The sequence below is a fragment of the Micromonospora sp. NPDC049089 genome (genome assembly GCF_040648775.1).
GTDB lineage: Bacteria > Actinomycetota > Actinomycetes > Mycobacteriales > Micromonosporaceae > Micromonospora.
Genome location: NZ_JBEZEH010000024.1, coordinates 1 through 46912, shown reverse-complemented (window position 1 = coordinate 46912; position 46912 = coordinate 1). Strand labels below are relative to the sequence as shown.

The 46912-nt window shown below is 72.7% G+C and carries 37 protein-coding genes and 1 pseudogene; 15 read left to right on the top strand and 23 right to left on the bottom strand.

Translation table 11 applies throughout. The annotated features are described in order from the left end of the window. Positions 1–132: 132 nt before the first annotated feature. Together AB0B48_RS06905 and AB0B48_RS06900 are read left to right on the top strand one after the other, a co-directional pair. Positions 133–1119 (top strand): SEC-C domain-containing protein, encoded by a 987-nt coding sequence (locus AB0B48_RS06905; RefSeq protein WP_357197028.1) that lies wholly within the window; start codon positions 133–135, stop codon positions 1117–1119. A gap of 164 nt (positions 1120–1283) precedes the next feature. Continuing rightward, positions 1284–1694, top strand: coding sequence for a hypothetical protein (locus tag AB0B48_RS06900; RefSeq protein WP_357197025.1), 411 nt, complete (start codon positions 1284–1286; stop codon positions 1692–1694). A gap of 150 nt (positions 1695–1844) precedes the next feature. Here AB0B48_RS06900 and AB0B48_RS06895 read toward each other — a convergent pair whose 3' ends face one another. Continuing rightward, the gene (locus AB0B48_RS06895; RefSeq protein ID WP_357197022.1) at positions 1845–2108 is read right to left on the bottom strand and encodes a DUF6244 family protein; all 264 of its coding nucleotides are present in this window, start codon (positions 2106–2108) and stop codon (positions 1845–1847) included. Between the two features lie 412 nt (positions 2109–2520). Here AB0B48_RS06895 and AB0B48_RS06890 point away from each other — a divergent pair, with 412 nt between their 5' ends. After that, the gene (locus tag AB0B48_RS06890; RefSeq protein WP_357197020.1) at positions 2521–3078 is read left to right on the top strand and encodes a hypothetical protein; all 558 of its coding nucleotides are present in this window, start codon (positions 2521–2523) and stop codon (positions 3076–3078) included. Between the two features lie 61 nt (positions 3079–3139). Here the strand turns inward: AB0B48_RS06890 and AB0B48_RS06885 are convergent, their stop codons facing one another. The 3 genes from AB0B48_RS06885 to AB0B48_RS06875 form a co-directional block, all read right to left on the bottom strand. Beyond that, positions 3140–4027, bottom strand: a complete 888-nt coding sequence (locus AB0B48_RS06885; RefSeq protein WP_357197017.1) for a hypothetical protein — start codon at positions 4025–4027, stop codon at positions 3140–3142. 2 nt (positions 4028–4029) lie between these two features. After that, entirely contained in the window at positions 4030–6576 is a 2547-nt protein-coding gene (locus tag AB0B48_RS06880; RefSeq protein WP_357197014.1) for an FtsK/SpoIIIE domain-containing protein, read from the bottom strand. A gap of 97 nt (positions 6577–6673) precedes the next feature. Then, positions 6674–9337 (bottom strand): hypothetical protein, encoded by a 2664-nt coding sequence (locus AB0B48_RS06875; protein ID WP_357197011.1) that lies wholly within the window; start codon positions 9335–9337, stop codon positions 6674–6676. Positions 9338–9511: 174 nt separating this feature from the next. Between AB0B48_RS06875 and AB0B48_RS06870 the strand changes: the two genes are divergently transcribed. Then, complete coding sequence (locus tag AB0B48_RS06870; protein WP_357197008.1) at positions 9512–11044, top strand: M1 family metallopeptidase; 1533 nt, start codon at positions 9512–9514, stop codon at positions 11042–11044. Between the two features lie 124 nt (positions 11045–11168). On the opposite strand, the gene AB0B48_RS06865 is transcribed toward AB0B48_RS06870, so the two are convergent. From AB0B48_RS06865 to gltB, 4 genes are all read right to left on the bottom strand, one after another. Beyond that, entirely contained in the window at positions 11169–11657 is a 489-nt protein-coding gene (locus AB0B48_RS06865; RefSeq protein ID WP_357197005.1) for a hypothetical protein, read from the bottom strand. Between the two features lie 69 nt (positions 11658–11726). After that, positions 11727–13124: an MFS transporter gene (locus AB0B48_RS06860; protein WP_357197003.1), complete on the bottom strand. Its 1398-nt coding sequence runs from the start codon at positions 13122–13124 to the stop codon at positions 11727–11729. Between the two features lie 174 nt (positions 13125–13298). After that, entirely contained in the window at positions 13299–14834 is a 1536-nt protein-coding gene (locus tag AB0B48_RS06855; RefSeq protein ID WP_357197000.1) for a glutamate synthase subunit beta, read from the bottom strand. After that, positions 14827–19530, bottom strand: a complete 4704-nt coding sequence (gltB, locus tag AB0B48_RS06850; RefSeq protein WP_357196997.1) for a glutamate synthase large subunit — start codon at positions 19528–19530, stop codon at positions 14827–14829. Before gltB ends, AB0B48_RS06855 begins: the two co-directional genes overlap by 8 nt. Before the next feature lie 144 nt (positions 19531–19674). Here gltB and AB0B48_RS06845 point away from each other — a divergent pair, with 144 nt between their 5' ends. After that, positions 19675–20520, top strand: coding sequence for a GNAT family N-acetyltransferase (locus tag AB0B48_RS06845; RefSeq protein WP_357196994.1), 846 nt, complete (start codon positions 19675–19677; stop codon positions 20518–20520). Between the two features lie 36 nt (positions 20521–20556). Here AB0B48_RS06845 and AB0B48_RS06840 read toward each other — a convergent pair whose 3' ends face one another. After that, positions 20557–21744, bottom strand: a complete 1188-nt coding sequence (locus tag AB0B48_RS06840) for an NAD(P)/FAD-dependent oxidoreductase (RefSeq protein WP_357196992.1) — start codon at positions 21742–21744, stop codon at positions 20557–20559. Positions 21745–21753: 9 nt separating this feature from the next. Further along, complete coding sequence (gene lgt, locus AB0B48_RS06835; protein WP_357196989.1) at positions 21754–22932, bottom strand: prolipoprotein diacylglyceryl transferase; 1179 nt, start codon at positions 22930–22932, stop codon at positions 21754–21756. 102 nt (positions 22933–23034) lie between these two features. Here lgt and AB0B48_RS06830 point away from each other — a divergent pair, with 102 nt between their 5' ends. Continuing rightward, positions 23035–23583: an NUDIX domain-containing protein gene (locus tag AB0B48_RS06830; RefSeq protein ID WP_357196986.1), complete on the top strand. Its 549-nt coding sequence runs from the start codon at positions 23035–23037 to the stop codon at positions 23581–23583. 21 nt (positions 23584–23604) lie between these two features. Here the strand turns inward: AB0B48_RS06830 and trpA are convergent, their stop codons facing one another. Genes trpA through trpC form a run of 3 tightly spaced genes read right to left on the bottom strand, consistent with a single transcriptional unit; the run spans position 23605 to position 26490 of the window. Further along, positions 23605–24408 carry a tryptophan synthase subunit alpha gene (trpA, locus tag AB0B48_RS06825; RefSeq protein WP_091407799.1) on the bottom strand — a complete coding sequence of 268 codons (804 nt, stop codon included), beginning with the start codon at positions 24406–24408 and terminating at the stop codon, positions 23605–23607. 1 nt (position 24409) lies between these two features. Beyond that, positions 24410–25648 carry a tryptophan synthase subunit beta gene (trpB, locus tag AB0B48_RS06820; protein ID WP_357196983.1) on the bottom strand — a complete coding sequence of 413 codons (1239 nt, stop codon included), beginning with the start codon at positions 25646–25648 and terminating at the stop codon, positions 24410–24412. Positions 25649–25686: 38 nt separating this feature from the next. After that, positions 25687–26490 (bottom strand): indole-3-glycerol phosphate synthase TrpC, encoded by an 804-nt coding sequence (gene trpC, locus AB0B48_RS06815; protein ID WP_030334428.1) that lies wholly within the window; start codon positions 26488–26490, stop codon positions 25687–25689. 487 nt (positions 26491–26977) lie between these two features. Here trpC and AB0B48_RS06810 point away from each other — a divergent pair, with 487 nt between their 5' ends. Continuing rightward, complete coding sequence (locus AB0B48_RS06810) at positions 26978–27247, top strand: hypothetical protein (RefSeq protein ID WP_357196980.1); 270 nt, start codon at positions 26978–26980, stop codon at positions 27245–27247. 11 nt (positions 27248–27258) lie between these two features. Here the strand turns inward: AB0B48_RS06810 and AB0B48_RS06805 are convergent, their stop codons facing one another. The 4 genes and pseudogenes from AB0B48_RS06805 to AB0B48_RS06790 all read right to left on the bottom strand — a co-directional run. Beyond that, complete coding sequence (locus tag AB0B48_RS06805; protein WP_357196977.1) at positions 27259–27849, bottom strand: Trp biosynthesis-associated membrane protein; 591 nt, start codon at positions 27847–27849, stop codon at positions 27259–27261. Positions 27850–27898: 49 nt separating this feature from the next. Then, the gene (locus AB0B48_RS06800; RefSeq protein WP_355007639.1) at positions 27899–29452 is read right to left on the bottom strand and encodes an anthranilate synthase component I; all 1554 of its coding nucleotides are present in this window, start codon (positions 29450–29452) and stop codon (positions 27899–27901) included. Continuing rightward, positions 29449–29862, bottom strand: coding sequence for a phosphoribosyl-AMP cyclohydrolase (gene hisI, locus AB0B48_RS06795; RefSeq protein WP_357197031.1), 414 nt, complete (start codon positions 29860–29862; stop codon positions 29449–29451). Before hisI ends, AB0B48_RS06800 begins: the two co-directional genes overlap by 4 nt. A gap of 282 nt (positions 29863–30144) precedes the next feature. Continuing rightward, positions 30145–30429 (bottom strand): annotated as a pseudogene (locus AB0B48_RS06790) (phosphoribosyl-AMP cyclohydrolase); the annotation flags it as partial. Between the two features lie 594 nt (positions 30430–31023). Between AB0B48_RS06790 and AB0B48_RS06785 the strand changes: the two are divergent. The 3 genes from AB0B48_RS06785 (at position 31024) to AB0B48_RS06775 (ending at position 33222) form a co-directional block, all read left to right on the top strand. After that, a complete protein-coding gene (locus AB0B48_RS06785; protein WP_357196973.1) occupies positions 31024–31779 on the top strand; it encodes an ABC transporter ATP-binding protein in 756 nt (251 codons plus the stop codon). Further along, the gene (locus AB0B48_RS06780; protein ID WP_357196970.1) at positions 31776–32531 is read left to right on the top strand and encodes an ABC transporter permease; all 756 of its coding nucleotides are present in this window, start codon (positions 31776–31778) and stop codon (positions 32529–32531) included. The genes AB0B48_RS06785 and AB0B48_RS06780 overlap by 4 nt, the downstream gene beginning before the upstream one ends. A 94-nt stretch (positions 32532–32625) precedes the next feature. After that, positions 32626–33222 carry a TetR family transcriptional regulator gene (locus tag AB0B48_RS06775; protein ID WP_357196967.1) on the top strand — a complete coding sequence of 199 codons (597 nt, stop codon included), beginning with the start codon at positions 32626–32628 and terminating at the stop codon, positions 33220–33222. Between the two features lie 153 nt (positions 33223–33375). On the opposite strand, the gene AB0B48_RS06770 is transcribed toward AB0B48_RS06775, so the two are convergent. The 3 genes from AB0B48_RS06770 to AB0B48_RS06760 form a co-directional block, all read right to left on the bottom strand. Further along, positions 33376–34125, bottom strand: a complete 750-nt coding sequence (locus tag AB0B48_RS06770; protein ID WP_357196964.1) for a DUF2470 domain-containing protein — start codon at positions 34123–34125, stop codon at positions 33376–33378. Between the two features lie 84 nt (positions 34126–34209). Further along, positions 34210–35997 carry an ABC transporter ATP-binding protein gene (locus AB0B48_RS06765; protein WP_357196961.1) on the bottom strand — a complete coding sequence of 596 codons (1788 nt, stop codon included), beginning with the start codon at positions 35995–35997 and terminating at the stop codon, positions 34210–34212. A 114-nt stretch (positions 35998–36111) separates the two neighbouring features. Continuing rightward, positions 36112–37995, bottom strand: coding sequence for an ABC transporter ATP-binding protein (locus AB0B48_RS06760; protein WP_357196958.1), 1884 nt, complete (start codon positions 37993–37995; stop codon positions 36112–36114). A 172-nt stretch (positions 37996–38167) separates the two neighbouring features. On the opposite strand from AB0B48_RS06760, the gene AB0B48_RS06755 reads away from it, so the two are divergent. The 3 genes from AB0B48_RS06755 (at position 38168) to AB0B48_RS06745 (ending at position 41836) form a co-directional block, all read left to right on the top strand. Beyond that, positions 38168–38797 carry a TIGR03085 family metal-binding protein gene (locus AB0B48_RS06755; RefSeq protein WP_357196955.1) on the top strand — a complete coding sequence of 210 codons (630 nt, stop codon included), beginning with the start codon at positions 38168–38170 and terminating at the stop codon, positions 38795–38797. A 127-nt stretch (positions 38798–38924) separates the two neighbouring features. Continuing rightward, positions 38925–39872, top strand: coding sequence for a terpene synthase (locus tag AB0B48_RS06750; RefSeq protein ID WP_357196952.1), 948 nt, complete (start codon positions 38925–38927; stop codon positions 39870–39872). A gap of 137 nt (positions 39873–40009) precedes the next feature. After that, the gene (locus tag AB0B48_RS06745; RefSeq protein WP_357196949.1) at positions 40010–41836 is read left to right on the top strand and encodes a long-chain fatty acid--CoA ligase; all 1827 of its coding nucleotides are present in this window, start codon (positions 40010–40012) and stop codon (positions 41834–41836) included. A gap of 44 nt (positions 41837–41880) precedes the next feature. On the opposite strand, the gene AB0B48_RS06740 is transcribed toward AB0B48_RS06745, so the two are convergent. Both AB0B48_RS06740 and AB0B48_RS06735 read right to left on the bottom strand, forming a co-directional pair. After that, positions 41881–43185, bottom strand: coding sequence for a low temperature requirement protein A (locus tag AB0B48_RS06740; RefSeq protein ID WP_357196946.1), 1305 nt, complete (start codon positions 43183–43185; stop codon positions 41881–41883). A gap of 87 nt (positions 43186–43272) precedes the next feature. Further along, positions 43273–44727 (bottom strand): PLP-dependent aminotransferase family protein, encoded by a 1455-nt coding sequence (locus tag AB0B48_RS06735; protein ID WP_357196943.1) that lies wholly within the window; start codon positions 44725–44727, stop codon positions 43273–43275. A 59-nt stretch (positions 44728–44786) separates the two neighbouring features. On the opposite strand from AB0B48_RS06735, the gene AB0B48_RS06730 reads away from it, so the two are divergent. Both AB0B48_RS06730 and AB0B48_RS06725 read left to right on the top strand, forming a co-directional pair. Continuing rightward, positions 44787–45458, top strand: coding sequence for a hypothetical protein (locus AB0B48_RS06730; protein WP_357196940.1), 672 nt, complete (start codon positions 44787–44789; stop codon positions 45456–45458). 101 nt (positions 45459–45559) lie between these two features. Further along, entirely contained in the window at positions 45560–46021 is a 462-nt protein-coding gene (locus AB0B48_RS06725; protein WP_357196937.1) for a hypothetical protein, read from the top strand. Between the two features lie 5 nt (positions 46022–46026). Here AB0B48_RS06725 and hisF read toward each other — a convergent pair whose 3' ends face one another. Continuing rightward, positions 46027–46794 (bottom strand): imidazole glycerol phosphate synthase subunit HisF, encoded by a 768-nt coding sequence (gene hisF, locus AB0B48_RS06720; RefSeq protein ID WP_357196935.1) that lies wholly within the window; start codon positions 46792–46794, stop codon positions 46027–46029. Positions 46795–46912: the final 118 nt, after the last annotated feature.

Genomic DNA, 46912 nt, shown 5'->3' with positions numbered 1-46912 from the left:
CGGCCCCGCCCCCCCCCCGCCCCGACCCCCTCACCCCCGGCGTGGCGGGGCGGGGGGGGCCCCCCCCCCCCCCCGCGACGCATTCCGGAGTACGCTGACCGCTCCCCGTCCGTCGTTCCTCAGGAAGCGCCCATGCCCGAGTTGCTGACCGCCGACCGCATCGACGAGATCGGCGCCCTGGGCCTCAAGAGCCCCGACCCGGCCGCGTTCGTCGCCGAACTGGTGGGCGCCGTCGACGAGGGGCGGGTAGCGGACCCCGACGACACCGGGTACGCCCTGCTGGTCGCCGCGGACATCCTGGAACAGGCCGGCGACCTGGCCGACGCGCTCGCCCTGGCCACCCGCGCCATCGCCGAGCAGCCGGACGACAACGCGTACGCCCGAGCGGTGCGCGGCGGTCTGCTGCTGCGCCTCGGCCGCTCGGACGAGGGCATGGCCGAGCTGACCGCCCTGCGTCCGCTGCTGGAAACCGACCCCGCAGCCACGTACCTGATCGACGAGCTGGCCGAGTCCGGCCACACCGACACGGCGTTGGAGTGGCTCACCGGGGCGCTCGACGCGATCCTGGAACGGACCCGCACCCAGCAGCACGCGTCCGAGGACGCCCAGGACGAGGCCGCGGCCATGATCTACGGCCTGGCCCAGCGGCGGCACGACCTCCGCGAAGAGGCAGGCCTACCCCACGACGAGTACGACAACCTCGCCGACCGGCTGCGCGCCGCGAGCACCCACGCGCTCGACGCCGTCGACGACGGCCCGGCGACGCTGCTCTTCTGGCCGCAGGTGGAATTCGACGCCCTGCTGCTGCGCTGGCCGGCGCTGGCCGACAGCTACCCGCCCACCTGGGACGAGCACCGCGCCCAACTCGAACGCGCCCTCGTCGACGCGTCCGCGATGGGCGGCGCCGACCTGGGCGTGGTCGCCGGGACCGTCGACGGTCTGGCGACCTTCGCCGAACGCACCGGCAGCGACCCCACCGCCGAGGAAACCCTCGACGAGTACGCCGACAGCCTCGACGAGGCCGGCGTGACCGCCTGGCCACCCGGCCGCAACGACGCCTGCTGGTGCGGCTCCGGCGCCAAGTACAAGAAGTGCTGCCTGCCCCGCTCGCGCGGCTGATTCTTTCGGGCGCTCTGATTCTTTCGGCGCTACGTGCGGACCGACGGCGCGGACGGAGGCACCGTCGTCATCGAACGCGAACCCACGATCGATTGATATCCCTCAGTGCCGCGGAGGGCTAGGGTGACGGAAGGTAAGCACCCACTCCGGCAAGGAGGACCGTCGTGCGCCGCATCATCACCGCCATCGCACTACTCGGGCTGTCACTCTCCATCGTGCTGGCGCCGACGCCGGCAAGCGCGGCAAGCAGCGTCGACGTCACGTCCGCGACCCTGGTCGCCCGCGGCGTCGCTGTGGACATCACCCTCACCGTGACCTGCCCAGCCGGCCTGTCCGGCGCGACCGAGCTGATCGTCCGGCAGCGGTCGGGCGACAGGGCCGCCTACGCAGGTGGCTGGGCGCCCCTCAACAGCTGCACCGGCGAGCCGCAAGCCGTGACCGGGAGAGCGTGGGTGCAGCCCGACGGGCTGGTCCTCCACAAGGGTGTCGCGCTGATCAGCGGCGGATTCGAGCTGTGCAACCAGGACGTCTGCGACTACCCGAACTTCGAGCAGACGTTCCGCATCACCCGTTGAAGCGCGGCCAAACCATCGCCGCAGGACGCCGCCGGGGGAACCCGATGATCAAGTGATGAGAAGTAGGTCAGAACCACTTCCGACACCTACTTTTCATCACCTGATCACTGCCGCCGGAGCGAACAGCCGAAGTCGGCAGCGGTGACGGGATCAGTTTCCCAGCGCTCGCACCTTGGCGATCGTCTCCTGCACGTGCTGCTTGGCCGGGTCGCCACCCTGCGACGCCTGTGCGAGCGCCTGACGGTACGAGTCGATGATTCCGACCAGTGGACCGGCGGCCACGCCCTCCAGCGCGCCGGCGACGAGTGCTCGCGCCTCGGCGGCGTCCTGTGCTGCCGCTGCGGTCTTGGCCTTCGCCTCGTCCAGCTTCTGCGACGCCGCCGCCAGTCTCGCGATGATCTGTGCTGCGCTCACGCGCACCTCCCAGTGATCGACCATCGCCTCCACCACCGCACCGGCAGAGACCACATGGGAGCGTACGAGATTGGCGCACCCAGCGCGACCGGCCGCTCGCCCTCGCGTCACCGTGGGCATTGTCGTCCACGCTGGCGACTCTGACGGAGTTTGCCCACTGGGGCCCGACCGAGTCGGAACGCGATCAGATCTTGGACAGTTTCCGTTAGCTCATAACGGAAACTGTCCAAGATCTGAAGTGGCACCACGAAATTGGGGCCAGAGGTCGAGGGCAGCTTGTCTCCCGGCGCAAGTTCGCCGGACTTGATGTGAACGCGGATGCCGTCGGCAAGCAGCGATCCCAAGCTCGGGACCACGCCCGTGTGCGATGCCTCCTAGACTCGGTGACAGCTTGCCGAGGGAGTGACGGGGTTTGACGGTTCAGAGAACAGACACGACATCGGCTGGTCGTGGTCGCCGAGCTCGCGTCATTGGGCTGTCCGGCGCTCTCCTCGGGCTTCTCGCCCTCCTGCTGGCCGTCTCCGTCGCGACCGGCGACGGGCAGAGCATCCTCAGCAGCCTTCAGTCGTCGTCGTCGGCAACAGCCGCGCCCAGTCCGAACCCGGCGTCTCGGGCAGCGCTCTACCGGTCCTGCATCGCCAAGATCCATGGCGATGACGCGTTGGTCTACTTCCGACGGGAGATCCCCGAAAGCCGGTGGGGAGAACCGCTGCGGGGCACTGCCTCGACGACCAGTGAGCCGTACGTGCTGTGGATCTTCGACGCTCAGTGTGAACCGCACCGGGCGATCGAGGTGGGACGGGCCAGCAGTCGCACGTTCAAGGCCGAGGTGGGTCAGGTCTGGTACTACGCCGAGGCGTCGGCGGGGCCTCCCGCCGATGACTGCTCCTGCCGCGTCTTCAGCCCTTCGACCAGCGGCACTGAGCAGGAATTCAGCGACGAAGGCGGCGTCATCTACCACCTGGACTGATCCGTGCCCAACAGTCGGCGCCCGTGTGCGGTGACGACCAGGCGCCACTCCAGGTCGGTCGTCAGCGCAGACCGCGGACCATCAGCAGGTACGCGCAGTAGGCCATCGGCACCACCAGGAAACAGATCAGGAACCCGAGCGGCAGATATCGCGGCGGGGTGCCGGCGACCATGGCCGGCCGCCCCCAGCGGCCCAGCACCAGGTAGCCGCCGAAGAACGCCACCGCCGGCAACCCCGCGCAGATCCACGCTCCGAGGGTGAACCCGTCCACCAGGCCGACCCCGGAGGCGAGCACCAGCATCAGCACGAGCACCCCGGCCGCCGCGCCGCACCCGGCGTAAACGGCGACCGCTCTCGCCAGCGGCGACCACGTCGGCAGCAGCGCCGGGCGCTGGGCCAGCAACTCCGCCTGCTGCCCGTGCCGGTCGGCCTCGTCGGCCATCCGCCGGGCCAGCTCCAACTCCATCGCCGGGTCCGCCGCGGCCGCGCGCTGCGCGGGCACCCCGCCGCCCGCCGGGCTCACCGCCGTCGGCAGCGCCAGCCGCGCCTCCCCCGCCGGCAGCTGGGGGTACGCCCCGACCCCCGCCCGCCCCGGCGCGCCGCTTGCGCCGGCGGGTTCCCCGTCCCCGGTTCCGGGTGCGGTGGCAGCGGAGGGTGACCCGGTGCCGGACGGCGGGGCGGGCCAGGCGGCGGTCTCGCCTGGCGTTCCCGTCCCCTGACCCGCGCTCGGGCCGGAGGGAGCAGCGGGGGCGGCGGGTGGTTGGTCGACGCCGATGGCTCGGCCGAGCTGGTCGAGGCGCTGCCCCTGAGCGGTGAGCCGCTGCTGGAGGTAGTCGACTGCGGCGTGCAGGTCGCGGCGGCGCGCGGACTCGGCGGCGGCGTGCTGTTCCCCGGCGCGGTGCTGGGCGGAGAGTTGCCGGGCCAGGGCCGCGTACTCCTCGAAGGACACTGTCAGCGCTCCCCGTCCGGGTCGTGCCCGTCGCCGACGAACGGGACGATCAGCCGGGTGCGCTGGTCGTGCCTGTCGATCAGCAGTGCCCGGTCGGGGCGGGGCGTGTAGGTCAGGTCGTGCGCTCCGAGGTACAGGGCCAGTTCGGCGCCGGGCACGTTGAGCGCGACCAGGCAGGCGACGTCGTCGCGGTTCTGGGTGCCGCCGAGGTCGTCGCCGAGCCGGCGCAGCCCTCGCCACCAACCGAGCAGGTGCACCCCCTGCCCGGGGCCCTGACGCAGGAGGGTTCGCAGGTCGTCCAGGCCGGAACGGAACGTGCCGGGGTCGGTGGCACCGAGGACGGGCGCGGCGGCGTCCATGCCGAACACCACAAGGTATTCGCGGCCGGTGGGTTCGGCGGCCAGCGCGGCGATCCGGTCGCGCAGCCCCGCCGCGTCGAGGCGTCCGACCGGGTGGCCGGCGGCCCGCAGGACGGCTTCGGTGTCGTCGGCGACCGCGTCGGCGGCACCGACCAGGCAAGCCAGCTCGAACCGGGCGTCGCCTGGGGTGTGCTGGCGGGCCAGGCTGAGCGTCGCGGCCCGCAGCACATCCGCGCCGGTCGGCGCGGTGCCCACCACGGCGAGGTGCCGACCGGGGGTGGTGTCCATCAGAAACAGTGCTGTGGTGCCGTGCACGTCGACGGTCCGACCGACCAGTGCCATCGGGCGTCGACCACCGGGGCGCAACCCGGCGAACGTGCTGTCGTCCTCGATCCGCGCGGCTTCGTACCCCTTGAAGACCGCTGGGGCCCGCGAGCCCGGCGGGCGGGCCTGCCACAGGTCGTGGCGTAACGCGGCGAGATCCGCCGTGGCGGCGTGCGCGTCGGGGAAGCGCAGCACGGTGTCGGCGCCGACCGCGCCAGCGGCGGTGTTGACCACGGCGGAGCCGACCGGCAGGGCCGCGGCGGCGTCGTTGAGCTGGTCGAGAACCCCACCCCCGCCGGGCAGCGCCACCCGCAACGCGAACTGCCCGAAGATCGCCTCGGCCCGCCCGTAAAGGGCTTCGATGCCGGTCATGCTCTGGCTGGCGAGCACCAGGTGGATGCCGTACGAGCGGCCCTTGCGGGCCAGGTCCTCCAGCAGGTCGACGGCCTCCCGGGCCAGCGCGTCGTTGCCGGCGAGCAGCACGTGGAACTCGTCGATGACCGCCACGATGCGCGGCAGCGGATTGTCGCGGGGCAGGTCGGCGAGCTTGGTGACGCCGTGCCGCTTGAGTGCGGTGGCCCGGCGCTGCGCCTCCCGGCGCAGCTCGCGCAGCACGGCGAGACCGTACTCGCGGTCGGACTCGATGCCGACGGCACGGGCGTGCGGCAACCAGGACGGGTCCCGGTCGGTGGGCACGAACTCGGTGAAGCTCACGCCCTCCTTGAAGTCGAGCAGGTAGAGCTGCAACTCGGCTGGCGAGTAGCGGGCGGCCAACCCGTAGAGGACGTCGAGGAGAAAGACGGTCTTGCCGGCGCCGGTGCGCCCGCCGACCAGCCAGTGCGGGGTGGCGTCGTCGAAGGCGAGCGTCAGCGCGGTGTCGAAGGCGGCAGCGCCGCCGACCCGGCCGACCACCGTACGCAGGCCGTTGCCGGCGGACTCGGCCCAGCGCCGTTCGGGCAGCAGGTCGGTGAAGGGCAACGCGTCGGCGCGACGGGTGGCGGTGCCGAGGTGCTCGGCGAGCGCGCGGACCGAGGCCGGCGGCGGGTCGCCGTCGAGCAGGACGGGTGCGGCGAGCCCGCTGCCGTCGGCGCTGAACGGGGTGCCGGGTGGGTCGCCGACGTGCGCGTACCCCCGGTTGAGCCGTATTGCTGTGGTGCCGCCCAGTGGCAGCGTGGTCTCGCCGGGCAGCCGGGACGGGTGGCCGGCGAGCAGCACGCACACGGCGGCGGCCGGGCCGGCGTGGGTGAGCGCGGCGAGCCGGGCCAACTCGCGGGGCGGCGGCGCGGCGGTGGCGACCACCACCAACAGGCGACGGGCCGCGGGCTGGCCGTGCTGCGCGGCGCGGGCGTGCTGCTCGGCGGCGTCCAGCAGCGCGGCCACCTCGGCCTCGCCGGTGGCCGGCGGGTCGAGCACCCCGGCGTCGAGCAGTGGTCGCAGCGGGCCGAAGGTGGCACCGAGCGCGGCCGTGTCGATGCCGGCGACGCGGACCTGGCCGGGCGGCGCGGTGGCGACCAACCGCAGCACCAGCGCCCGCAGCAGCCCGGCGACCTGCGGGTCCCGGGCGTCGGTGTCCAGGGCGAGGTGGTGGCCGCCGCCGAGCGGGACCAGCACCGGAAAGCCGCCGTCCGCTGTGGACGCCTCGCCGATCCGCACCGCGGCCGGCTCGTCGGTCAGCGGGGTGACGCCCGGGGCGGGGGTGGCCAGGGCACCGCCGAGGCGGGCGAGGCGGGTCACCAGGTCGTCGGCGCCGGCCGGCGCGACGGCGGTCGGTGCCGCTCCCAGGGCGGTGCGGGCGGTGTCCAGATGCGCGCGAGCCGCCCGGTGGGAGTTGACCGCCTGCCCGTACGCCGACGCGAGCCTGCCCACCCTCTGCCCCCAACGCCACGGCCGCCTGGTCCCAGGAACCCTAACGGACACCGGTGGCACCCGGACAGTCCTGCGAGGACGTGTCACGCCGGACCGGTCAGGCCGGGCCGCACGCCGCCGGGCCGGACCCGTCGGCCGCCCCGCAGCGGAACACCTCCACCGGCGCCTTCGCCACGTCGGGCACCTGCTCGACCCGCATCAGGGCCAGTCGCTTGTCGACCGGCTCCCCCGAGTCGGGCGTGAACCGGATCAGCCCGGCCACCCCCGGGTAGCCCTGCCCGGCGTTCTGCCGGAGCACTTCCGCGTGCACGGCCACCGGGTTGACCGAGTCCGGTTCCCAACGTTGCCGCGGGTCGGCGTGGTGCAGCCGGGCGGCGAGGCTCTCCACGGCCCGGATGAGCATCATCGACGCGTCGTAGGCGAGACTGACCCGCTCACCGACCTGCTCTTCGGAGTCGGGCCGGCAGCGCGGCGGGTCGAGCAGGTCGTCGGCCTGGATCCAGGACAGGAAGGTCGCCCGGGCGTCGTCGCGCCGGTCCTGGGCGGCCCGCAGCGCCGCGCAGGTGGCCAGGGCCGCCTTGGAGACGTACGTGACGGGCAGGTTGCCGGGTGCGGCGGCGCGCAGCCCCGGGTTGGCCATGTACCGGTTGGCCGAGTCGTCGGCGACGAGGTGTCGGGGCGGGTTGCCGCCGCACTCGCGCAGGGCCCGCAGGAAACCGTCGAACTCCGACCATCGGCCCGCGTAGAAGAGCAGCCCGGGGTAGCCGCACTCGTCGGTCAGCCGCTGCCCGGTGCGCCACTCGTCGAGGCGGGTGATCCGGGGGCCGAACTGCTGTCGGAGCCCGTCGACGAGGGTGCCGACGTAGAGGTCCTCGGTGAGCGTGCTGCCCTCCAGGGTGGTGTAGAAGACGTGCGCCTCGTCGACCTTCAGCACCTGCCTGGCGTACGCGTCGACCAGCTTCACCTGGTCCTTGTTCGGTGCGGAGATCTGGAGGTAGAGGCGGGAGTTGGCGTCCATCTTGTCGGCCGAGAGGGTGGGCGCCAGCACCGGCAGCCCGACCTGGTTCAGCTCGCGCAGCGCGCGGGCAGTGCTGGTGCGGCTCTCCACCAGCCCGACCACCCCGAGCACCGTGGGGTCGTCCCGGGCCAGCTCGGCCAGCATCGCCACCGCCCGGTCGGCGTAGATCATCTGGCGGCCGGCGTTGGCGACCACGATCCGCAGCAGCGCGGCGCCGTCGGCGCCGGCCGACTCCTTCAGCAACGCGTACTGGGCGGTGGCCATCCCTTCGAGCTCCTCGCGCTCGGAGACGTACGACTCCTCGTCCGCGCGGGTCCGGTTGCCGGTGAGGGTGCCGAGGTAGACCAGGGTGAGGAAGGGCCGCCGCCGGTCGCTGCGCTGCCAGACCTCCTCGGCGGCGCGGTTCTGCGCGAAGATGCGCTCCTGAACTGTGCGCAGCCGGTCCTGGCCGGGGTCGTTGTTGAACACCTGGGCGGCGCTGTCGCTGTAGCCGACACACTCGCCGCTGCCGGCCACCTCGACCGAGACCTGGCCGGTGAGCGAGGGGTGACAGCCCGGCCCCCACCGGCTGGCCACCCACAGGCCGAGCACCGCCACCAGCACCAGGCAGAGCGCCGTCGGCAGGAAGCGCCGCGACCACCACGGCGGGTCGGGCGCGGAGAAGGGCCGCATCCCGCCACGCGACGGTGGGCCGGTGTTGGTCTCGTCGGGGCGCAGCGCCACCAGCCAGGTGGCCGGGCGGCGCAGCCGTCGCATCTCCGGCAGCGCACCGGCCCACTCGTCGTACGCCTCGTCGGCCTCGGTCAACGGGTGCGGTTCGGGCAGGTCCGGTGGGGGTTGCCCACCGGACGCGACGATCAGCAGCGGGTCGTTGCGGCCGGTCTCGGTGCGAACGTCACCGATCAGGCGGACCAGTTCCCCGCCGACGTTGCCGGGGGCGACGTGATCGATCAGCAGAGCCGGGTACGCGGTGCGCCGCCAGTCTGACAGGCGCCACGGGCGACGCCGGTACGCCTGCCGCAGGTCCTCCAGGAACGCGTGCAGCAGCAGCTTGTTGACCTGGTCGGGTTGCTCCCCGTCGCGCCAGCCGGCGGTGAGACGCTCGGCGAAACCGAGGAAGGTGACCGATTGCCGGGGCGCCAGATACTGCTGGCGCATGAACCAGTTGTAGTGCCGCCCGAGCACCGGCACCCGACCGGAGACGGCGGCGCGGAAGAGCACGCCCGGCACGGCGCGACGGACCAGCCAGAGCAGCACCTGCGAGACGATGCTGACCGCGTCGCCGCCGGAGGGCACCGCCTCCGGCGTGCGCGGGCCCCTGCGGTCGCGCAGCCGGCGGACCAGGGCCGCGCGGCTGTCGTCGGCGTCGATGCCCAGGTTGAGGCTCTGCTGCATCAGCCAGTCGGCGAGCGGATAGTGCCGGAAGCGCAGCCGGGCGGCACCGAAGGCCTCCAGGGAGAGCTGCCGGTGCAGCTCGCGCAGCAGCGCCGGCACGTCCCCGGCGCCGGTCGGCGCGTCGGCGTCCAGCACGGCGTGCGGGACCCGCCGCCGGGGGCCCTGGCCGAGGAACCGGCGCAGCGGCACCATCAGATCCGCGGTGTCGGAGCGGACCAGCCACAGCAGCGGCAGCCGGCGCTCGCCGCGGCGGGGTCGCCGCAGCAGCCGGGCGAGCAGCGTGAACAACTCCAAGCCGCCGGCCGGCAGGCGTTCCCGACCAGCGGTCGACTGTCGTTGGCCGGTCAACTCCCGCCTGGGTAACTCCGAGCGCCGCACGTGTCACCTCCGATCAACACAGTGTGACCTTGTGGTGCAACGCACGCCAGAGGACGACGGCCGACGATGGGTGTGGCGGCCAGCGACGTTCACAGTTGTCGATTAGGTTGACGTGGCGAACACCCGATGGAGGGAGTCCACCCCGTGCGACGAGTCCTCACGGCGGCCACCACCGCCCTGACCCTCACCACCGCCGGCACCATGCTCGCCGGCACCCCCGCCCAGGCCGCCCCGACGGGCTGGGGCCGTCCGGTCGTCTCCGCAGCGCCGCAACCCGGCGCGCCCGGACTGGGCGACAGTTACTTCCCCGACTACGGCAACGGCGGCTACGACGTCGAGCACTACGACGTTCGGCTGCGCTACGAACCGGCCACCGACCTGCTCACCGGCACCACCACGATCCTCGCCACCGCCACTGAGGACCTTTCGACGTTCAATCTGGACTTCCTGCTCGACGTCGAGTCGGTCCGGGTCAACGGTTGGGCGGCGAGCAGCACCACCGCTGGGGCGCACGAGTTGGTGGTCACCCCGGCCCGCACGGTGACCCGGGGCCAGCAGCTCACCATCGTCGTGCGGTACTCCGGTATCCCGTCGGAGGCCCTGGTCAACGGCTACACCGGCTGGACGCGTACCGACGACGGCGCCCTCGCCGTCAACGAGCCCGAGTCGGCGTGGTGGTGGTTCCCGAGCAACGACCACCCTCTGGACAAGGCCACCTACGACATCTCGGTCTCGGTGCCCACCGGCGTCGAGGTGATCAGCAACGGCGTGCAGCCGAGGCCGCCGCTGGCCGAGGCCGGCAACCGCACCCGGTGGATCTGGCGGACCACCTCCCCCACCGCCACCTACCTGGCCTTCATGGCCATCGGCCAGTACGACATCGTCACCGACACCACCCCTGGCGGCCAGCCGGTGATCAACGCGTACAGCACGTCGCTGGGCGCTCTCGGGCCGGCCGCGCGGGCCAGCATCGAGCGGACCGCCGAGATCGTCGACTGGGAGAGCGGGATCTTCGGCCCGTACCCGTTCGAGGCGCAGGGCGGTGTGGCCGGGCCGATCGACGGCATCAGCTTCGCCCTGGAGACGCAGACCCGCCCGGTGTACGGGCCGGGCTTCTGGCGACGCGGCGCCAACACCTACGTGGTGACGCACGAGCTGGCCCACCAGTGGTTCGGCGACTCGGTCTCGGTGGCCGACTGGCGCAACATCTGGCTCAACGAGGGCTTCGCCTCGTACGCCGAGTGGCTCTGGTCGGAGGAGCAGGGCGAGGGCACCGCCCAGGAGGTCTTCGACTTCACCTACGCCAGTTACCCGGCTGACGACGGGTTCTGGCAGGTGCTGCCCGGCGACCCGGGCGCCGCCCGGGTCTTCGACAACGCCGTCTACGACCGGGGTGCGATGGCCCTGCACCAGCTGCGGCTGGCCGTCGGTGACGACGCGTTCTTCGAGATCCTGCCGACCTGGACCGCCGAGCGCCGGTACGGCAACGGCACCATCGAGCAGTTCCAGGCCCTGGCCGAGCGGGTCTCCGGACTGGACCTGGACGACCTGTTCACCACCTGGCTGTTCACCGCCGGCCGACCCGAGGTGGCCAGCGCCGCCCGCAAGGCCGCCCCACCGACCGAGCCCAGATCCTGGGCCAAGATCCGCGAGTCCCACGAGCTGATGTCCCACTAACCCACCCCACCCCACCCCGCCCCACGTCGATCATGGAGTTGTGGTGCCTGACATATCAGGCAAGGGCGTATCTTCTGCCCACCACAACTCCATGATCGACCGGCGGGGGTCGCGCGGCCCGGGTCTACCGGGTTGAGGCTTCTACGGCGCGGATGTGCCGGTACGCGAACCAGAGCGGCGGGAACGCCCCGACCGCGAAGGACAGGTCGATGAGCGTCCAGAACCAGGGGATGTCCCGGATCGGGCCGCAGATCAGCGCCAGCGGAACGATGCCGGCGCAGGCGATCATGCCGACCTGCACCACCCAGACGTTGCGCACCGGGTCGCGCAGCGGCCCCCAGAAGGCCACTGCCAGCACCAGGTGGGCGAAGGCCAGCCAGTCGGTGCCGTAGAGCAGGAACGGGTAGTCCTCGCCGGCCGTCACGAGCCCGGTGTGCACCCGCTCGATCCAGGCGACCAGCGCGGGCAGGTGGCCGGCGAGCGGATCCAGTACGCGCAGCAGCCAGCGCACCTCGATCTCCAGCGGAAACGCGGTGACACCGCTCAGGAAGAGCCCGATCAGCACGACCCACAGCCATCGGCGGGTTCGCCGTAGCCGCTCCTCATTGTCCATGATCGCAGCGTAACGATGATCTTCAGTCTGCCCTGTCCCGGAAGCGGGCCACCGAGGGTGACCGCTGTCTCAGCGGTTCGCCACCGGCCCGGCGGTGGCCAACTCCCGGAGCCGGACCCCGCCCGACCGCACCGCACCGGCCTCGGCGGGCACGATGACGCAGACCGCACCGGTGGGCCGCACGATGCGGGCGGCCCGGAACGCCGCTCGTCGTACCGGATGGCGGGGTCGCGGAACGACGAGCGCGAGGGTCGCCGCACGGCCGCGCTGCCGATCGAGGGCGACGCCAGCCGCCGTCGTGGCGATCGCCGCTGCGGCTCCGGCGAGGACGAGCGTCTGCCGGGGCCCGGCATGTTCGGCGAGCCAGCCGAGCAGCGGGGCGCCGACCGCGGCGGAGACCGAGCCGGTGACCGCCAGGGCGGCGAGCACCCGGCCCCGCATCGCGCCGTCGGTGTCGAGCTGGGCGCGGGTACCGACGGTGGTGTCGATGACCACCGCGGCGGCGGCGATCGGCAGGATCACCGCGGCGAAGCTCCAGGTGCCGGGCGCGAGGCCGGCGACGATCTGCAACCCGCTGGCGAACAGGCCCGCGACGACGAGCGTCCGGTAACCCAGGGAACGCCGCCGGGCCGCGACGAGCGCGCCCACCACGGTGCCGACCGCGAACACCGTCGACAGCAGGCCGTACCCGGAGGCACCGGCGTCCAGCGGCCCGTCGCTCATCGCGGCCATGGTCACCTGGTAGTTGCGGCCCAGGCTGCCGAGCACGAACGACAGGGCGAGCGCGAGGAGCAGCACCGGCTGCCCGCGCAGGTAGGCGAACCCGGCGCGGGCACCGCCCCGCGTCCGGGCGACCTCCGGGACCGGGAGCCCGGGCACGCCCGCCGGGCGTACGGCGAACAGCGCCACCACCACGGCGGCGAAGCTGACCGCGTTGATGCCGAACAGCAGGGCGGGTCCGACGGCGGCCACCACCACGGCGCCGAGGCTCATGCCGAGGATGCGGCCGGCGGAGTTGCTGAGCGAGCCGAGCGCCAGCGCGTTGCCCAGCGTCTCCCGGTCGACGAGGCTGGCGGCCCAGCGCCCCATCACCGGGCCTTCGATCGCCGAGACGGCACCGGTGGCCAGCGAGATCGCGAAGATCAGCGGCAGACCGCCGACCCCGGTCAGGGCGACCGCCGCCAGTCCGGCGGCGAGCACCGCGTGGGCGCACTGGGCGGCGATCAGCAACGGGCGGGCGGGCAGCCGGTCGGCCAGCACACCACCCCAGACGCTGAGCAGCAGCGTGGGCGCCGCCTGGAGCAGCACGGCGAAGCCCATTGACGTCGCGGAGCCGGTCTCCTTCAGGACGTACCAGTTGACCCCGAGGACCTGCATCCAGGTGCCGATGACGGAGACGAAGCCGGCGAGCGCCCAGATCCGGTAGTTGCGGTGGCGCAACGCGGCGAAGGTGGCACCTCTGGCCACGACGAACCTCCAGCGATCGGCAGCATGATCATTCACACCGATCGCGGCGCGGTTCGGCAGCCGGCAAGTCTTGCCGGCTTAAACCTTTTTGCCCACATTTGTGAGCGGCTTCACCAGCGGGAATGCCCGGCCGATGCGGCGGCGGACCTGCCGCACCGACCGGACGCCCGCACCTCAGCGAGCGGCGAGAGCCTGCGCGGCCGGGCCCACCGGGGCCGGCAAGGCACCGACACCGCCCAGATAGCTGTGGATGGCCGCGGCGACCGCCCGCCCCTCGGCGATGGCCCAGACGATCAGCGAAGCGCCCCGGTGCATGTCACCAGCCACGAACACCCCGTCGGCGTCGGTCTGCCAGTCGTCGCGGGCGTCGATGGCGCCCCGCGGGTTGCGGGCCACGCCGAACTGGGCCAGCAGCGGCTGCTGCTCGGTGCCCTCGAAACCGATCGCCAACAGCACCAGATCGGCCGGCAACTCCCGCTCGGAGCCCGGCACCACAGTGACGACCCGCCGGCCGTCGCGCTTCTCCACTGTCACCTCGGCGATCCGCACCGCCCGCACCTGGCCGGTGCCGTCGTCCACGAACTCCTGCACCGCCACGGCGAAGACCCGCTCGCCACCCTCCTCGTGCGCCGGGTAGCTACGCAGCACCCACGGCCAGGTCGGCCACGGATCCCGTGCCTCGTCGCGCTCCTGCGGCGGCTGCGGGTACAGGTCGAGCTGGTGCACGCCCGCGGCGCCCTGGCGGTGCGCGACGCCGAGACAGTCGGCCGCCGTGTCACCTCCGCCGATGATCACCACGTGCTTGCCGGCCGCGTCGATCGGCGTGCCGTCGGGCAACACCGCGGGCGCCAGCCGACGCTCGGCGGTGGCCACCACGCCGGCCTGGTCGGTCGCCGCCGTGGCGACCGCGCGATTCGCCGCGACCAGGTGCGCCATCGCCTGGTGTACGCCCCGAAGCGCCCGCCCCGGGGTCTCCGGGGTGTCCCGGCCCTGCAACGCCCCACAGGCCAGCAGCACCGCGTCGTGCTCGGCGCGCAACTGCTCGGCGGTGACGTCCACGCCGACGTTCACGCCGGTGCGGAAACGCACCCCCTCGGCGGTGAGCTGGGCCAACCGGGCATCGATGTGCCGCTTCTCCAACTTGAAGTCGGGAATGCCGTACCGGAGCAGGCCACCGATCGCGTCGTCGCGTTCGTACACCGTCACCGCGTGACCGGCGCGGGCCAGCTGCTGGGCGGCGGTGAGCCCGGCGGGCCCGGAGCCGACGACGGCGACCGACCGGCCCGACGGCGCCGGCACCGGGCGGGGGGTGAACCCGCGCGCCGCGGCGGCGTCGGCGATCTCCACCTCGACCTGCTTGATGGTCACCGGTTGACCGCCGGAGATGCCGAGCACGCAGGCCGCCTCGCAGGGCGCGGGGCAGAGCCGGCCGGTGAATTCCGGGAAGTTGTTGGTGGCGTGCAGCGACTCCACCGCGGCGTCCCAGTTGCCGGTACGCACCAGGTCGTTCCAGTCCGGGATGCGATTGCCCAGCGGACAGCCGTCGTGGCAGAACGGGATGCCGCAGTCCATGCATCGGGTGGCCTGCTCACGGACCAACTCCTCGCCGGCCGGCGGGTACACCTCCCGCCAGTCGCTGATCCGCACCGGCACCGGGCGGCGGGCCGGCAGCCGCCGGTCGTAGCGCAGGAAACCGTTCGGGTCAGGCACGTGCCACCTCCTGGGCAGCCACCCGCGGGGCGGGCGGCACCGGCGCGGCCGGCGCGCTCAGCGCGCCCATCACCGCGTCGTCGACGTCGCGGCCGGCTGCTTCGGCGGCACGCATGATCTCCAGCACCCGGCGGTAGTCGCGGGGTACCACAGCGGTGAACTCGGCCACCGCCTCCGGCCACCGCTTGAGCAGCTCCTCGGCGACCGCCGACCCGGTCTCGGCCACATGCCGTTGGACCAGCTCGTGCAGGAGCGACTGCTCCTGCTCGCCCACCGGCAGCAGGTCGACCAGCTCCGCGTTGACCCGGGCCCGATCCAGGCGGTGCACGAACGCCGTGCCGCCGGACATACCCGCCGCGAAATTCCGGCCGGTAGCGCCCAGCACCACCACGGTGCCGCCGGTCATGTACTCGCAGCCGTGGTCACCAACACCCTCGACCACGGCGACCGCGCCGGAGTTGCGTACCGCGAACCGCTCCCCCACCCGGCCGCGCAGGAAGACCTCGCCCGCCGTGGCCCCGTACAGGATGGTGTTGCCGGCGATGATCTGATCCTCGGCCCGCTGCCCCGGCTCGGCGTCCGGGTCGAGGAACGGCGCGGCGGCGTCCGGACGGACGATGAGCCGACCCCCGGAGAGGCCCTTGCCCACGTAGTCGTTGGCGTCGCCGTGCAGGCGCAGGGTCACGCCGCGCGGCAGGAACGCGCCGAACGACTGCCCAGCCGTGCCGTGCAGCACGAACTCGACGGTGTCCTCGGGAAGGCCGGCGCCACCGAAGCGACGGGTTACCTCGCCACCGAGCATCGCGCCGACGCTGCGGTGCTCGTTGCGCACCGCCACCTCGACCCGCACCGGCGCCCCGTCCGTCAGAGCCGGACGCGCCAACGCGATCAGCTCGTTGTCGAGCGCCTGCTCCAGGCCGTGATCCTGCGCGCGGACCCCGCGTCGGGCCGCGTCGGCGGGCAGCTCCGGCAGGTGCAGGACGGGCGCCAGGTCCAACCCGTGCGCCTTCCAGTGCGTCAGAGCCGGGGCCACGTCCAGCAGCTCGGACTGCCCGATCGCTTCCTCGATCGACCGGAAACCCAGCTCGGCCAGGTAACCCCGGACCTCCTCGGCGAGGAAGAGGAAGAAGTTCTCCACGAACTCCGGCTTGCCGGTGAAACGCTCCCGCAGCACCGGATTCTGCGTGGCGATGCCGACCGGGCAGGTGTCCAGGTGGCAGACCCGCATCATCACGCAACCCTCGACGATCAGCGGCGCGGTCGCGAAGCCGAACTCCTCCGCGCCGAGCAGCGCCGCGACCAGGACGTCCCGGCCGGTCTTGAGCTGGCCGTCGACCTGCACCGTGACCCGGTCGCGCAGCTTGTTGAGCAACAGCGTCTGCTGCGCCTCGGCCAGCCCCAGCTCCCACGGGGTGCCGGCATGCTTGAGCGAGTTCATCGGGGAGGCGCCCGTGCCGCCGTCGTGGCCGGAGATCAGGATGACGTCCGCCTTGAGCTTCGCCACCCCGGCGGCGACGGTGCCGACGCCGACCTCGCTGACCAGCTTGACGTGCACCCGGGCCGCCGGGTTGACGCACTTCAGGTCGTGCACCAACTGGGCGAGGTCCTCGATGGAGTAGATGTCGTGGTGCGGCGGCGGGGAGATCAGACCCACGCCGGGGGTGGCGTGCCGGGTCCGGGCGATCCACGGCCAGACCTTGTTACCGGGCAGCTGACCGCCCTCGCCCGGCTTGGCGCCCTGGGCCATCTTGATCTGGAGGTCGTCCGCGTTGACCAGGTACTCGCTGGTCACACCGAAGCGGCCGCTGGCGATCTGCTTGACCGCCGAACGGCGGGCCGGGTCGTGCAGCCGCTCGACGTCCTCGCCGCCCTCACCGGTGTTGGACTTGCCGCCGAGCCGGTTCATGGCGATGGCGAGCGTCTCGTGCGCCTCCGCCGAGATCGACCCGTACGACATGGCGCCGGTGGCGAACCGCTTGACGATCTCGGTGGCCGGCTCGACCTCCTCGATCGGCACCGCCGGACGGACGCCGGTGCGCAGTGTGAACAACCCGCGCAGCGAGCCGGCCTGCGCGGCGAGCGCGTCGACCTTGGCGGTGTACTGCCGGAAGACGTCGTACTGCCGGCTGCGGGTGGCGTGTTGCAGCAGGAACACCGTCTCCGGGTTGAACAGGTGCAACTCACCCTCGCGGCGCCACTGGTACTCGCCGCCGACCTCCAACCGGTCGGAGGTGGCGGTGCCGGCCGGCGGCCAGGCCAGCGCGTGCCGGGCGGCCACCTCGGTGTGCACGCCCGCGAGACCCACCCCGCCGATGCGGCTGGGGGTGCCCCGGAAGTAACGCTCGACCAGCCGGCTGTCCAGGCCGACCGCCTCGAAGACCTGCGCACCGCAGTACGAGGAGACCGTCGAGATGCCCATCTTGGACATGATCTTCAGGACGCCCTTGCCGAGCGCCTTCGCGTAGTTGCGCACCGCGGCGGCGGGCTCCACCCCGGCCAACGTGCCGGTGGCGATCATGTCCTCGACCGACTCGAACGCCAGGTACGGGTTGACCGCCGCCGCGCCGTAGCCGATCAGCACCGCCGCGTGGTGCACCTCCCGGCAGTCCCCGGACTCGACGATCAGCGCCGCCCGCGTACGGGTCTGCTCGCGGACCAGGTGCTGGTGCACGGCGGCGGTGAGCAGCAGCGACGGGATCGGTGCCAGGTCGGCGTTGGAGTCCCGGTCGGAGAGCACCAGGATGCGCACCCCGTCCTCGATCGCCTCGGAGACGTGCCGGCAGATCTCGGTCAGCCGCGCCTTGATCCCGGCGGCGCCCTCCCGGATCCGGTACAGCCCGGAGACCCGGACCGCCTTGAAGCCGGGCAGGTCGCCGTCCTCGTCGATGGAGAGGATCTTCGCCAGCTCGTCGTTGTCGAGGATCGGGTGCGGGAGCACGATCTGACGGCAGCTCGCGGCACCCGGGTCGAGCAGGTTGCCCTCCGGCCCGATCGTCGACGCCAGGCTGGTCACCAACTCCTCGCGGATGGCGTCCAACGGCGGGTTGGTGACCTGGGCGAAGAGCTGGTGGAAGTAGTCGTAGAGCAGCCGCGGTCGGGTGGACAGCGGCGCGATCGGGGTGTCCGTACCCATCGAGCCGAGCGGCTCGGCGCCGGTGCGGGCCATCGGCCCGAGCAGGATCTTCAGCTCCTCCTGCGTGTAGCCGAAGGTCTGCTGCCGGCGGCGCACCGAGTCGTGCGTGTAGACGGTGTGCTCGCGCGCCGGCAGGTCGTTCAGCTCGATCAGCCCGGCGTGCAGCCACTCGGCGTACGGCTGGGCGGCGGCCAACTCGGACTTGATCTCCTCGTCGTGCACGATCCGCCCGGCCACCGTGTCGACCAGGAACATCCGGCCCGGCTGGAGTCGCCCCTTGGCGACCACGTGGGCCGGGTCGAGGTCGAGCACGCCCGCCTCGGAGCCGAGCACCACGAGCCCGTCGTCGGTCTGCCACCAGCGCCCCGGACGCAGCCCGTTACGGTCCAGCACCGCGCCGACGATCTCGCCGTCGGTGAAGGCCACCGACGCCGGGCCGTCCCACGGCTCCATGAGGCTGGCGTGGAAGCGGTAGAAGGCGCGCTTGGCCGGGTCCATCCCCGGGTCGTTCTCCCACGCCTCGGGGATCATCATGAGCACCGCGTGCGGCAGGCTCCGCCCGGCCAGGTGCAGCAACTCCAGGACCTCGTCGAAGTTCGCCGAGTCGGACGCCGCAGGGGTGCAGACCGGGAAGACCCGTCGGATGTTGCCGGGCACGTTCGGCGAGCGCAGGAGCGCCTCGCGGGCCTGCATCCAGTTGCGGTTGCCCCGGATCGTGTTGATCTCGCCGTTGTGGGCGATGAACCGGTACGGGTGCGCCAGCGGCCAGGACGGGAAGGTGTTCGTGGAGAAGCGGGAGTGCACCAGCGCGATGGCGCTGTCCACCCGCTCGTCGCGCAGGTCCGGGTAGAACGCCGGCAACTGGTCGGGCGTGAGCATGCCCTTGTAGACCATGGTGCGGCTGGACAACGACGGGAAGTATGCCGGAACGCCACGCTCGGCGGTCTCCCGCTCGGCCTGCTTACGCAGACAGAACGCCACCCGGTCCAGCTCAAGGCCGCGCAGCGGGGAGCCGGCCGGCCCGTCGGGTGTGTCGGTGAGGCGGTGCGCCGCCAGGAAGAGCTGCCGGACCCGGGGCATCGCCGCCAGGGCGGTCTCACCCAGGTCACTCGGGTCGATCGGCACGTCCCGCCAACCGAGCAGATCGGCGCCCTCGACCAGTGCGTACTTCTCGACAACCCGGCGGGCACGCGCCTCGGCGGCATCGTCGTCGGGAAGGAAGACGAGCCCGGTGGCGTACTCGCCCGCTGGGGGAAGCGCGACGTCGGCCACCGCGCGCAGGAACGCGTCGGGCACCTGGATCATGATGCCGGCGCCGTCGCCGGTGTTCGGCTCCGCGCCTCGGGCGCCCCGGTGGTCCAGCCGACAGAGCGCGCCGAGCCCGTTGGCGACGACCGAGTGTGAACGCCGGCCGTGCAGGTCCGCCACGAAGGCCACGCCGCAGGCGTCGTGCTCCTGCGCTGGGTCGTAGAGACCCTGGGCGGACGGACGGGGGTGGGGCGTCGGGGACGCCTGCGGGCTGTGGGGGTGCGGCTGTTCTGTGTCCGCGTACGGCTGAGCCACCGGGCCTCCTGTCGTCACTCAGGTTGGATCATGGTGGGGACGACGTCGGCCCGTGGGTCTATTGAGTCTACGTTAGGGCCGGGGTCGCACGGCCACCCGAGATTGATCACACCGTCCACAGGCTGGGACGTGTAGTCTCGCGCGGTGGATCCGCTACACAGGCACGTCTTCGACCGGTTGGAACGCTTCTACGACGCGGTGCCCCGCGACGTCGCCGCTGCGGAGGAGCATGGCGGGTTGGTGCTGTTCGTCCGCGAAGGCGCCGGCTGGCCGTTCTATGCCCGCCCCCGGATCGACGCCACCGAGCCGCCGTCGCTGGCCGACGTGGTCTCGGTCCGCGAGCGCCAGCGGAAGCTGGGCCTGCCGGAGGCCTTCGAGTGGGTGCACGAGACGACCCCGGAACTGCTGGCGGTGGCCCGCTCGGCGGGGCTCAGCGTGCTGGAGGCGCCGCTGATGGTGCTCGACCCGAGCGCGCTGCCCGACCCGGCGACGCTCTCCGACGCGGCGGTGCGGGTGCTGGCCGCTGACTCCCCCGGTTTCGCCGCCGATGTCGCCGCACGGCGTGCGGTGGCAGCGGTGGCGTTCGCCGCCGCCGGCACCGCGCCCGGCGAGGCGGGTCCGGCCGAACGCGACGCCGCCGTCACCGAACTCGAACTGGCCGCGCTCGAGGAGGAGCGCGTCCGGATCGCCGACGGGCGACGGATCTCCGCGCTGGCCGGCACGCCGACCGAGGGCGCGCTGGCCAGCGGCATGGCGATGCGGGTGGACGACGTCGCGGAGGTCGCCGGGGTGGCCACCCTGCCGTCCGCCCGACGACGCGGGCTGGGCGCCGCGCTCACCGCCACCCTGGCCCGGGAACTCCTCGCCGCCGGCACCGAGCTGGTCTTTCTCTCCGCGGGCAGCGAGGAGATCGCGCGGGTCTACCTGCGGGTCGGCTTCCGCCGAATCGGCACCGCCTGCATCGCGGAACCCGCCGCCCTCATCCCCTGAGCTGCCCCGCTCCACCGACCTGCGTCGCGGCCGAGGTCAGGTCGGTGGGCGCCACTGGGCGGCGGAGGCGGCGGCGCTGGAGAGCAGTCGGGAGTTGATCGTGCCCAGTGCGGCGTCCCGGGCGCGCAGCGCCAACCGGCCCCGGGTCTGGAGCACCGCCGACATCCGCCGGGTCTGCCGGACCACCGTCGCGGCCCGGGGGCGGCGCACCCGGTCGTACGTCTGGACGGCGTCGGGCAGCCGAGCCTCCCGCAGCAGCGACGCGAGCGTCGCGGCGTCCTCGAACGCCAGGCAGGCGCCCTGCCCGAGGTGCGGCGGCATAGCGTGCGCCGCGTCGCCGAGCAGCACCACCCCACCGGGCCCGACCGGAAAGCCGTACGCCCGGGGCAGCGGGCGCAGCTCGCGAACCTCCTGTTGGACCAGGTCGGCCGGGTTGGTGGCGTCGAGAAGCGCGCCGACCGGCGCGGGCCAGCCCGCGTACCAGCGGCGCAGCAGGGCGAGCTGGGTCTCCGGTGGTTCCGGGCGGGGCGCGCCGGCGGCGGTGGCCACCCAGTAGATGCCGCCCCTGGTGGACCCGCCCGAGGAGCCCCGCTCGCCCAGCGACGCGGCCACGAACCGGTAACCCGCGCCGAGGATCTCGCCGGCCAACGGCTGATCGTCGGGGAGCCGAGGTGCCTGGTACCAGGGGATGACGGCCCGCCAGGCAGCGCATCCGGAGCTGACCACCCGGGACTCGGGCGCGAGTTGGCGGCGGATGCCGCTGTCGGTGCCGTCGGCGGCCACCACCAGATCGGCCTCGATGGTGTGCCGCCCGTCGCTGACGCCCGGCCGCTCGCCCGGCTCGACGCGGACGTGGCGCACCGTCACTCCGGTCCGCAACTCGACCCGCTCGCCGAGGCCGGCGATCAGCGCGTCGTGCAGATCCTCCCGGTGAACCACCACCGGTATCCGGTCGGCCGGAACGGGCCGGGGCTGCACGAGCCAGTGCCCGTCCGGGCGACGAACCCCGCCGTCGGGCAACGGGGTGGCGATGGCGGCCAGGCCGGCACCGAGGCCGAGGGCCTGGAGCGCGCGGACACCGTTGGGCCAGAGCACCACAGCGGTGGGCTCGGGGCGGACCCGTTCGGCGCGTTCCAACAGGGTGACCTGCCAGCCGGAACGCGCCAGCGCGCCGGCCACCGCGAGGCCACCGACCCCTGCGCCGACCACCACCGCGCTTCGCATCGGTGTCGCTCAGCTGTCCCGGTCGGCGGGACGCGCGCCAGTGGCGTCGGCCCGGTCGGTGCGAACGGCGGACGGAGCGTCCGCCGGCTCGTCGTCGCTCGGCGCGAGGTCGTCGGCGGCCGCGTCGCCGGACGGCTCGCCGTCATCCGGCCCGGAGTCGTCGTCCGCCGGCGGTACGACGCCGGTGTCCTGCCAGGCCGCGTACTGCTCCTCGCTCACCACCCGGTAGCCCTCCGGCGCGGCGGCCCGCGCGGGGGTCTCCCGCTCGGAGAGGTCGACCTGGGACAGGTCGGACGTGGGGGGCGGGGTCGTCGTCCCCGCCGGGCCGAGTGGGATCAGGTAGTCCCGAGGGCCACGCACCCGTACGAAGTAGATCAGGGCGCCGAGGAAGACCAGTGCGGCGGTCCAGACGTTGAGCCGGACGCCGAAGATCTGGTTGGCCTCGTCGGTGCGCATCAGCTCGATCCAGAACCGGCCGACGGTGTAACCCATCACGTAGAGCGCGAACGCCCGGCCCCGGCCCAGCTTGAACCGGCGGTCGAGGACGAGGACCAGAGCGGCGACGCCGATGTTCCACAGCAACTCGTAGAGAAAAGTGGGCTGGTAGAGGCCCGGTTCGAGGATCGGCTGTCCGGCGTCGTCGCGGAGGGCGTGCCCGGGGTTGTCCGGGTCCATCCGGTGGATCTCCAGACCCCACGGCACTGTCGTCCGGCCACCGAAGAGCTCGTTGTTGAACCAGTTGCCGAGCCGGCCGACGGCCTGGGCCAGCGGCAGCCCGGGGGCCAACGCGTCAGCCACCACGCCGAACGGAATGCCGAGCTGTCGGGCCGCGATCCAGGCACCGACCGCGCCACCGGCGACCGCGCCCCAGATGCCGAGACCGCCCTCCCAGATGGCGAACGCCTTCATCGGATCACCACCGGCCCCGAAATATTTCTCGGGTGAGGTGATCACGTGGTAGATCCGGGCGCCGATGATGCCGGCGGGCACCGCCCAGACGGCGATGTCGAGCACCGCGCCGGGCGCGACGCCGCGCTGCCGCAGCCGGCGCTCCGTCACCCAGCAGGCCAGCACGATGCCGGCGATGATGCAGAGCGCGTAGGCCCGGATCGGCACCGGCCCGAGCTGCCAGACCGCGGTGCTGGGGCTGGGCAGGGCCGCCTGGGGGGAGAGCGAGGCGAGGGTCACGGGTGCACACGCTACCGCTGCACACCCCCGCAGCGGCACCCCGGGCCGCCGGAGGGCGCATCCCGGTGACTTCTGGTTTGCGCCGCCGTAGGCTCTTTGTCCATGAGCGCGCTCACCTGGGCGGTCGCCGCGGTCGTCACCGACGACACCGGTCGGGTGCTGCTCTGCCAGCAGGGTCGGGGGGACCGCCGCCACGCGTTGCCCGGTGGGCGGCTGCGCCCGGCCGAGAGCCCGGTGCGGGCGGCGCTACGGGACATTCGCGCGGAGACCGGCTGGGACATCGAGCTGACCGGCCTGGTCGGCATCTACCAGGTGAGCCGCCCTTCGGGGGAGGCCGCCGCCGGACGCGCCGGCCCGCTGCCGGACGTCCTCGTGCACGTGTTCCGGGCCCGCGCCGCCGGGGTCCAACCCGCCACCGACCCACCGCCGGGCTGCCGACTGTCCTGGCACTCCCCCGACGCGCTGCCCGCGGTGGTCACCCCGCTCACCCGAGCCGCCGTCACCGACGTGACCGACGGCCGCTTCGGCGTACTCCGCGACATCGACTGTGCGCCCGGCACCGTCACCACCGCGTCGCTGCCGACGGCCCGCCCAGCCGAGGACGGCCGGCCGACGGCCGACCAGGAGACGCGGTGCCCCGGGCCGGGTTGAGCCGGGCTGGGCGACGCGGGCTCAGCGGGTGGGGTTACGAACGCCCTCGGCGAGTTCGGCGCTGAGCGTGCGAAGGGCGGCCAGCCCGTCGGCCTCGGTGGGCGCGTCAAGCACACACCGGACCAGCGCGCTGCCCACGATCACCCCATCGGCGTAACCAGCGACGGTGCCGGCCTGCGCGCCGGTACCCACACCCAGGCCGACGCCGATCGGCAGGTCGGTGACCGCGCGGGCCCGGGAGACCAGCGTCGGGGCGGCGTCGGAGGTACGCGCCCGGGCGCCGGTCACACCCATCACGGCGGTCGCGTAGACGAAGCCGCGGCAGTGCTGCACCGTCATCGCCAGCCGAGCGTCGGTGGACGACGGCGAGACCAGGAACGTGCGGTCCAGCCCGTGCGCGTCCGAGGCGGCCAGCCACTCGTCGGCCTCGTCAGGGATGAGGTCCGGGGTGATCAGACCGGTGCCGCCGGCGGAGGCCAGGTCACGGGCGAAGACGTCCACGCCGTACCGCTCGACCGGATTCCAGTAGGTCATGGTGACCACTGGGGCGCCGGTGGCCGCCACCGCCTCGATGATGCGCATCGTGTCCGCGGTGCGTACGCCACCGGCCAGCGCGATGTCGCTGGCCCGCTGGATCACCGGCCCGTCCATCACCGGGTCCGAGTAGGGGATCTCCACCTCGATCACGTCGACCCCGGCCTCGACCATGGCGGTCATCGCGGCGATGCTGCCCTCGACGGTGGGGAAACCGGCCGGCATGCAGCCGACCAGCAGTGCCCGTCCGTCGGCGCGGGCCTTGTCGAAGGCCACCCCGATCCGGCTCATCTCACCGCTCCTTGTCGAGGATGCCGAAGTAGTCGCCGGCGGTGTGCACGTCCTTGTCGCCCCGCCCGGAGAGGTTGACCACGATGGTGGGCTCCCGGCCCAGCTCCGCGGCGAGCTTCGGAGCCAGCGCGACGGTGCCGGCGAGCGCGTGCGCGCTCTCGATCGCCGGGATGATGCCCTCGGTACGGCAGAGCAGCTCGAACGCGGCCATCGCCTCGTCGTCGGTGACCGGCAGGTAGTTCGCCCGGCCGGTGTCGTGCAGCCACGCGTGCTCCGGCCCGACGCCCGGGTAGTCCAGGCCAGCGGAGATCGAGTGCGACTCCAGGGTCTGCCCGTCGGCGTCCTGGAGCACGAAGGTGCGGGTGCCGTGCAGCACCCCGGCCGACCCGCCGGTGATGCTCGCCGCATGCCGGCCGGTGGCCACCCCGTCGCCACCGGCTTCGAAGCCGTACAGCCGAACGGCCTCGTCGCCCACGAACGCGTGGAAGATGCCCAACGCGTTGGAGCCGCCGCCGACGCAGGCGGTGACGGCGTCCGGCAACCCGCCGGTGAGGTCCAGGCACTGCTGACGGGCCTCGTCACCGATGCCCCGGACGAAGTCGCGCACCATCGCCGGGAACGGGTGCGGGCCCGCGGCGGTGCCGATCAGGTAGTGCGTCTCGTCGACGTTCGCCACCCAGTCGCGCATCGCCTCGTTCATCGCGTCCTTGAGGGTGCGCGAGCCGTTGGTGACCGGGACGACCGTCGCGCCGAGCATCCGCATCCGGGCCACGTTGAGCGCCTGCCGCTCGGTGTCGACCTCGCCCATGTAGACCACACACTCGAGGTCGAACAGGGCGGCGGCGGTCGCGGTGGCGACACCGTGCTGGCCGGCGCCGGTCTCCGCGATCACCCGGGTCTTGCCCATCCGCTTGGTGAGCAGCGCCTGGCCGAGCACGTTGCGCACCTTGTGCGCACCCGTGTGGTTGAGGTCCTCGCGCTTGAGCAACACCCGCGCGCCGACCTTCGCGGAGAACCGCCGGGCCTCGTAGAGCAGCGACGGCGTGCCGGCGTAGTCGCGCAACAGCGCGCCGAACTCCGCCCGGAAGGACTCGTCCTCCATCGCCGTACGCCACGCCCCGTCGAGCTCGTCCAACGCGGCCACCAGGGCCTCGGGAACGAACCGACCGCCGAAGCGGCCGAAGTGGCCGGCGGAGTCGGGCTGCGGGCCGGCCACCGGGGCCAGCGCGTCGGCGCTCATCGGGAATCCTCTCGGTGGGACGTCAGCCCGGCGCCGGGTCAGCGCACCGGCCGGGGCGTTGCCGGGTGGTTGCCGGCGTTGACCAACTCGGCGACCGCCTCGCGGGGGCTCTTCTGGGTGACCAGGCCCTCGCCCACGAGGACCGCGTCGGCGCCCGCGGAGGCGTACCGGATCAGGTCGTGCGGGCCACGAACGCCAGATTCGGCGATCTTGACGACGCTGCTGGGCAGGCCGGGCGCGATCCGCTCGAACACCGACCGGTCGACCTCCAGGGTACGCAGGTCACGGGCGTTGACCCCGATCACCTGCGCGCCGGCCTCCAACGCGCGGTCGGCCTCTTCCTCGTCGTGCACCTCGACCAGAGCGGTCATGCCCAGCGACTCGATCCGCTCCAGCAGGCCCATCAGGACGTTCTGCTCGAGTGCGGCGACGATCAGCAGAACCAGGTCGGCGCCGTGCGCGCGGGCCTCGTGGATCTGATAGCTGGAGACCACGAAGTCCTTACGCAGCACCGGCACGGTGACCGCCGCACGGACGGCCGCAAGGTCGTCCAGCGAACCGCCGAACCAGCGCCCCTCGGTCAGCACGCTGATCGCCCGCGCCCCACCGGCCGCGTAGTCGACGGCGAGGTCGGCCGGATCGGCGATCTCGGCCAGCCGGCCCTTGGACGGCGACGAACGCTTCACCTCGGCGATCACGGCCACGCCGGGCTTGCGCAGCGCCGCGTACGCGTCCATGGGCGGCGGCGCCGCCGCTGCCAGTTCACGGATCCGCTCCAGCGGAACCTGCTCCTGGCGTCGGGCGACGTCTTCACGCACGCCGGCCAGAATCTCGTCGAGCACGCTTACGGACGCTGCCTGGCCGGCCTCGTCCCCCTCCGCGTGCGCATGCTCAGCAGTCACGAACGGACTCCCCTCTCCGGGCGTCATGGGCCGATGCTAGGGGCAGCCGACCGACGCCGAATGCCGGGGGTATGGCGCTGCTCACGAAAAGGGCTGCGGCATAATGGCCGACTTGCCGTGAAGGGGTTGTCACGCAGCGCCACCTCCGGTATCGATCACCGTCACGCGGTATGGAGCCCGGCGGCCACGGTCAGACCGCGGCCGATCCATCGATCATGCCACCAGTTACCGCGCGGCGCGCGACAGCAACGACGCCAGTCGATGTTGTGAGCAAGCTCAAGGTTTGCCGGACGGTCCTGGTCACGGCCGAGGCGAGACAGTTGACCGGGCGGTCACCGCGGCGAAACGTCGACGGGTGAGCATCGTCCTCAGGCAGACTCGATGGCGCGCCTGCCCCGACCGTCGCAACTCCTCGCGCGAGGTGATCATGAGCATTTCCGAGCCGCACCCGACCATCGGACTGACCACGATCTCGCGGACGGTGGCATCGCTCGCCGTCGGCGTGGTGCACACCGTGGAACGGGCCGTGGTGGGCGAGGGACGGATGCGGACAGCACGGGGCAACGCCTGGGAAGCGGTCTGCGCCGACCGGGCCCGCGCCGACCAGCGTGCCGAACTCAACCGCCTGGTCGAAGAGCTGACCGCCGCCCGCGCCGCCAGTAGCCGCACCCAGTGGGAGCGCCAGCCGGTCGGCTGACGCCCTCCGCGTCAGTCGGCCGTCGGGTCCTCGCCCCGGTCCAGCGCGTCCCACGCCTCGGTGGTCCGACGCCCCGCCAACGGCGTCGCTGGCCCGGTCGGGTCGCTCTGCGCCGGCGCGTCCTGCGGCGCGCTCCGCGCCGGACGCTCGTACCGGGCGCCCATCGCCGGCCAGTCACCGCCACGCACCGCCGTCCACCAGCCTCCACCGGCGGCCAACAGACCGCCGAGCAGGCACAGCGCCGGCCACTGCCGGCTCACAACGCCGCTCACGTCGGCCACCAGCCCGTACCCGCCGCCGGCCGCCACGGCCAGACCGAGTACGCCGAGCAGCGCCCCGAGCACCCGACGCAGGCGGCCCCGGGTGGCCAGCACCGCGCCACCCCCGGCCAGGGTCACCAGGGCCAACGCCGGCAGCCAGGGCAGCAGGCTCGCACCGCTGCGGGTGTCGCGCACCGGCGGCAGCGGCGCCGGACGTACCGTCAGCTCGACCGACCAACCGCGCGTTGCGGCCCACAGCGCCAGGCCCGCGCCGGCCAGGCAGAGCAGCACGGCGTACGTCAACGCGCGCCGGCCCACGACGGACCGCTCCCCGCCGCTCACGAGCTCATCCCATCGTCAGCGACTGCCAGGCACCACTTCGCCGCCGCGCTCACCGAGCCGGCCGGAGGGTTTCGGCGGCTGCGATCGCGGCCAGCACGGCCGCCGCCTTGTTCCGCGTCTCCTGGTCCTCGGCGGCCGGGTCCGAGTCGGCGACCACCCCCGCCCCGGCCTGGACGTAGGCGCGGCCGTCGCGGATGAGCGCGGTCCGGATGGCGATCGCCATGTCCAGGTCGCCGCCGAAGCCGAAGTAGCCGACGGTGCCGCCGTAGAGGCCACGACGGACCGGCTCCAACTCCTCGATGATCTCCATGGCGCGTACCTTGGGCGCCCCCGAGAGCGTGCCGGCCGGGAAGGTAGCGGCCAACGCGTCGAAGGCACTCTGGTCGTCACGCAGCGTGCCCGTGACGGTGGAGACGATGTGCATCACGTGGCTGTAGCGCTCGATGGTGGCGAACTCGGGCACCTCCACGCTGCCGGGCTGACAGACCCGACCCAGGTCGTTGCGGCCGAGGTCGACAAGCATCACGTGCTCGGCTCGTTCCTTCGGGTCGGCGAGCAGCTCGGCGGCGAGGGCGGCGTCGGCCGCGGGGGTGCCGCCCCGCGGCCGGGTGCCGGCGATCGGGTGCAACAACGCCCGCCGTTGCCCGTCCGCGGCCCCGGTGACCTTCAGGTGCGCCTCCGGGGACGAGCCGACGATGTCGAACCCGTCAAAGCGCAGCAGGTACATGTACGGGCTGGGGTTGCTGGTGCGCAGCACCCGGTAGACGTCCAGCGGGTCGGCGTGGGTCGTCCGCTCGAAGCGCTGGGAGAGCACGATCTGGAAGCACTCACCGGCCCTGATCGCCTCCTTGGCCGCGTCCACCGCCTTCGGGTAGCCGCCGTCGGGCGTACGGCAGAGCACCTCGCCGGCCGGCGGTCGCTCGACCGTGGAGATCATCGGCGGGATGGGCCGGGACAGCGCCGTGGTCATCGCATCCAACCGGCCCACCGCGTGGTGGTAGGCGGCGGCGACCTGCGAGGCGCGGTCCGGTGCGTCCAATGGCGGCAGCACCGCGTTGGCGACCAGGATCGCTGAGCCGTCGTAGTGGTCGAGCACCACCAGGTCGGTGGCGAGCATCATGCCCAGCTCCGGGACGCCCAGGTCGTCCTCGGTCAGCTCAGGCAACCGCTCGAAGCGCCGGATCAGGTCGTAGCCGAGGTAGCCGACCATGCCACCGGTCAGCGGCGGCAGACCGTCGGACGGGTCCCCGACCGGGCCGGCCAGCGCCGCCACCGTCTCCCGCAGCATCCGCACCGGGTCACCCTCGGTGCTCAGCCCGGCCGGCGGCTGGCCGAGCCAGGTCGCCACGCCGTCGCGCGCAATCAGGGTGGCGCTGCTGCGTACGCCGATGAACGAGTACCGCGACCAGGCCATGCCGGCCGAGCCCACACCCTGCTCGGCCGATTCCAACAGGAACGTGCCCGGTCCACCAGCCAACTTCCGGTAGACCCCGACCGGGGTCTCCGCGTCGGCCAGCAGCCGCCGGGTGACCGGTACCACCCGCCAGTCGGCGGCCAGCTCGGTGAAGGTGGCCAGGTCGGGGCTGACGGTGCCGTCGGTCATGGCAGTGCCTCCGGAGTAGAGACGGGCAGCTCGGTGAAGAAGCAGGTCCGGTGGCCGGTGTGGCAGGCCGCGCCGACCTGGTCCACGCTCACCAGCAGCGCGTCCCCGTCGCAGTCCAGGGCGACCGACCGCACGTACTGGTGGTGCCCGGAGGTGGCGCCCTTGACCCAGTATTCGCGGCGGCTGCGCGACCAGTAGGTGGCCCGGCCGGTGGTGAGGGTGCGGTGCAACGCCTCGTCGTCCATCCAGGCGACCATCAGCACCTCACCGGAGTCGTGCGCGCGCACCACGGCGGCGACCAGACCGTCGGCGGTGCGGCGCAACTGGGCCGCGATGGCCGGGTCGAGCCGGGACGGGCGCGCCGTCGCGGGCGCGGCCAGCTCGTTCGGATCGCTGGGAACGCCGGTCACCGGCGGATCAGGTACGGGCACAGTCACGAATTCTCCCGCACGCGGCGCGGGCACCGCCGACCGCTCCCGCCCCTGCTGCGGCGAAGACCCCGAGAGCCAGGGCTGCGACGAGGGCTGAGGCTGCGACGAGGGCCCGGACTGCGACAGGGGTCCGGACTGCGACGAGGGCCCGGCTGGCCGGGCCAGCTGGGCGACGTAGCGGTCCAGCCGGCCGTCGACCAGGGCGGCGGCCAGGTCCGCGCCGGCCCTGTCGGCGATCTCCTCGGCGTACGGCCTGATCAACGGCAGCGTGCCGGCGACCAGCCGTACGGCGGCGGCCCAGAGCTGCCCGGTCGCGCCCGGGCGCAGCCCGAGGCAGAGCACCATGTCGGTCCGGTAGCCGGGTGGCGCCACCGGCAGTTCCAGGGCCGCCGCGAAGGCCGCCCGGCGGGAGTGGACCCGCACGGACGGGTTGGCCGGCCGCAGGACCGAGGGGCAGAGCCGCGCCAGGTCGGCGACGGCGAGCCGGACCCCGAGACGGTCGCTGGCCGCGCGGGCGGCGGCGGCCTTACCCAGCGTGGCGATCATCTCTTCCAGTCGGGGCGGCTCGGCGGGCTGGCAGAGCACCGGCAGGTCGATCCGGGGCCGCCAGTGCGGGTCGGCCCAGAGCAGCCGTGCCGGCGCGGTGACCGGCAGCCCGAAGGCCCAGTCGGCCGGTTCGCCCAGACGGTGCACCCAGGACCGGATGTCCCGGGCGGCCACCGATACGTGAGTGACCTGGCCTGCGGACTCGTCCAGGTAGGCCCGGCGGGCCGCGTACGGGGCACCGCCGACCAACACGTCGAGGTCGACGTCGCTGTGCGCGGTGGCGGCGCGGCGGGCGTGGCTGCCGCGCAACAGGATGCCGACCACCGGCCGCTCAGCGGCCTGCCGCAACCGCACGGCCCAATCCTCAAGAAAACCGCTATCCGGTAACGGAGCGTGACCCACCGCGCCATCGTGCCGTACGTCCGATCGGCGCGCAATGCCCGTTGGCGGACTTCCTGTCCGGCCCGGAGCCTACTGCCCGTTCTCACGCTCCGCGCGACGGTTGGGCCGGACGTCGGCGCGGGCGTTGCGCCCGGCGCGGGATTTCATCTAGCGTTGAGTTCAACAGGTGATGAGTTTCTGTGGAGGTGCGTGATGGACGATGCGATAGCCGTCCGAGACCTGGTCGTGGACCGGGGTGGGCGGCGGGTGCTGGACAGCATCAGCTGCCGGGTCCCGCGCGGCGCGGTCACCGGGCTGCTCGGCCCCAGTGGCAGTGGCAAGACCACGTTCATGCGGGCGGTGGTCGGGGTGCAGCTGGTCAGTGGCGGGACGGTCACCGTGCTCGGTCAACCGGCGGGCACTCCCGCGCTGCGGCACCGGGTGGGCTACCTGACCCAGGCACCGAGCGTCTACGCCGACCTGACCGTCCGGGAGAACGCCCGCTACTTCGCGGCCCTGTACGGGCGAGGGCGCGCCGAGGCCGACCGGGCGATCAGTGACGTCGGGCTGGCCGAGGCCGCCGGTCAACTGGTCGGCACCCTCTCCGGTGGTCAACGCAGCCGAGCCTCGCTGGCGTGTGCCCTGGTCGGGGAGCCCGAGCTGGTCATCCTCGACGAGCCGACCGTCGGCCAGGACCCGGTGCTGCGGGCCGATCTGTGGGCCCGGTTCCACGCGATGGCCGCCGCCGGCACCACCCTGCTGGTGTCCAGCCACGTGATGGACGAGGCGGCACGCTGCGACCAACTGCTGCTGATCCGCCAGGGGCGGTTGATCGCCGACGACAGTCCCGCCGCGATCCGCGCCGCCGCCGGTGTGGACGACCTCGACGAGGCGTTCCTGCGGCTTATCCGGGCGGGCGAGGCCGCCTCCACCAGCACCGACGCGGCAGCCGCACGGGAGACAGCATGAACGCGCGAATTCTCGCCGCCACCACCGGGCGCATCCTCCGTCAGCTCCGGCACGACCGGCGGACCATCGCGCTGCTCGTGGTGGTGCCGGCCGTCCTGCTCACCCTGGTCTACTTCATGTACGCCGACCAACCGACCCCGCCCGGCCAACCCACCACCTTCGACCGGATCGCGCTGGTGATGCTCGGCATCTTCCCCTTCGTGATCATGTTTCTGGTGACCAGCATCGCCATGTTGCGGGAACGCACCTCGGGCACGCTGGAGCGGCTGCTCACCACGCCGCTGGGCAAGCTCGATCTGCTCTTCGGGTACGGCATCGCGTTCGGGCTGGCCGCCGCCGTGCAGGCCGCCGTCGCCGCCGCGGTGGCGTACTGGATCTTCGATCTGGAGACCGCCGGCAGCATCGGGCTGGTACTCGGGATCGCCGTGCTCGACGCCGTGCTCGGCGTCGCCCTCGGGCTGCTCTGCAGTGCCTTCGCGCGCACCGAGTTCCAAGCAGTACAGTTCCTGCCAGTCGTGGTGGTCCCCCAACTGCTGCTCTGCGGGCTGTTCGTGGCCCGTGACCAGATGGCCGGCTGGCTCCAGGCGCTCAGCGACGCCTTCCCCCTGTCGTACGCCATCGAGGCGTTGCAGGAGGTCGGCGCCCACGCCGAACCGACCGGCCGGATGTGGCGCGACGTCGCCGTGGTTCTCGGCGCGGTGGTGCTGGCGCTGGTGCTCGCGGCGGCCACCCTGCGCCGACGCAGCGGCTGACCGCCAGCGCCGGGGGGCGGCGGCCGGCGCGGCAGCCGACCCCGGCGTGGCCGGGCCGGCACGACGGGCCGAGGCGGACGAACGAAGGGCGGCGATGACGCGGCGGACCGGCCGGCGACCCGGCAACCCGGGCACCCGGGAGGCGATTCTCGACGCGGCGCGGACGGCGTTCGCCGAACGTGGTTACGACGCCGCCTCGATCCGGGGCATCGCCGGCACGGCGCAGGTCGACCCGGCGCTCGTGCACCACTACTTCGGCAGCAAGGACCAGCTCTTCCTTGCCGCGATGAACTTTCCGGTCGACCCCGGTCAGCTGGTGCCGAGGGTGCTCGCCGGCGACCGGGACGCCGTCGGTGAGCGGATGGTGCGCATCTTCCTCGGCGTCTGGGACTCCCCGGCCGGCAGCGCCGCACAGGCGTTGCTGCGCTCCGCGGTGAGCAACGAGTGGACTGCTCGACTGCTGCGCGAATTCGTCACCACCCAGGTGCTGCGTCGGGTGTTGGAGAATCTCGACGTCGACCCGGTCGAGCTACCGCTGCGGGGCTCCCTGGTGGCCACCCAGATGATCGGCCTGGCCATGATGCGGCACGTGGTGCGCCTTGAGCCGGTCGCCTCGGCGGACCCGGAAACCCTGGTGGCCGCGATCGGCCCCACGATCCAGCGCTACCTCACCGGCCCGCTGCCAACCTGACCCGACAACGCCCCGCTCAACCTCGAACACCCCCGCGATCTTGCACTTTCTGTCCCGACCAAAGGGACACACCACGCGTAACGACAACCCAAACTGCAAGATCGGCGCGAGCCTGGGGTGGGGCGCGGGTGCGGAGGGCGGGGGGCGGGGCGGTTAGTGCGGGGGGCGGGCGTTGACGGTTGGTTGTAGCGGTGGGAGCAGCTGCGGCAGGTCGGCTGGGTCGGTCACCGGGCCCGGGAAGGCCAGCCGGACCCGACGCCGGGCGCCGGGTCGGCCGAGGGCCACCACCAGCCCGTAGCGGTCGATGCGCACCACCCGGGGCGGCCCGTCCGGGGTCTGCTCGGTCAACCCGAGCTGCTGGCGCAGGTACTCCGTCACCTGGGCGCCGTGGCACTCGGCGAGGTCGGCGAGCAGCCGGGCCTCGACCGGGTGCACCGGGTCCGGCTCGGCCTCGGCGTACTCCACCGGGTCGATCCGGTGCACGACGCCGGCCCGCTCCCAGCGAACCTCGACCACCTCGAAGCGGAACAGCCGGAACCGGGTGCCCAGGTCGAGCAGGTCGCCGGTCGGCTCGACCGCGGCGAACTCGACCGCCGCGTGGCGGGCCTCGTCACCGCGCAGCTCGGCCGCCCAGCCGGACACCCAGGCGCGACCCAGGCCGGGCGCACCGGCGGCGGGCGGCAGGTCGAGCACGTCGAGCACGACAGCGACGTCGCTGCCCCCGGCGGCCGGTTGCAGGGCGGCGGCCAGGTGGCTGGCCACCGGCACCAGCAGCAGCACCCGCCCGTCCGAGTCGGTGACGTGCCGGGCGTGGTGCGGGCCCGGCCGGTGGGCCAGGTGCACGAGGCCGGGCAGGCGGCCGGCGACGAGGGTACGAACGATCTCGGCGGAGTTGGGCCGCATGGGCGCGACCTCCTTCGAAGGTTAGGCTTACCTAAGCCGGAGCCTAGAGCACCCGCCCGCCTGCGTCCACCACACCGCCGCACCTCACCGGGTCTGCTCCAGCCAGGAGGCGTAGAGCAGGCCGTACACCGAGTCGGCGTCACGAACCAGCTCGTCGTGCGGGCCGCGCTGCACCACCCGACCCCGGTCCACCACGATCACCTCGTCGGCAGCCTGCGCCGTGGAGAGCCGGTGCGCGATGGCCAGAGTGGTCCGACCCCGGGTCACCGCGTCCAGCGTCCGTTGCAGCCGCACCTCGGTCGCCGGGTCCACCGCGCTGGTCGCCTCGTCGAGCACCAGCAGGTCCGGGTCGGCCACGTACGCGCGGGCCAAAGCGACAAGCTGCCGCTCCCCGACGCTGAGCGCCTCACCGCGCTCCCCGACCGGGGTGTCCAGGCCCGCCGGCAGACCCTCCAGCCAGTCCGACAGGCCCAGCTCGGTGAATGCGGCGCTCAACTGCTCGTCGGTCAACTCTGGACGGGCGAACCGAACGTTGTCCCCCACCGTCGCGTCGAAGAGGAACCCGTCCTGCGGCACCATCACCACACGGGAGCGCAGCGAGCCGAACCGGACGTCGGTCAGCGGCACCCCGGACAACAGCACCGCCCCGGCCGACGGGTCCATCAGCCGGGTCAGCAACTTGGCGAACGTGGTCTTGCCGCTGCCGGTCTCACCGACCACCGCCACCCGACTCTTCGCCGGGATCTCCAGATCGATGTCGTGCAGCACCGGCGGACCACCCGGATAGGCGAACCGCACACCGGCGAACCGGATGTCCAGCGGCCCGCCCGGCAGCTCCCGCCCCTGTTCCCCCGGGTCAGCCACGTCCGGGGCGACGTCCAGCACGTCCAGCACCCGACGCCACCCGGCGATCGCGTTCTGCGCCTCGTTGAGCACCTCGGTGGCTATCTGCACCGGCTGGATGAAGAGCGTCACCAGGAAGAGGAACGCCGTCAGCTGGCCGATCGACAGCGTGCCGTCCACCCCCAGCAGCACGCCGAGCACCACCACGCCGGCCAGCGCCAACCCTGCCGCCAACTCCCCGACCGAGCTGCCCACGATGCTGATCCGGATCGCCCGCTGCTGGGCCAGTCGCTGGCTGTCGATCGCCTCGTCCAACCGTCGCTCGGTGCGCCCGGCGATCCCGTACGCCCGGATCACCGGCGCGCCCACCACGCTCTCGCCGATCGCGCCGAGCAACGTCCCGGTGCGTTGACGCACCGTCGCGTACGCGCCGCCGAGGCGACGTTGCAACTGCCGGATGACGAACACCGCCGGCAGGAACGCGGCCAGCACCACAAGTGTCAACTGCCAGGAGTACGCCAGCATGACGGCTGTGGTGACCACCAGCTGACCGAGGTTGACCAGCAGGATCACCCCGCCCCACTGGAGGAACTGGGTGATCTGGTCCACGTCGCTGGTGACCCGCGAGACCAGCGAACCGCGTCGCTCCGACTGCTGGTGCAGCATCGACAGGTCGTGCACGTGACGGAACGCGCGCGTCCGGACGTTGGCCAGCGCCGTCTCGCTGACAGTGAACAGCCGGCGCATCATCAGGTAGCCGCAGATCGTGGTGACCGTCAGGATCGCCGCGGTGACGGCCACCACCGTCCACACCACGTTCAGGTTCAGACCACCGACCAGGCCCCGGTCGATGCCCTGCTGCACGGCGACCGGCACGGCGACCCGACCCACCATGTAGACCAACGCCAGGGCCAACGTGCCGGCCAGACCGATCCGTAGCTCCGGGGAGAGCGCCAGGCCCCGACGCAGCGTCTGCCAGGTCGTCTCCTGCCGGGCCTCCGGCTCATCCTTGTTCACCGTTGACGTCACCGGGCACGCCTTTCGTTCGCGACTGCGGGGCTCCGCTTCGCTGCACTCCTCGCGCTCACCGGGCACGCCTTTCGTTCGCGACTACGGGGCTCCGCTTCGCTGCACTCCTCGCGCTCACCGGTCCACCTCGATCTCCAGGCCCGACGGCAGCGGCGCCACGTCGTCGCCGTAGGAACTTTCCTGTGCCCGCTCCACCTCGGCCTGCTCGTAGGCGGTGACCAGGTCGACGTAGCCGGGCACGGTGGCCAACAACTCGCTGTGGGTGCCCCGGGCGACCACCCGTCCCTGCTCCACGTAGATGACCTCGTCGGCGAGCGCGATGGTGGCCCGGCGGTACGCCACCACCAGGATCGACGCGGCGGGAACGCCCGACTGCGTGGTCGAGGACCGCAGCCCTGCCAGGATGGCCGCCTCCACTCGCGGGTCGACAGCGCTCGTCGCGTCGTCGAGCACCAGCAGGCGCGGTCGACCGGCCAGTGCGCGGGCCAGGGTGAGCCGCTGCCGCTGACCGCCGGAGAGCGAGGTGCCCCGCTCGCCGACCATGGTGTCCAGACCGTCGGGCAGCGCGGCGACGAAACCGTCCGCCTCGGCCAGCCGCAGCGCCGCCCAGACCACCTCGTCGTCGACACCGGGACGGTCGAGGGCGATGTTGGCGCGGACCGTGTCGTCGAAGATGAAGGGCACCTGGGCGACCAGGGCCACAGTGCCGGCCAACGACGCGGAGGTCAGCTCGCGCACGTCCACGCCGTCCAGGCTGACGGTGCCGGAGTCCGGGTCGACGAGACGCACCGCCAGCGATGCGATGGTGGACTTGCCGGCGCCGGTGGGCCCCACCAGGGCCACCGTCCGACCGGACGGCACCGTGAAGCCGACTTCGCCGAGGACCTGCGCTCCGGGCGGGTGCGCTTCGGCCGGCGGGTAGGAGTAGTGCACGTCGGTGAAGGTGAGGGTGGCCGGGCCGGCGCCGTCCGGGTCGAGCACCCGCTGCCCGTACGGCATCTCGCCGGTAGCGTCGAGCACCCGGCGCACCCGGTCCCAGCCGGCGACGCTGCGCGGCAGCTCGGCCAGCACCCAACCGATGGCCCGCACCGGGAAGGCCAGCACGGTGAAGAGGAAGGCCACGCTGACCAGCTCGGTCACGCTGATCGCGCCCTGGCGCAACCGGAACGCCCCGACCACCAGTACGGCCAGGGTGCCGAGGCTGGGCAGCGTCTCCAGCAGCGGGTCGAAGATGCCGCGCAGCCGGCCGACCGCGATCAGCGAGTCACGCAGCTCGCCGGCGCAGCCCGCGAACCGGGCGGTCTCCTGGGCCTCGCGGCCCATCGTCTTGACCACCAGGGCACCGTCGAAGCTCTCGTGGGCGATGCCACTGACCTCGGCGCGCAGGCGCTGCGCCCGGGCCTGCCGGGGGGCCATCCGCCGGGAGTAGACGACGTTGAGCGCGAACAGGGCGGGAAAGACCGCGAGCCCGACCAGGGCGAGCGCCCAGTCGGTGGCGAAGAGCGACACGATCGCGCCGACCAGCATCACCAACGTGCCGACGGCGAACGGCAGCGGCGCGATCGGGTACCAGGCCGCCTCCACGTCGGAGTTGGCGTTGGACAGCAGGGTGCCGGTGGAGTTGCGGTGGTGCCAGGACAGCGGCAGCTCCAGGTACCGACGGGTCACCCTGCGGCGGTAGGAGGCCTGGAGGCGGTACTGCATGTAGCCGGCGCCGAGCCGGCGGCCGACGATGCCCGCCACCCGCAGCACGCTGATCCCGAACAACGCGGCCGCGGCCAGCGCCAGGGCGCCGGCGCCCACCTCGCCGCGTTCGATGGCCGGAAGCGCCACCTCACCGATGACCGACCCGACGACCCGGGCGCTGACAATGATCATCCCGCCGAAGAGCACGCTGCCGACGACCGCCACCGAAAAGATCCGCGGCTGCTCACGGATCGCCTGCCGCAGGACGCCCAGCCCTCGACTGAGAACGTCCCGACTTGTCTTGCTCGCCACGCTCTCCCCCGCCGTAAGCCGCAATTATCTCCCTCATCCTTACCGCTTGGGGCCAGTGCCGCCGACCCTGACTGCATATGTCGACCATCACGTACCGGACGGCGGCGTGCCGCAGGTGCCGACCGGCGTCCGCCGCCGCGCGCCGACGGTCCACCGGGCCTACGATCGGGCCATGCCGCGGTACGCCCGAGCCGAGCGCGAGGCGCTGGCCGATCTTCTACTGGCCCTCGGGCCGGACGCCCCTACTGTCAACGAGGGCTGGGCGACCCGCGACCTCGCCGCGCATCTGGTGCTGCGGGAGCGCCGTCCGGACGCGGCGGGTGGCATCGTGCTGCCGCCGCTGCGCGGCTATTCCGAGCGGGTCCGTCGACGACTCGCCGCACGGCCCTACCCCGAGTTGGTGGCACAGGTGCGCCGACCGCCGCTGTGGAGCCCGGTCAGCAATCCGCTGACCGACGAGGTGGCCAACACGATGGAGTTCTTCATCCATCACGAGGACGTGCGGCGGGCCGGCTCCGGGTGGCAGCCGCGCGATCTGTCCACCGGCCTACAGGGCGCTCTCTGGAAACGCGCGGCCCCGATGGCCCGGCTGGCACTGCGGCGTTTTCCGGCGGACCTCTACGTGCAGGCGCCCGGCCACGGGGAGGTCTCCCTCGGTCGCGGTGGGGAGCCACTGCGCCTGGTCGGGGCCCCGGCCGAGCTGGTGCTGTTCTTCTCCGGCCGACAACGGGTGGCCCGGGTCCAGCTGAACGGCTCGGCGGAGGCGGCTCGGCGACTGCGGTCCGCCGACCTGGGAATGTGACTGCCTGTACGTAAACGGTCACCAAGCGAGTGTGGAGTTCCCCACACCCAGCGAAACATGCAGATACTTCCTCCCGTACGCTTCACCGCGCCGCTCCGCGCCGGGCGGCACGGAGTGGGGGCTCACTGTGCGGGACTTCGCGATCTCGGCGCTACGGGAGCCCCCGTTTCCCACGGGACGCCACGGGGCCACCGACCAGGTAGCGGGCGAGAGCATCGACTGGGCGCGCACGTTCGGGCTGGTCGATTCCAGCCAACGGGCGCACCGCCTGGAACGGGCCGACGCCGCCGGACTGGCCGGCCGCGCCTGCCTGGACGGCTCGGTGGAGGGCCTGCGGCTGCTCACTGACCTGATCAGCTGGCTCTTCGTCATGGACGACGCCTGCGACGAGGACGGCCTCGGTGCCGACCCGGTCCGGCTGGGGCCGGCGATCAGCACACTGCTCGACGTGCTGGACCGGTGTGGTGACCCGTACGTCGCACCGCCCGCCGTCGGGCCACTGGGTGACGCGCTGCACGACCTCTGCCGCCGGACCCGACTGTACGATCACGCCGGGCTGCTGCTGCGGTTCGTCAGCCAGATGCGCGAGTACCTGTTGGCGCTGCTCTGGGAGGCGGGCAACCGGGAGCGTGGGCGGGTACCCGAGGTGGCGGAGTACGTGCAGCTACGCCGGCACATCGGGGGCGTGCATCCCTGCCTCACCCTGACCGACCTGGCGTCGACGCGGCCCACCGGGCCGACCCAGCGCGCCAACCCGGGGCTGGTTGCCCTGGACCTGCTGGCGGTGGACCTGGTCTGCTGGTGCAACGACCTCTTCTCCTACGGCAAGGAGAGCCAGGCCGGCCCGGACGCGCACAACCTCGTCACGGTGCTCGCCCAGGGCAGCGACGCGGACGAGATGACGGCGCTCCGGAGTGCGGCACACCGGTTCAACCAGGGCTTGGCGACGTACCTGGACGCGGAGGAGGCGCTGCGGACCACCGACGACGACGGGATCCGCGACGCCCTGGCCGCTCGGCGCAACTGGGTCCGGGCCACCTACGACTGGTCAGTGGTGGCTGCCCGGTACGCCTGATCGGCCGTACCGGTTGGTGAGATGGGCCGGCCGGACGATCACCAGGGCTAGCCGATGCACGGTGACAGGCAATACTGTTCGGTAACCATCATGACGTGACGACCGTCACGCCACCACCCCCGAAGGCGGCTACAGCGATGGCTCTCGATGTACCGTACCGCTCCATCCCGGACATGTTCCTCAAGCGTGTGGCGGCCACCCCCGACCGGCACGCGTTCGCGTCCCCGAACCCCGACGACTCGGGGCCTGCCTGGCTGACCTGGGCTCAGGTCGGTCAGCGCGCCAAGGCGGTCGCCGCCGGCCTGCACGGCCTGGGCGTCGGCCAGGAGGACCCGGTCGCGATCCTCGCCAACACCCGGCTGGAGTGGGTGATCGCCGACCTCGGCATCATGTGTGCCGGCGGCGCGACCACCACCGTCTACCCGACCACCGAGCCGGCCGACGCGACGTACATCATCGCCGACTCCGGGTCGAAGGTGCTGTTCGCGGAGAACCCGGCCCAGGCGGCGAAGATCGCCGGGGCGACCCTGCCCGCGCTCACCCACGTGGTGCTTCTCGACGGCGCCGCCGACCCGGACGCCGCTGTCGCGCAGTTGACGCTCGCCGACCTGGAGGAGCGCGGCACCCAGGCGCTGGCCGCCGAGCCGGAGCTGATCGACATGCTGGTGGCCGGCATCGGCCCGGACCACCTGGCCACCTTGATCTACACCTCCGGCACCACCGGCCAGCCCAAGGGCGTCGAGCTGCTGCACGGCGGCTGGTGCTGGGAGGCGGTGGCGCAGGCGGAGGTCGGGCTGCTGCGCGACGACGACCTGCAGTACCTGTGGCTGCCGCTGGCCCACTCGTTCGGCAAGACCCTGCTCTGCGGCGCCATCCACGTCGGCCTGCCCACCTACGTCGACGGGCGGGTGGACAAGCTGGTCGAGCTTCTCTCGGTCATCCGCCCGACGCTGATGTGCGGCGCTCCCCGGGTGTTCGAGAAGGTCTACAACAAGGCAGTGACCACCGCGCAGGGCGCCGGCGGCGCGAAGGCGAAGATCTTCGGCTGGGCCGTCGGCGTCGGCAAGGAGAAGATCGCCCTGGAGCAGGCCGGCAAGCCGGTGCCGGCCGGGTTGAAGGTGCGCTACGGGCTGGCCGAGAAGCTGGTGTTCAGCAAGCTCCAGGCCCGTCTGGGCGGCCGGATGCGGGTGCTGGTGTCCGGTGCCGCGCCGCTCAGCCCGGAGATCGCCACCTTCTTCGCCGCCGCGAACCTGCCGATCTCCGAGGGCTACGGCCTGACCGAGACCAGCGCGGGCAACTTCGTCAACCCGCCGGCCGGGCTGCGGATCGGCACCGTGGGCCGGGCCATGGGCGACCTGGAGTGCAAGATCGACACCGACGGGGAGATCCTGGTGCGGGGTCGGCCGGTGATGCGCGGCTACCACAACCTGCCGGAGGAGACCGCCGCCTCGTTCACCGAGGACGGCTTCTTCCGTACCGGTGACATCGGCACCCTGGACGAGCAGGGCTACCTCCGCATCACCGACCGCAAGAAGGACCTGGTCAAGACCTCGGGCGGCAAGTACATCGCCCCGTCGCACATCGAGGGCATGTTCAAGGCCATCTGCCCGTACACCTCGCAGGCAGTCGTTGTGGGTCAGGCCCGCAACTTCTGCACGATGCTCGTCACCCTGGACCCGGACGCCATCCGGGGCTGGGTCGCCGGCGGCCCGCTGGAGGGGCGCAGCTACACCGAGATCGTCGCGTCGGCTGAGGCCCAGACGATGGTCGAGGAGTACGTCGCCCAGCTCAACTCCAAGCTCAACCGCTGGGAGACCATCAAGAAGGTGGCCATTCTCCCGCGCGACCTGACGATCGAGGACGGCGAGATCACCCCGTCGTTGAAGATCAAGCGGCGTGGGGTGGAGAGCAACTTCGCCACCGAGATCGACAAGATGTACGCCGGCACCCTCGCCGAACTCTGAGCCGACAGTGGGTCCCGTGCCGGCCGGCGAGCCGGCACGGGACCTCACAGGTGGTGGCCCCGCCACCTGGTGTGTTCCTCCTCCGCGGCGAGCTGCTCCTCGAACGCCATCTGCCGGACCCCGGCCCGGCGCCGGGAGTCGACAACCGTCTGCGCCGCCACCGCCACCGCCGCGGCGAGGGCCAACATGGCCAAGGCGATCAGCTCGGGTAGCGACCCGGCAGCCGGCACCAGCGCAATCAGCAGCAGGATCCCGCCGATCGTGGGCCAGCGGGGGGCGCCGAGCATCCGCCGGCCGAGCACGATGAGCGCGAGCAGGTAGAGCGCGACCCCACCGTAGAGCGCCAGCAGGTCGAAGCTCGGCAGCGGAACGCCCCAGCTCGGTGTGGTGGGATCGGCGCCTTCGTGGATCAGCCCCTTGAGCCCGAGCGCGAACAGGATGACGCCGGCGATGACCGGCAGGTGCAGGTAGCTGTAGGCGTTCCGGGCCAGGATGGCGCGCGCGTCCGGGTCGCGGGTGCGGTGCAGGGTCTGTTCCATGCCGAGCGCCAGGGTGTCGAAGTACGCCCACCACATCGCGGCGGCCACCGCGATGCCGAGCACCGCGGCGATCAGCACCGGCCAGGTCAGCGGTAGACCAGTGGTTTCGCTGGGACTGAACCCGAGTGCGATGATGGCCTCGCCGAGGGCGATCAGGACGATCTGACCGTGCCGCTCCGCCCAGTGCCCGGCGGAGAGCACTGTCCACCCGGTGCCCCGCAGCGCGAGGCCGGCCCCGTACTCCACGCCGAGGGCCGCGAGCCAGCACAGCAGGCGGGCCACCGACTCGGCTGTTCCGTCGAAGAGCCGCTGCGGCAGCAGCCCGGCGACCACGATGAGGGCCGTGGCCACGATCGCCGGCAGGGCGAGCAGCTGCCAGCGTCGACGCACGTCGCGGTTCCGGCGGCCGATCCACAGGAAGATCACACTCTCGCTCACCCGGACGAGGAAGTAGCAGGTCGCGAAGACCAGCGGACCGAACAGCCCACCGGGACGGTCGGTGAACGCCTTCGGCAGACTCAGCGCCAGCACGAAGGCGGCGGCGATGGTGACGAAGCCGACCGCCGGGACGATCCCCTGGTCGGTACGGATCAGGTTGCCCAGCAGTGCGAACGCCGACCAGCACCACCAGAGCAGGGCCAGCAGCACCAGGCACTGGACCAGGCCACGGGCGGTCGGATTGCCGGCGGTGGCCGTGGTGACGTGCAGGAACGCGAAGACGAAGACCAGGTCGTAGAAGAGTTCCAGCGGGGTCGCCCGCGAGCCCGGCGCACTGCGGCGGACCCCGCGTGTCCCGCTGTCCTGGCCCACCAGGGGAGTCTGGCAGCCGAGCTGGGGCGGATGGCGCATTCCCGGCATAACGGTGCCAGCGGATGCCGCTGGTGGTTCGGCGCTGGCTCAGGCGATGACAGACGGCTCGCGCCACCGCTGGCGGCCGGCCCGGTCCAGGTCGTAGCGGATCGCCGCGAGACGCCCGACGGCCTCCACGAGGTCCGCGGCGGGCAGGGTGAAGGGCAGCCGCAGGAACCGCTCCATGGTGCCGTCCAGCCCGAACCGGGGGCCAGGGGCCAGCCGTACGCCGACCTCCTCCGCGGCCCGGGCCAGCGCGCTCGAGACCGGGCCGTCCAACTCGGCCCACAGCGTCACGCCACCCCGCGGCACGGTGACCCGCCACTCCGGCAGTTGGTGCGCCAGCGCGCCGAGCAGGGCGTCCCGCTGGACGGCCAACTGGACGCGGCGGTCGGCGACGATGGCCTCGGCGTGGGCGAGCAGGTGCACCGCGACCAGTTGGTCCAACACCGGGCTGGCCATGTCGACCCCGACCCGCACGGCGGCCAGCCGCTGCACCTGCGGCGCGGACGCGCGCACCCAGCCGATCCGCAGGCCACCCCAGTAGGGCTTGCTCATCCCGCCGATGCTGATCACCCGGCTGTGCCGGTCGTAGGTGGCGACCGGGGGTGGCACCTCGGTGCCGTCCATCGACAGGTCCACGAAGGACTCGTCGATGATCAGATCGGTGCCGACCGCGTGCGCGGCGGCCACCACGCGCTCGCGCAGCGAGGCGGGCATCAGGTGACCAGTCGGGTTCTGGAACTCGGGAATCAGGTAGGCGAGCTTGGGCCGGGTCTGTCGGAGAGTGCCCAGCAGCAGGTCGGGCTCCCAGCCGGCGTCGGCGGCCAGCCCGTGGGTGCTGATCCGGGCCCGACGGCCGGCCAGAGCGGCGAGGGCGTTGGGGTAGGTCGGGGACTCGACCAGCACGGTGCCGCCCGGGGTCAGGGCGAGCCGCAGCACCAGATCCAGTGCGTGCTGGGTGCCGCTGGTGACCATGATCTGGTCGGGCGAGGTGGGCAGACCCCGGGCGGTGTACGCGTCGGCCACCGCCTCGCGCAGCTCGATGACACCGGTCGGGTGGTAACCGGCCCCGCTCAGGTAGCGGGGCAGGTCCTCGGCGGCGGCCCGCGCGGCCGAGAGCAGTTGCGGCGGTGCGGCCAGCGCGGCGACGCCGAGGTCGAGCATCTCCCGGTCGTCCAGCGGGGTCCACAGGCCGGTGCTGGCCACCCGGTGGTTGCCGGGCAGCATCGTCCAACTGCCGGCGCCCCGCCGGCTGGCCAGGTGCCCGGTCTCGCGTAGCTGCCGGTAGGCGGCGGTCACCGTGGTCCGGCTGATCCGCAGCGCCTCGGCCAGCTCCCGTTCGGCCGGGAGGCGGACGCCCAGCGGCAGCCGGCCGTCGGCGAGGAGCCCGCGCACCGAGCCGGCCAGCGCGGCGTAGTCGGGGCTGCGGCGGCGGCCCGGCAGGGCATGCCACTGCCCGAGCAGACGGGCCAATTGGACACCGCGAACCTGCCCGCTCATAGCCACTCCTCGAATATTGGCATCTTCCTCGACGAGGATTGGCACCTAGGGTGGCACGCATGGCACTGCTTGGCAATCTGCGGCACCGGCCGGTTCGACGGTTGGTCCAGCTCTACCTCGGGCTCATTGTCTACGGCGTCAGCATGGCCCTGATGATCCGCTCCGGCCTGGGCCTCGACCCGTGGGACGTGTTCCACCAGGGGCTCTCCAAGCGGACCGGGCTCTCCTTCGGCACTGTCACCATCGCCGTCGGTGCGCTGGTCCTGCTGCTCTGGATCCCGCTGCGGCAGCGCCCCGGCCTCGGCACGGTCAGCAACGTCGTGGTGATCGGCCTGGTCGTGGACGCCACACTGGTCCTGCTGCCCGCGGGCGGGCCGCTCGGCGTCCGGATCGCGATGCTGGTCAGCGGGATCGTCGCCAACGGCGCCGCCACCGCTCTCTACCTCGGCGCCCGGTTGGGCCCCGGCCCCCGCGACGGTCTGATGACCGGGTACGTGGCCCGCCGACCCGGCCTGTCGATCCGACTGGTGCGTACCGTCATCGAGGTCACAGTGCTGGCGCTGGGCTGGCTGCTCGGCGGCACCGTCGGTCTGGGGACCGTCGCGTACGCACTGGCCATCGGTCCGTTGGCCCAGTTCTTCATCCCGCTGTTCGCCGTGCCGGAGGCCGCCGCACCGGTCACTGTCGCGCCCCCGCCGGGCGACTCCGCGCCGGCCGCCCCGGCCGGCTGAACCCTCACCGACCGTCCGCAAACCGGTACGTGGGGGTGGTACCGCGCACCGGTTCGCGGGTGGGTGTTCCCTTCCGCGACGCGCGCCGTCATCATCTGTGCATGGGGGAGAACGGTTGGCGCTGGAACGACGCCTGGATCTTCGTGTCGCTCGTCATCGCGAGCGGCGCCGGACGGCACCGTCGGTCGGCGACAAGCCGGCGGCCGGAGGGCGTCCGCCTGACCGACGTGCTCTCCACAGCCGACCACCTCAACCATGCGATTCCGCAGCGACACGAGGTGGAGGCCGCGGTCCAGCGGCTGGTCGGCGCCGGGCTGGTCAGCGTCGCCGACGGCTGGTTCCGGATCACCGCCGAGGGTGAGCAGCTGTGGCGTACCCGCCCCCGTGCGGGTGTAGCGACCACAGTGGACACCGTGCAGGGTGTGTTGACCCGCCGGCACGCGCCCGGCAGCGCGGACTGGATCCTGGACGAGGCCGACCACGCGGCCGCCGTCCAGGAGTACGCGGTCCGTTCGATTCCCACCCCGCGTCGGTCACCGGAGGGGCACTCCGGCGAGCGCTGAGCTGCTCAGCGCACCGGGTGGCCGCCGAGGCGCAGCGCGTCCTTGACCTCGGCGACGGTCAGCTCTCCGAAGTGGAAGACGCTGGCGGCGAGCACCGCGTCCGCGCCGGCGCCGATCGCCGGCGGAAAGTGGGCCACCTCACCGGCGCCCCCGCTGGCCACCACCGGCACGTCCACCACCGCGCGCACCGCGGCGATCAGTTCCAGGTCGAAGCCCGCCTTGGTGCCGTCGGCGTCCATCGAGTTGAGCAGGATCTCCCCCGCGCCCAACTCGGCGCCCCGGTGCGCCCACCACACGGCGTCGATGCCGGTGCCACGCCGACCCCCGTGGGTGGTGACCTCGAAGCCGCTGGGCGTGCCGCCGTTCGGCGACCGCCGCACGTCGAGGGAGAGCACGAGCACCTGCCTGCCGAACCGGTCGGCGATCTCGGCGAGCAGCTCCGGACGGGCGATGGCGGCGGTGTTCACGCCGACCTTGTCCGCACCGGCGCGCAGCAGCGTGTCCACGTCGGCGACCTGCCGGACGCCGCCGCCGACGGTCAGCGGGATGAACACCGACTCGGCGGTGCGGCGCACCACGTCGAGCATGGTGCCCCGGTCGCTGGAGGACGCCGTGACGTCGAGGAAGGTCAACTCGTCCGCGCCGGCACGGTCGTACGCGGCGGCCAGCTCCACCGGGTCGCCGGCGTCACGCAGGTCGAGGAAGTTGACCCCCTTGACCACCCGCCCGGCGTCCACGTCGAGACAGGGGATCACCCGTACCGCCACCGTCATGCCGCGAGCCTATCCTCCGCACGCGGCACGGCGGGGGGGCCCCGCGGGGGGACCCCCCCCCCCGAGGGCTTGGGGACAACACCCCCAGCCAAGTTACCGAGGTGTTGGGGCCCCCCAG

Coding starts and splice junctions, on each gene's coding strand:
- AB0B48_RS06905 (WP_357197028.1), top strand. CDS start 133: ATGCCCGAGTTGCTGACCGCCGACCGCATCGACGAGATCGGCGCCCTG.
- AB0B48_RS06865 (WP_357197005.1), bottom strand. CDS start 11,657: ATGGACAATGAGGAGCGGCTACGGCGAACCCGCCGATGGCTGTGGGTC.
- AB0B48_RS06840 (WP_357196992.1), bottom strand. CDS start 21,744: ATGCGAAGCGCGGTGGTGGTCGGCGCAGGGGTCGGTGGCCTCGCGGTG.
- AB0B48_RS06830 (WP_357196986.1), top strand. CDS start 23,035: ATGAGCGCGCTCACCTGGGCGGTCGCCGCGGTCGTCACCGACGACACC.
- trpA (WP_091407799.1), bottom strand. CDS start 24,408: ATGAGCCGGATCGGGGTGGCCTTCGACAAGGCCCGCGCCGACGGACGG.
- trpB (WP_357196983.1), bottom strand. CDS start 25,648: ATGAGCGCCGACGCGCTGGCCCCGGTGGCCGGCCCGCAGCCCGACTCC.
- AB0B48_RS06810 (WP_357196980.1), top strand. CDS start 26,978: ATGAGCATTTCCGAGCCGCACCCGACCATCGGACTGACCACGATCTCG.
- AB0B48_RS06800 (WP_355007639.1), bottom strand. CDS start 29,452: ATGACCGACGGCACCGTCAGCCCCGACCTGGCCACCTTCACCGAGCTG.
- AB0B48_RS06785 (WP_357196973.1), top strand. CDS start 31,024: ATGGACGATGCGATAGCCGTCCGAGACCTGGTCGTGGACCGGGGTGGG.
- AB0B48_RS06780 (WP_357196970.1), top strand. CDS start 31,776: ATGAACGCGCGAATTCTCGCCGCCACCACCGGGCGCATCCTCCGTCAG.
- AB0B48_RS06775 (WP_357196967.1), top strand. CDS start 32,626: ATGACGCGGCGGACCGGCCGGCGACCCGGCAACCCGGGCACCCGGGAG.
- AB0B48_RS06770 (WP_357196964.1), bottom strand. CDS start 34,125: ATGCGGCCCAACTCCGCCGAGATCGTTCGTACCCTCGTCGCCGGCCGC.
- AB0B48_RS06755 (WP_357196955.1), top strand. CDS start 38,168: ATGCCGCGGTACGCCCGAGCCGAGCGCGAGGCGCTGGCCGATCTTCTA.
- AB0B48_RS06745 (WP_357196949.1), top strand. CDS start 40,010: ATGGCTCTCGATGTACCGTACCGCTCCATCCCGGACATGTTCCTCAAG.
- AB0B48_RS06735 (WP_357196943.1), bottom strand. CDS start 44,727: ATGAGCGGGCAGGTTCGCGGTGTCCAATTGGCCCGTCTGCTCGGGCAG.
- AB0B48_RS06730 (WP_357196940.1), top strand. CDS start 44,787: ATGGCACTGCTTGGCAATCTGCGGCACCGGCCGGTTCGACGGTTGGTC.
- AB0B48_RS06725 (WP_357196937.1), top strand. CDS start 45,560: ATGGGGGAGAACGGTTGGCGCTGGAACGACGCCTGGATCTTCGTGTCG.
- hisF (WP_357196935.1), bottom strand. CDS start 46,794: ATGACGGTGGCGGTACGGGTGATCCCCTGTCTCGACGTGGACGCCGGG.